Origin of the sequence: Arthrobacter sp. SO5, assembly GCF_020532805.1 — a bacterium.
Taxonomy (GTDB): domain Bacteria; phylum Actinomycetota; class Actinomycetes; order Actinomycetales; family Micrococcaceae; genus Arthrobacter.
In genome coordinates this window covers 1-55334 of record NZ_MQTQ01000030.1, presented here as the reverse complement: position 1 = coordinate 55334, position 55334 = coordinate 1, and the positions used below count along the sequence as shown (strand labels likewise).

Annotated in this window: 60 protein-coding genes and 1 pseudogene (1 of these 61 running past the window's edge); 35 read left to right on the top strand and 26 right to left on the bottom strand. The window is 66.9% G+C overall.

The features are described 5' to 3' along the window. The 3 genes from BJG92_RS05435 to BJG92_RS05425 form a co-directional block, all read right to left on the bottom strand. A protein-coding gene (locus BJG92_RS05435; RefSeq protein ID WP_232083007.1) for a glycoside hydrolase family 1 protein crosses the window boundary here: on the bottom strand, positions 1-99 show its 5' end (the start). Its footprint begins 1401 nt before the window's first position; only the first 99 of its 1500 coding nucleotides appear in the window; its start codon is at positions 97-99; its stop codon lies beyond the left edge, outside the window. A 95-nt stretch (positions 100-194) separates the two neighbouring features. Then, entirely contained in the window at positions 195-503 is a 309-nt protein-coding gene (locus BJG92_RS05430) for an MmcQ/YjbR family DNA-binding protein (RefSeq protein WP_232083006.1), read from the bottom strand. Positions 504-534: 31 nt separating this feature from the next. Next, a complete protein-coding gene (locus BJG92_RS05425; protein ID WP_232083005.1) occupies positions 535-1317 on the bottom strand; it encodes a phosphatase PAP2 family protein in 783 nt (260 codons plus the stop codon). A 120-nt stretch (positions 1318-1437) separates the two neighbouring features. Here BJG92_RS05425 and BJG92_RS05420 point away from each other — a divergent pair, with 120 nt between their 5' ends. Together BJG92_RS05420 and BJG92_RS05415 are read left to right on the top strand one after the other, a co-directional pair. Further along, positions 1438-2562, top strand: coding sequence for a DNA alkylation repair protein (locus tag BJG92_RS05420; protein ID WP_232083004.1), 1125 nt, complete (start codon positions 1438-1440; stop codon positions 2560-2562). 64 nt (positions 2563-2626) lie between these two features. Beyond that, positions 2627-2836, top strand: coding sequence for a hypothetical protein (locus tag BJG92_RS05415; RefSeq protein ID WP_232083003.1), 210 nt, complete (start codon positions 2627-2629; stop codon positions 2834-2836). A 155-nt stretch (positions 2837-2991) separates the two neighbouring features. Here BJG92_RS05415 and BJG92_RS05410 read toward each other — a convergent pair whose 3' ends face one another. The 5 genes from BJG92_RS05410 to BJG92_RS05390 form a co-directional block, all read right to left on the bottom strand. Then, positions 2992-3564: a TetR/AcrR family transcriptional regulator gene (locus BJG92_RS05410; protein ID WP_232083002.1), complete on the bottom strand. Its 573-nt coding sequence runs from the start codon at positions 3562-3564 to the stop codon at positions 2992-2994. Positions 3565-3602: 38 nt separating this feature from the next. Next, a complete protein-coding gene (locus BJG92_RS05405; RefSeq protein ID WP_232083001.1) occupies positions 3603-5735 on the bottom strand; it encodes a YhgE/Pip domain-containing protein in 2133 nt (710 codons plus the stop codon). After that, positions 5736-6413: an ATP-binding cassette domain-containing protein gene (locus tag BJG92_RS05400; RefSeq protein ID WP_232083000.1), complete on the bottom strand. Its 678-nt coding sequence runs from the start codon at positions 6411-6413 to the stop codon at positions 5736-5738. A gap of 594 nt (positions 6414-7007) precedes the next feature. Next, positions 7008-8039 carry an aldo/keto reductase gene (locus BJG92_RS05395; protein ID WP_232082999.1) on the bottom strand — a complete coding sequence of 344 codons (1032 nt, stop codon included), beginning with the start codon at positions 8037-8039 and terminating at the stop codon, positions 7008-7010. 40 nt (positions 8040-8079) lie between these two features. Next, positions 8080-8952 (bottom strand): NAD(P)-dependent oxidoreductase, encoded by an 873-nt coding sequence (locus BJG92_RS05390; protein WP_232082998.1) that lies wholly within the window; start codon positions 8950-8952, stop codon positions 8080-8082. A gap of 146 nt (positions 8953-9098) precedes the next feature. On the opposite strand from BJG92_RS05390, the gene BJG92_RS05385 reads away from it, so the two are divergent. From BJG92_RS05385 to BJG92_RS05375, 3 genes are read left to right on the top strand one after another with little or no spacing between them, the layout of a single operon-like run. Continuing rightward, complete coding sequence (locus BJG92_RS05385; protein WP_232082997.1) at positions 9099-9563, top strand: universal stress protein; 465 nt, start codon at positions 9099-9101, stop codon at positions 9561-9563. Then, positions 9560-10417: a hypothetical protein gene (locus tag BJG92_RS05380; RefSeq protein WP_232082996.1), complete on the top strand. Its 858-nt coding sequence runs from the start codon at positions 9560-9562 to the stop codon at positions 10415-10417. Before BJG92_RS05385 ends, BJG92_RS05380 begins: the two co-directional genes overlap by 4 nt. A 5-nt stretch (positions 10418-10422) precedes the next feature. Beyond that, the gene (locus BJG92_RS05375) at positions 10423-11130 is read left to right on the top strand and encodes a hypothetical protein (protein WP_232082995.1); all 708 of its coding nucleotides are present in this window, start codon (positions 10423-10425) and stop codon (positions 11128-11130) included. A 44-nt stretch (positions 11131-11174) separates the two neighbouring features. Here BJG92_RS05375 and BJG92_RS05370 read toward each other — a convergent pair whose 3' ends face one another. The 6 genes from BJG92_RS05370 to BJG92_RS05345 all read right to left on the bottom strand — a co-directional run bounded on the left by BJG92_RS05370 (position 11175) and on the right by BJG92_RS05345 (position 18637). Then, positions 11175-12518 carry a phosphoribosyltransferase gene (locus BJG92_RS05370; RefSeq protein ID WP_232082994.1) on the bottom strand — a complete coding sequence of 448 codons (1344 nt, stop codon included), beginning with the start codon at positions 12516-12518 and terminating at the stop codon, positions 11175-11177. 98 nt (positions 12519-12616) lie between these two features. After that, entirely contained in the window at positions 12617-15343 is a 2727-nt protein-coding gene (gene mgtA, locus BJG92_RS05365) for a magnesium-translocating P-type ATPase (protein WP_232082993.1), read from the bottom strand. A 149-nt stretch (positions 15344-15492) separates the two neighbouring features. Further along, positions 15493-16164, bottom strand: coding sequence for a triacylglycerol lipase (locus BJG92_RS05360; protein WP_232082992.1), 672 nt, complete (start codon positions 16162-16164; stop codon positions 15493-15495). Continuing rightward, positions 16161-16967 carry an alpha/beta fold hydrolase gene (locus tag BJG92_RS05355; RefSeq protein WP_232082991.1) on the bottom strand — a complete coding sequence of 269 codons (807 nt, stop codon included), beginning with the start codon at positions 16965-16967 and terminating at the stop codon, positions 16161-16163. Before BJG92_RS05355 ends, BJG92_RS05360 begins: the two co-directional genes overlap by 4 nt. A 154-nt stretch (positions 16968-17121) precedes the next feature. After that, positions 17122-17451 (bottom strand): cytoplasmic protein, encoded by a 330-nt coding sequence (locus BJG92_RS05350; protein WP_232082990.1) that lies wholly within the window; start codon positions 17449-17451, stop codon positions 17122-17124. Positions 17452-17572: 121 nt separating this feature from the next. Then, the gene (locus BJG92_RS05345) at positions 17573-18637 is read right to left on the bottom strand and encodes a hypothetical protein (RefSeq protein WP_232082989.1); all 1065 of its coding nucleotides are present in this window, start codon (positions 18635-18637) and stop codon (positions 17573-17575) included. Positions 18638-18736: 99 nt separating this feature from the next. Here BJG92_RS05345 and BJG92_RS05340 point away from each other — a divergent pair, with 99 nt between their 5' ends. After that, complete coding sequence (locus BJG92_RS05340) at positions 18737-19177, top strand: MarR family winged helix-turn-helix transcriptional regulator (RefSeq protein WP_232082988.1); 441 nt, start codon at positions 18737-18739, stop codon at positions 19175-19177. Positions 19178-19196: 19 nt separating this feature from the next. Here BJG92_RS05340 and BJG92_RS05335 read toward each other — a convergent pair whose 3' ends face one another. Then, on the bottom strand, positions 19197-19634 hold the full coding sequence (locus BJG92_RS05335; protein WP_232082987.1) for a VOC family protein: 438 nt from the start codon (positions 19632-19634) through the stop codon (positions 19197-19199). Between BJG92_RS05335 and BJG92_RS05330 the strand changes: the two genes are divergently transcribed. Continuing rightward, the gene (locus BJG92_RS05330) at positions 19633-19815 is read left to right on the top strand and encodes a hypothetical protein (protein ID WP_232082986.1); all 183 of its coding nucleotides are present in this window, start codon (positions 19633-19635) and stop codon (positions 19813-19815) included. The genes BJG92_RS05335 and BJG92_RS05330 overlap by 2 nt on opposite strands. Positions 19816-19900: 85 nt before the next feature. Then, the gene (locus BJG92_RS05325) at positions 19901-20152 is read left to right on the top strand and encodes a DUF2630 family protein (protein WP_232082985.1); all 252 of its coding nucleotides are present in this window, start codon (positions 19901-19903) and stop codon (positions 20150-20152) included. Here the strand turns inward: BJG92_RS05325 and BJG92_RS05320 are convergent. Further along, on the bottom strand, positions 20149-21516 hold the full coding sequence (locus tag BJG92_RS05320) for an alpha-amylase family glycosyl hydrolase (protein ID WP_232082984.1): 1368 nt from the start codon (positions 21514-21516) through the stop codon (positions 20149-20151). The two genes, BJG92_RS05325 and BJG92_RS05320, sit on opposite strands and share 4 nt — an antisense overlap. Before the next feature lie 302 nt (positions 21517-21818). On the opposite strand from BJG92_RS05320, the gene BJG92_RS05315 reads away from it, so the two are divergent. After that, positions 21819-23012, top strand: a complete 1194-nt coding sequence (locus tag BJG92_RS05315) for a multicopper oxidase domain-containing protein (protein ID WP_232083022.1) — start codon at positions 21819-21821, stop codon at positions 23010-23012. Positions 23013-23419: 407 nt separating this feature from the next. On the opposite strand, the gene BJG92_RS05310 is transcribed toward BJG92_RS05315, so the two are convergent. Continuing rightward, positions 23420-24169 carry a GAF and ANTAR domain-containing protein gene (locus tag BJG92_RS05310; protein ID WP_232082983.1) on the bottom strand — a complete coding sequence of 250 codons (750 nt, stop codon included), beginning with the start codon at positions 24167-24169 and terminating at the stop codon, positions 23420-23422. Between the two features lie 254 nt (positions 24170-24423). On the opposite strand from BJG92_RS05310, the gene BJG92_RS05305 reads away from it, so the two are divergent. The 4 genes from BJG92_RS05305 (at position 24424) to BJG92_RS05290 (ending at position 28912) form a co-directional block, all read left to right on the top strand. Next, complete coding sequence (locus BJG92_RS05305; RefSeq protein WP_232082982.1) at positions 24424-25863, top strand: S8 family serine peptidase; 1440 nt, start codon at positions 24424-24426, stop codon at positions 25861-25863. A 113-nt stretch (positions 25864-25976) separates the two neighbouring features. Then, positions 25977-27851, top strand: a complete 1875-nt coding sequence (locus BJG92_RS05300) for a Na+/H+ antiporter (RefSeq protein WP_232082981.1) — start codon at positions 25977-25979, stop codon at positions 27849-27851. Between the two features lie 35 nt (positions 27852-27886). Further along, positions 27887-28204, top strand: coding sequence for a DUF6221 family protein (locus BJG92_RS05295; protein ID WP_232082980.1), 318 nt, complete (start codon positions 27887-27889; stop codon positions 28202-28204). A gap of 66 nt (positions 28205-28270) precedes the next feature. After that, complete coding sequence (locus BJG92_RS05290; RefSeq protein ID WP_232082979.1) at positions 28271-28912, top strand: NADPH-dependent F420 reductase; 642 nt, start codon at positions 28271-28273, stop codon at positions 28910-28912. Between the two features lie 26 nt (positions 28913-28938). Here the strand turns inward: BJG92_RS05290 and BJG92_RS05285 are convergent, their stop codons facing one another. From BJG92_RS05285 to galK, 4 genes are all read right to left on the bottom strand, one after another. Next, a complete protein-coding gene (locus BJG92_RS05285) occupies positions 28939-29538 on the bottom strand; it encodes a DUF1992 domain-containing protein (RefSeq protein WP_232082978.1) in 600 nt (199 codons plus the stop codon). Positions 29539-29613: 75 nt separating this feature from the next. Beyond that, positions 29614-31302 carry a long-chain-fatty-acid--CoA ligase gene (locus tag BJG92_RS05280; protein ID WP_232082977.1) on the bottom strand — a complete coding sequence of 563 codons (1689 nt, stop codon included), beginning with the start codon at positions 31300-31302 and terminating at the stop codon, positions 29614-29616. A gap of 73 nt (positions 31303-31375) precedes the next feature. Beyond that, a complete protein-coding gene (locus BJG92_RS05275) occupies positions 31376-31555 on the bottom strand; it encodes a hypothetical protein (protein ID WP_232082976.1) in 180 nt (59 codons plus the stop codon). 92 nt (positions 31556-31647) lie between these two features. Next, positions 31648-32865 (bottom strand): galactokinase, encoded by a 1218-nt coding sequence (gene galK, locus BJG92_RS05270; protein WP_232082975.1) that lies wholly within the window; start codon positions 32863-32865, stop codon positions 31648-31650. Between the two features lie 235 nt (positions 32866-33100). Between galK and BJG92_RS05265 the strand changes: the two genes are divergently transcribed. The 6 genes from BJG92_RS05265 (at position 33101) to BJG92_RS05240 (ending at position 37918) form a co-directional block, all read left to right on the top strand. Then, entirely contained in the window at positions 33101-33919 is an 819-nt protein-coding gene (locus BJG92_RS05265) for a DeoR/GlpR family DNA-binding transcription regulator (RefSeq protein WP_232082974.1), read from the top strand. Between the two features lie 121 nt (positions 33920-34040). After that, positions 34041-34574 carry a hypothetical protein gene (locus BJG92_RS05260; RefSeq protein ID WP_232082973.1) on the top strand — a complete coding sequence of 178 codons (534 nt, stop codon included), beginning with the start codon at positions 34041-34043 and terminating at the stop codon, positions 34572-34574. A 58-nt stretch (positions 34575-34632) separates the two neighbouring features. Continuing rightward, positions 34633-36156: a CYTH and CHAD domain-containing protein gene (locus BJG92_RS05255; RefSeq protein WP_232082972.1), complete on the top strand. Its 1524-nt coding sequence runs from the start codon at positions 34633-34635 to the stop codon at positions 36154-36156. A 310-nt stretch (positions 36157-36466) separates the two neighbouring features. Beyond that, positions 36467-36724 (top strand): hypothetical protein, encoded by a 258-nt coding sequence (locus tag BJG92_RS05250; RefSeq protein WP_232082971.1) that lies wholly within the window; start codon positions 36467-36469, stop codon positions 36722-36724. Further along, positions 36721-37401 carry a hypothetical protein gene (locus BJG92_RS05245; protein ID WP_232082970.1) on the top strand — a complete coding sequence of 227 codons (681 nt, stop codon included), beginning with the start codon at positions 36721-36723 and terminating at the stop codon, positions 37399-37401. Before BJG92_RS05250 ends, BJG92_RS05245 begins: the two co-directional genes overlap by 4 nt. Positions 37402-37411: 10 nt before the next feature. Next, on the top strand, positions 37412-37918 hold the full coding sequence (locus BJG92_RS05240; RefSeq protein WP_232082969.1) for a shikimate kinase: 507 nt from the start codon (positions 37412-37414) through the stop codon (positions 37916-37918). An 8-nt stretch (positions 37919-37926) separates the two neighbouring features. On the opposite strand, the gene BJG92_RS18525 is transcribed toward BJG92_RS05240, so the two are convergent. After that, entirely contained in the window at positions 37927-38322 is a 396-nt protein-coding gene (locus tag BJG92_RS18525) for a histidine phosphatase family protein (RefSeq protein WP_232082968.1), read from the bottom strand. 209 nt (positions 38323-38531) lie between these two features. Between BJG92_RS18525 and BJG92_RS05230 the strand changes: the two genes are divergently transcribed. The 7 genes and pseudogenes from BJG92_RS05230 (at position 38532) to BJG92_RS05200 (ending at position 42546) form a co-directional block, all read left to right on the top strand. After that, positions 38532-39200: an alpha/beta hydrolase gene (locus BJG92_RS05230; RefSeq protein WP_232082967.1), complete on the top strand. Its 669-nt coding sequence runs from the start codon at positions 38532-38534 to the stop codon at positions 39198-39200. 49 nt (positions 39201-39249) lie between these two features. Further along, the gene (locus tag BJG92_RS05225) at positions 39250-39402 is read left to right on the top strand and encodes a CopG family transcriptional regulator (protein WP_232082966.1); all 153 of its coding nucleotides are present in this window, start codon (positions 39250-39252) and stop codon (positions 39400-39402) included. Further along, a complete protein-coding gene (locus tag BJG92_RS05220) occupies positions 39399-39791 on the top strand; it encodes a VOC family protein (protein WP_232082965.1) in 393 nt (130 codons plus the stop codon). The genes BJG92_RS05225 and BJG92_RS05220 overlap by 4 nt, the downstream gene beginning before the upstream one ends. Positions 39792-39821: 30 nt before the next feature. Next, on the top strand, positions 39822-40454 hold the full coding sequence (locus BJG92_RS05215; protein WP_232082964.1) for a hypothetical protein: 633 nt from the start codon (positions 39822-39824) through the stop codon (positions 40452-40454). A 105-nt stretch (positions 40455-40559) separates the two neighbouring features. After that, positions 40560-40832: pseudogene (locus tag BJG92_RS18600) on the top strand (hypothetical protein); the annotation flags it as partial. Positions 40833-41093: 261 nt separating this feature from the next. Then, positions 41094-41297, top strand: a complete 204-nt coding sequence (locus tag BJG92_RS05205) for a hypothetical protein (protein ID WP_232082962.1) — start codon at positions 41094-41096, stop codon at positions 41295-41297. Positions 41298-41517: 220 nt separating this feature from the next. After that, the gene (locus BJG92_RS05200) at positions 41518-42546 is read left to right on the top strand and encodes a DUF6454 family protein (protein WP_232082961.1); all 1029 of its coding nucleotides are present in this window, start codon (positions 41518-41520) and stop codon (positions 42544-42546) included. Between the two features lie 45 nt (positions 42547-42591). Here BJG92_RS05200 and BJG92_RS05195 read toward each other — a convergent pair whose 3' ends face one another. Further along, positions 42592-43554: an SDR family NAD(P)-dependent oxidoreductase gene (locus BJG92_RS05195; protein ID WP_232082960.1), complete on the bottom strand. Its 963-nt coding sequence runs from the start codon at positions 43552-43554 to the stop codon at positions 42592-42594. A 210-nt stretch (positions 43555-43764) separates the two neighbouring features. On the opposite strand from BJG92_RS05195, the gene BJG92_RS05190 reads away from it, so the two are divergent. Continuing rightward, positions 43765-44658 carry an alpha/beta fold hydrolase gene (locus BJG92_RS05190; protein WP_232082959.1) on the top strand — a complete coding sequence of 298 codons (894 nt, stop codon included), beginning with the start codon at positions 43765-43767 and terminating at the stop codon, positions 44656-44658. A gap of 149 nt (positions 44659-44807) precedes the next feature. Further along, positions 44808-45380: an MOSC domain-containing protein gene (locus BJG92_RS05185; RefSeq protein WP_232082958.1), complete on the top strand. Its 573-nt coding sequence runs from the start codon at positions 44808-44810 to the stop codon at positions 45378-45380. Here the strand turns inward: BJG92_RS05185 and BJG92_RS05180 are convergent. Continuing rightward, a complete protein-coding gene (locus tag BJG92_RS05180; protein WP_232082957.1) occupies positions 45310-46182 on the bottom strand; it encodes an alpha/beta fold hydrolase in 873 nt (290 codons plus the stop codon). The genes BJG92_RS05185 and BJG92_RS05180 overlap by 71 nt on opposite strands. Positions 46183-46432: 250 nt before the next feature. Here BJG92_RS05180 and BJG92_RS05175 point away from each other — a divergent pair, with 250 nt between their 5' ends. The 3 genes from BJG92_RS05175 to BJG92_RS05165 all read left to right on the top strand — a co-directional run bounded on the left by BJG92_RS05175 (position 46433) and on the right by BJG92_RS05165 (position 49778). Further along, positions 46433-47209 carry an electron transfer flavoprotein subunit beta/FixA family protein gene (locus BJG92_RS05175; RefSeq protein ID WP_232082956.1) on the top strand — a complete coding sequence of 259 codons (777 nt, stop codon included), beginning with the start codon at positions 46433-46435 and terminating at the stop codon, positions 47207-47209. Between the two features lie 11 nt (positions 47210-47220). Further along, a complete protein-coding gene (locus BJG92_RS05170; RefSeq protein ID WP_232082955.1) occupies positions 47221-48204 on the top strand; it encodes an electron transfer flavoprotein subunit alpha/FixB family protein in 984 nt (327 codons plus the stop codon). A gap of 77 nt (positions 48205-48281) precedes the next feature. After that, positions 48282-49778, top strand: a complete 1497-nt coding sequence (locus tag BJG92_RS05165; RefSeq protein WP_232082954.1) for a cytochrome b/b6 domain-containing protein — start codon at positions 48282-48284, stop codon at positions 49776-49778. Between the two features lie 105 nt (positions 49779-49883). Here the strand turns inward: BJG92_RS05165 and BJG92_RS05160 are convergent, their stop codons facing one another. Together BJG92_RS05160 and BJG92_RS05155 are read right to left on the bottom strand one after the other, a co-directional pair. Next, positions 49884-51074 (bottom strand): glycosyltransferase, encoded by a 1191-nt coding sequence (locus BJG92_RS05160; RefSeq protein WP_232082953.1) that lies wholly within the window; start codon positions 51072-51074, stop codon positions 49884-49886. After that, positions 51071-51655, bottom strand: a complete 585-nt coding sequence (locus BJG92_RS05155) for a TetR family transcriptional regulator (RefSeq protein ID WP_232082952.1) — start codon at positions 51653-51655, stop codon at positions 51071-51073. The genes BJG92_RS05160 and BJG92_RS05155 overlap by 4 nt, the downstream gene beginning before the upstream one ends. Here BJG92_RS05155 and BJG92_RS05150 point away from each other — a divergent pair. The 4 genes from BJG92_RS05150 to BJG92_RS05135 all read left to right on the top strand — a co-directional run bounded on the left by BJG92_RS05150 (position 51654) and on the right by BJG92_RS05135 (position 55260). After that, complete coding sequence (locus BJG92_RS05150) at positions 51654-51803, top strand: hypothetical protein (protein ID WP_232082951.1); 150 nt, start codon at positions 51654-51656, stop codon at positions 51801-51803. The two genes, BJG92_RS05155 and BJG92_RS05150, sit on opposite strands and share 2 nt — an antisense overlap. 9 nt (positions 51804-51812) lie before the next feature. After that, positions 51813-53000, top strand: a complete 1188-nt coding sequence (locus tag BJG92_RS05145; RefSeq protein WP_232082950.1) for an MFS transporter — start codon at positions 51813-51815, stop codon at positions 52998-53000. Positions 53001-53271: 271 nt separating this feature from the next. Further along, on the top strand, positions 53272-54471 hold the full coding sequence (locus tag BJG92_RS05140; protein WP_232082949.1) for an NAD(P)/FAD-dependent oxidoreductase: 1200 nt from the start codon (positions 53272-53274) through the stop codon (positions 54469-54471). 540 nt (positions 54472-55011) lie between these two features. Continuing rightward, entirely contained in the window at positions 55012-55260 is a 249-nt protein-coding gene (locus tag BJG92_RS05135; RefSeq protein ID WP_232082948.1) for a hypothetical protein, read from the top strand. Positions 55261-55334: the final 74 nt, after the last annotated feature.

Below are 55334 nucleotides of genomic sequence, written 5' to 3'. Positions count from 1 at the left end.
TTCATCCAGCGCCCCTTCGATCTGGAAGGCGGAGGTGGCAACGCCCAGGGTGAAGCGTGGCGGAACCATGGCGGCCAAGGCCTTGGCGGGAGTGTTCATCGGCGGCGTTCCCCTATGCAGTTACAGTCAGTTGAATGATTTTAGGCCCCCGCGTGGCCGCCACGCCACGGACTGGGCCGGCGTGGCGTGACCGTCTACCGGTGCGTGCCGCCGGCCAGTAGGTATGCCTCCGCCAGCAGTTCACCGAGTTCCTCGGTGTCGATGCGCTCCAGCCGCACAAGAACCAGCAGCGGGGAACGTTCGTGGTGCGGGGTCCAGAAGTAAGTTTCCGGGTCGGTTCCGGCCAGCGCTTCCCGTTCCCCGGACTTGACGGTGAGGACGCCATCGTCCCAGATTCGCGCCATCAGCGTGGCGGCAAACCAGGCGGGCCGGCCCCAGCTAGGACGTTCCGTCACGCCCGGAAGTGCCAGAGCAGCGAGTCGGACGTCATCTTCGGTAGCCATGAGTCACTGTGGCACCGGCGGCACCCTAAAGCTAGTCGGCTCCCGTGTGGGCCTTCGACAGCGTCCCGGTTACGCGCTCCCCCGGAATCCGGGCCGTCCGCCAGGTGTCGAGGGCGATCACGCCACCCAGCACCACGAAGGAGATCGACAGCGAGGCGGAGGCGTCGGTGGTCCAGTGATAACCGAGATAAAGCCGGCTGACTGCGGCGAAGAAGATCCCCACGCCTGCCACCGCGAATCCTGCTGCGGCGGCCCACGGATTTTTCCGGCGCGAGAAGACCAGGAACGTGGTCACGAGGAGGAAGTCGCAGGCGCCAAGAACATGCCCGGAGGGGAAGGAAAATGTGGAGTCGGCCCCGAAGAGCATGAGGTCCACGGGCGGGCGCTGGCGGCCCACGGAACGGCCGATGAGCTGCGCCAGGATGACGCCGGTCAGCATGGCCCCGGCGAGCAGCATCGGACGCCAGGCGTGCTTGGCCAGCAGCCCCCAGGCCACGGTGACCACGAGGACGATCACGGGTAGGGCGACGGGCCCGAAAACGATCGCAAGAATGATCATGACCGTCGTCAGCGGCTCGGAGCGCTGCGTCAGGAGCCAGGACCGGACGGGTTCGTCGACGGCGGTGAGGCCGCCGTGCTGGAGGACCCCGGCCAGGATGACGAGAAAAAGCACCGTGCCAAGGATCACGAGCCCGACGGCGGTCCGGTACAGGTTCCGCCGTGCATCCTGGCTCATGAAGCGCTCCTCCACCACGAACTTGTCGTGGAAGACCCGCCACCAGCCGGGCGATTTCCCGGTTTCTTGTTCAGCCATGTTCCCTGTTCCGTCTCTGTGCCGTGTTCTAACGTGCTCGGTGAAGATTACCGCGGTTCCGCCACTTTGGCTTCCTGTCCAGCACCCCCGGCGCAGGCCGGGCACCGGTAGCCTGAACAGATGGGCGCCATGAATGAACTGATCAACCCGGCCGTCGTCGGCTCGCTGGGCAGGAGCCTGGCCGCGGTGGCACCGGGCCGCGACTGGTTCCATCTGGCAGGGGCCGCCGGCCGGCTGGACGGGCTAAGCCTGCGGCAACGCACGGACCTCGTGAGCGAAGCCCTGCTGGCGGATCTTCCGCAGGACTACTCGACGGCGGCCGCCGTCTTCCGTCGGGCCCTGGACCAGCCGGAATTCACCGGCTGGATGATCTGGCCGGTCTCGGAAACCGCCGTTACGCTGGCGCTCGCGTCCCCTGCCTCGGTCGCCTTCGGGGACTGCCTGCTGCTTCTCACCGAGCTGACGCCACGGCTCACGGGTGAGTTCGCGATCCGGCGTCTCCTTGCCGCAGACCTGGACCGTGCGCTGGAGGCCATCCAGGGCTGGACGTCGCACTCCGACTGGCACGTCCGTCGGCTCGCGAGCGAGGGCACCCGGCCCTATCTGCCGTGGGCGATCCGGGTACCCGAAATCGCCGCCCGGCCCGCCGCCACCCTGCCGATCCTTGACGCCTTGTACCGGGACCCCGAAGAAGATGTGCGGCGCTCGGTGGCGAACCACCTCAACGACCTCTCCCGTCACGCCCCGGACCTGGTGGTGGCCACCGCGGCCGGCTGGCTGGCCGCACCGGACCCCACCACGCCCCGGGTAGTCCGGCACGGGCTGCGCACCCTGCTCAAAAAGGCTCACCCGGGCGCTTTGGCCCTGCTCGGGTTTGCGCCCGCCCGGCTTGCCGTCACACCTCCCCGGCTGGACCGCACCGACGTCGAGCTTCCCGGCGAACTGGGCTTTGAGTTTGAGATCACCAACAACGGCTCCGCGGAGGCGCGTCTCGCCGTCGATTATGCGGTGCACTTTGCCAAGGCAAACGGCAGCCTTGCCGAGAAGGTTTTCAAGCTCGCTACACCCGTCCTCAGCCCGGGCGAGACGCGGAAGTTCTCGAAGCGTCATGCCTTCCGCCAGATGACCACCAGGGTGCACCACGCAGGCCCTCATATGATCGAGCTGCAGGTAAACGGCGTTCGCTACGCCCCGACCGAATTCTTGGTCCATATGACGTCCCGCGGTGATTTGACCCGCCCATAAATGAGACGCTACTGTTCCTGAATCCATTGGGGCCGACTAGAAGTACTCCAAGAAAGACAGTGCGATGACCACCTTTACCGACTCCATTGAGATCCAGGTCGACAACCGGGACGTTCTGGACGAACGGCTCAACGACGCCGTGCGCGGACTCCAGCAGCTCGCCATGATCACCGGAACCCACGGAATCCTGATCACGCGCCACCGGCCCGGCCACTACACCGCGGCACTCTCGGACCAGGTGCCGTTCGGGATGACGCGGGAACTCATTCACTGAGCCGAATCGGCAAAGCTTGAATTCGACGCCGATGCCGGCGTTGTCCCCCGGGTGCAGGTGGCCGTCCACGAAGGTCATGGACTGCCGGTCTAGGAGATTTGCGCCGGTCCCACTCGATACTGCCGCACCGGTCGGGGCCCCGGCGACTAAGGGGATCAGGCGAGCAGGCCACCGGAGAGCGACTCCAGGATGGTGGCTGACACCTCGTCGCGGTGGCGCTCCGGCTCGAAGACGAGCCACTCCAGGCCCGCCATCAGCACAGCCCCGAAGACGCTCGACGCCATCAGGCTGCTCGTGCCGGCCGCCGAAGTAGCCGGCCGGGACTCGGCGATCGCCGCGGCGAAGACCGCGAGTGCGTCGTGCCGGAGAGCGAACAGGGTCTTCTGCCAGGCCCGGTCGGTCCGGAAGATCTCGGCCGCCATGAGCTTGGCCAGACCGGCATTGGCCTCGATGCGATCGAGCAGCACGATGATCAACGCCTCCAGGGCGGCACGGCCGTGCAGGCCGGTCCGCGCCGCCTGGAGGGCGTCGGCGAGCGCGCCGACCCCCTCCTGCAACAGAGCCTCGAAGAGCTTGTCCTTGGAGCTGAAGTTGTAATACAGGCTGCCTTTGGCCACACCGGCGCGCTCGGCGACGTCGTCCATCGTGGTTCCGGTGATACCCCGGGTGGCGGCCAGTTCAAGCGCGGCATCCAGAATGGCCCGTTTCGTTCCTGTCGCGCGGGGCATTGCCAGTCCTTTCGTCGGTGTTGCTACGGGCCCAAAGCCTAGATGGACAACTCGGGGTGCAGCCGGGTGATGGTCCACATCCGCTGACGGGACGCACTCCAGGCGCTGATGGCGATGGAGCCAACCAGGATGCCCACAAGCACGAGCACGGAAAGCCACAGTCTAGTGTCGATCCCGCCCGTGATGAGCTGCCGCAGTCCGGAGACCACGTATGAGGCGGGCATCCACGGGTGCATGACCTGGAAGAAGACCGGGGTCGTCTCCACCGGATAGGTGCCGCCTGAGGAGCTCAGCTGCAGCATCAGCAGCACCAGACTGACCACGCGGCCGGCCGCGGTGCCGAACAGGACGATGAACATCTGCTGCAGCGCCAGGAACGCCAGAGTCGTGAGGTAGATGAACGCCGACATACCCAGCCAGTGCGCCGGGGTGAGGCCGATGCCGTAAACGAGCACCAGAACCATGATCACGACCTGGCTGAGGCCGATCGCCATGGCAGGAAGGAAACCCGTCATGGTGGCACGCAGACCGGAGGCGGCGCTCGCCAGTGCCCGGGTGGGCAGAGCCCGAAGGATCAGCCACGTGATCAGCGCACCAACGAAGGTGGCCAGGGCGATGAAGAACGGAGCGAAGCCCTCACCGAAGCTGCTGGAGGCATTCTCCCAGGTCTGCTTGAGGTCGACCGGGTTAGAGATGACCGAGGCCTTGGCGGCGATCTGCGCGTCATTGTCGTCCGGTGCGGCTGCCGCACCGTCGTGGAGGGCATCGGCGAGAGTGCGGCTGCCGTCGGCGAGCTGCACAGTACCGTCCTGAAGGGTGGTACCGCCGTCGACGAGTTGGTTGCTGCCCTCCACGAGCGAGCCGGTCCCGGCGGACAGGGCCGAGCTGCCGTCTGCGAGGGTGTTCGCTCCGGTTGCGGCCGTGGCTGCTCCGCTGGCGAGTTGGCCCGCTCCGGCGGAGAGCGCGCTGGCTCCGGCGGCGACATCGGAGGCACCGGAGGCGACCTTGGCGGCACCGGGGGCACCGGCCGTGAGGGCATCCGAGAGCGTGGTGAGGCCGGCAGCGAATTGGCCGCTTGAGGCGGCATAGCTGGCAGTCTGGCCTGCCGCGCCCTGGGTCTTGGTGTCGAGCGTGAGCGCACCGTCGGAGAGCTTCGTCACGGAGGGCAGGAAGGCCGACGCCGGGGTTCCGGGCGGCGCAGCAGCCATGGCGGCCGCGAGGTCGCTCAGGCCCCCCGAGAGTGATGCCGTTCCCGCAGCGAGCTGTTCGGTGCCGGAGGAAATGCTGGCGGCCCCGGCAGCAAGTTGGTCAGACGAGCCCGCAAGGGTGGCTGCCCCTGCGGCGGCAGCGGCCATTCCATCTGACACCTGCTGGGTGCCTCCGGAGACCTGCTGAGCGCCATCCGCCAGTTGTACGGATGAGCTGGAGAGGGTGCTGGCGCCGTTGGAGAGCGTTCCGATTCCGGTGGCCAGTGTGGACGAACCGTCGGCCAACTTAGCCGCCCCGTCGTCGAGAGCCACTGCCCCACTGGACAGCTCGCCCAGCCCGTCGACGAGCGTGCCGGTGCCGGTCTTGGCTGTCGTGAGGCCGTCGGCAAGGGTACCCGCGCCCTCTGCGGCGCTGCGGATGCCGTCACCGGCTTCGTTCACGGCCACGAGCATTGCGTTGACGGTCTGGTCGCCGATGTTCAGGGCGACTGCTTCACGCAGCTGAACCATGGCCTGCTTGCCCATGGTGGAGGCCAGGAAGCTGTTGCTGTCGTTGTAGTCGACCTGCACTTCAGCCGGGGTGGGGGTGTCGGTGCCGGCAGAGATAGCATCCGTGGAGAAATCGGCGGGGATGGTGACGGAGAAGTAATAATCGCCGTTGTTGACCCCGGCTGCGGCGTCGGCCGCAGTGGTTTCGACCCAACCCAGATCGTTGCCGTCGATGAGCTTGTTGACCAGGTCATCGCCGGCGGTGACAGCTTTGCCGTCGCGCGAGGCGCCGGTGTCGGAGTTGACCAGGGCGACGGGGAGGTGGCTGAGCTCCTTGTCGGGTGCCCAGAACGCCCAGAGATAGAGGGCGCCGTAGATCAGGGGGATGAACATCAAAACGACAAGCGCGATCTTGGGCAGCGTGCCCTTACCGAAGCGGCGCAGCTCGGTGCCGGTTGAGAGGAAGGCGAACATCTAGCGGATCTCCTGGTTCATGTACTGGACAGACGGGTTGATACCCAGGTCCGCCCACATTTCAAAGTCGGGTGCGGTGGCCGAGGCCACCACGGGGGTGCCGGCGGCCACAATGGCGCCGAGCCGCTCCCAGAGCTGCCAGCGAGCGTCGGCAGAGTGCACCTGTTCCACCTGGTCGAAGAAAAGAATGCTGGGCTGGCTCATCATGGCCAGTGAGGCACGCAACAGCACCATTTCGACCTCGTCGAGATCCCAGATCATGGTGCTTGCGGCCGGAATCGGGATATCGCCGAAAATGGGGCCGCAGACGCGGTTGACCTCGGCATCGTCGACGGCGCGGATGAAGGCCCACCACGGTGCAAGCCAGGCGTGGCGCTCGCGGATGGCCGCGCCCACGCTGACCGACTCCTCGAGGGTGTCGATGCCGTGGAACCCAGAGACTCCGGTGCTGCGCTGAATGCGGCGGGCGTGCCGTGGCAGCTCCTCGCCCAGCACGGAAAGCGTGCCGGAACTGGGCTTCATCCGGCCGGCAAGGGTGAGCAGCAGGCTGGTGCGGCCGCTGCCCGCCGGACCGCAGATCACTGTCAGGCCATCGTCGGCTTTGAAACTCACCGGGCCGTAGACCACGCCTCTTTTGTGACTCACGGTCAGGTCATCCGCTACCAGTGTCGTCTGCACGTCATTCCTCTCTCGTCGGCACTTTTTGTACCGACTAGTCAGTATAGTTCGATCCTCTCGAAGACGCAACGGAGCGGGTTTTCGAATCCATGGCTGAGTATCCTTCCGGAAACTGACTAGTCAGTAGGCATCTGGCATAGACCGGCTCGACGGCCGCATCGGCAATCCGGGCATCCGGGCATCCGGCGACAGGCCGGGGACACGCCGGGACACGCCTGGGTCGCGCCCGGTGGCACGCTCCTGATCGTCGGGCACCTGCAGCATGTGGAACGTCCGGGCACAGGCATGATGGCGGCGCGGAGTAGGGCCACAACCACGTTGAAGAGCCTCCCGCCGAAGCGACGGTCACCCTGGCGGACATCACGGACCGACTCAACCCCGCGGGCTGGCGCATTGACACTGCAGAGGAGTCCCCCGAAGCATCATCGGTCCCGGCGGGCTCCCGGCTTTCGTGCACGACGTCGTCGTACTGGCCACCCGCCTCGTCTGAGCCGACCCCTGGTGTCGATCTTCGGCACAGGCACCACAACGCGGGGTCACTTCGCGCCCATCCGAGGCGGCCGGATAGGCGCGAAGTGACCCCGCGTTGCCGTCCTAGCGGCCGCCCTCGATCCTCCGGCTGCGCTGCTCCTGGGCCATCGGACCGTACGGATAGACCCCGACGCGCGGCCGGCTGACCTCGCTCAGGCGCAGCAGCTCCCCCGCGGTAAGCTCCAGATCCGCCGCCGCGAGGTTGTCGGCGAGTTGGACCGCGGTCCGGGCACCCAGGATCACGGAGGTCACGGCGGGCTGGTCCGCGAGCCAGGCCAGGGCCACCTGCGAGGCGCTGGCGCCGTGGCGCCCGGCGATATCCTCGACTGCCTTGACGACTTCCCAGGTGCGGGGGTCCGCGTTGCGGGCCTTCCACGCCTCCATGCCGCGGGCGGGGTTCTCGCCCAGGCGGGTGGCCCCGGTCGGCGGCTGGTCGCGCTTGTATTTGCCCGAGAGCCAGCCGCCGCCAAGCGGGGACCACGGCAGCAACCCGATGCCGGCGTCGAGCGAGGCCGGCACGATTTCGGACTCGATCTCGCGGACCAGGAGGTTGTACTGCGGCTGCAGCGTCACGGGCTCGCTCCAGCCGTGCGCCCGGGCAACATGGACGGCCTTGGTCAGCTGCCAGCCCAGGAAGTTGGAGAAGCCGTAGTAGGCGATTTTTCCGCTGCTGGCGGCGTCGTGCAGGAACCGCAGGGATTCCTCCAGCGGCGTGACCGGGTCCCAGGCGTGCAGCTGGTAGAGGTCGATCCGCTCCACGCCGAGCCGGCGCAGCGATTCGTCCAGGGCCCGGGCCAGGTGCCGGCGGGAGGTTCCGACGTCGTTCGGGGCCGTGCCCATCGGAAACCGGCCTTTGCTGGCGAGTACCACAGTGTCCCGCTCGGCAGGGCGCGCGGCCAGCCAGCGGCCGATGATCTCCTCGGAGACGCCGGAACTGTATACGTCGGCGGTGTCGATGAAGTTGCCGCCCGCTGCGGCGTAGCCATCCAGCATCGCGAAGGACTGTTCCTCGGTGGCTTCGGCGCCGAAGGTCATAGTGCCGAGCGCATAGTTGGAGACCACGGCGCCACTGTGGCCCAGGGTGCGGTATTGCATGGGACTCCTTGGTCTTCGGTGTGGGTTCTGGTAGTGGGGTTCAGTCCTCGGTCGGCGTGGTGCGGACCGGGTGATAGTTCCGCCAGCTGTGCTCCGGGGCGTAGCCGAGCAGCCGCTTTGCCTTGTCGATCGAGAGCATGGTTTCGTGCTCGCCGAGTTCCTTGACCACTTTGACGCCCGGATAGATCTCTGCGGCGAGGCTGGCGCTGCTGCGGCTCATCACGGTGTCCTCGTTGGCGATGATGAACGCCTCGAAACCGGGCTTGCCGTGTTCCAGGGCGCGGGCGACGGCCTGCGCGCCGTCCCGGCCGTCGATGTAGCCCCACAGGTTCCATTTGCGCAGCCGCGCGTCGGCGTCGAAGGAGGGGAACTCCTCGTAGTCATCCGGGTCCATCACGTTCGAGAACCGCAGAGCCGTGATGCTCAGCTCCGGATCCCAGCGGGTGAGCTGGACGGCCATCTGCTCCTCGAGGTGTTTGACCAGCGAGTAGGTACTTTCCGGCCGGGCCGGGTATTCCTCGTCCACGGGGATGTAGGGAGGGTCGACGTCGAAAGGCAGTCCGAGCACCGTCTCGCTGGAGGCGTACACGATCCGTTGAATCCCGGCGCGGCGGGCGGCCTGGAACACGTTGTAGGTGGCCAGCATGTTGTTCTCGAAGGTTGCGGCGTCCGGGGCGTGGCCGGGGGCCGGAATCGCGGCGAGGTGCACCACCGCGTCGAAGCCGCTGTGCCGGTCCTCCAGCCCGAGCAACACGTCCACCACCTGGCCGTAGTTGCGTAGGTCCACCTCGGTGAAGCCCTTTCCGCGCAAGCCTGCCCGGTCCAGGTTCGTCACCTCGTGGCCGTCCTCGCTTAGCCGGCGCACGACGCTCCGGCCCAGTTTTCCGCTTCCTCCGGTAACAGCAACTCTCATCGGTACTCCTTTGGGTGGTGGGATGTGGTTCCAACCCTAGAGGGACCAGGGGGCGGTGCACAGCCCCCGGTGTGGCGCACGCTATCCACGTGCCGCGTGACTTTTGGCCCTAGGCACTGCACAGCGGACCGGGCAGGCTGGGGACCATGAACGCTGATCAGCGGATAGTCGTGGGTGTGGACGGTTCAGAATTTTCGACGACGGCGCTCCGGCTTGCCGGCCGCATGGCAGCGAGCCTGGACGCCCCGCTGGAGGTGGTCACCTGTCTGGGCACGTCGGATTTCTTCCTGGCCTCCCACCTTCCCGACGAGCGGACGGCCACCACCACCGAACTGGAGGAGAGGGCCAAGGGACTTGTGGACCAGGCCCTTGAGCGGGCCTTTGGGGGCGCCCTGCCGGAGCGGCTGACCCGGAGCGTGAAGTTTGGTCAGCCGGCCAAGGTCCTAGTCAACGAGAGCCGTGACGCCCAGCTCCTGGTGGTGGGCAGACGCGGCCGGGGCGGCTTCCTTGCCCAGGTCATGGGCTCGGTGAGCGGGGCCTGCGCGGCCCATGCCCAGTGCCCTGTGCTGATTGTCGGTCCGGGCGCGGGAGAGCCCCGGACGGCAGAATGACGGGCGCCCGCTGGCCGGTACGGGGAGCCTGGCTCCTCACGGGCCTACTGACCCTGGCGGCGGCCGGCGCGGGGCTGTCGTTCCCCGAAATCTACGGGCGCGTCGTGCCGGCGGAACTGCTTCCGGGCGCCATATCGCAGGACCTCATGTCCGTGGTTGCCGGCGCAGCCCTGACTGTGCTGGCTTTTGCGGCCCGCCCCGGACGGCCCAAGCTGCAACTCGCGGCGCTGGGCATCCTCGGCTATCTGTTCTACGCCTACGGCATCTACTCAATCGAACGGGCCTACAACAGCTTCTATCTCGCGTATCTGGCAGTGTTTGCCTTGTCCTTCTGGGGCCTGGTCTACGGAACCCTGGCCTTCCGGGCAGAGCAGCCCGAGCGGGCCCGGCTTCCCAAGTGGGTCCGAATCCTGTCCGGGTCCGGCTCCCTCCTGCAGCCGCTGATCTTCTATCCGCTGTGGATCGCCATGCTGCTGCCGCTCATGCGGTCCCACGAGCAGATTGATTCGCTCTACTCGGTCTTCATCCTGGATTTGTGCTTCATCATGCCGGCGTTCCTGATCCTCGCCGTGTCAACCTTCCAGGGGCACTGGCCGGGGCTGGTGTTCACCCCGGCCTTGTTCCTGCTGGGCTTCACGCTCATCTTTTCGCTCGCTCTGGGAGAGCTGTTCAAGCCGTCCTTCAACCTTCCGGTGTCCCCCGTATCGCTCTGGTCCTCGCTCGGCCTGTCCACGCTCTTCCTGGTGCTGGGAGCCGTGCACCTGTGGAAGCTTGACCTTGGCGCGGCCAGACCCGCCGCCCCTGGCAATTTTCAGACGCGCCACGCGGGTGCCGTGGGCGGCCGGGACCGGTAGGGACGGTGGCACAGTTGCGGGCGTCAACCCGGCTGCGCGGCCCCCTGGTGGCCCTGGCCGCGGGAGCGGCGGCGGCCGGCTACGTCCTTGCCGTCCGGCCAAGGCTGCTGACGTGGGGCGCCACAGCCGAGGAGGCCGCCGGGCCGTTGCCCGGAGACGAACTGGTCCGTAGACCGCGCATGCAGAGCACCCGGGCCGTGACCATTGCCGTACCGGCCGATGAGGTCTGGCCCTGGCTGCTGCAGTTGGGAGCCGGACGCGGTGGCATGTACAGCTACGATGCGCTGGAGAACGCCGCGCACCTGGGCATGCGCAGCGCGGACCGGGTCCTCCCGGAATTCCAGCATCTCGGCGTCGGGGACAGCATCCCGCTCGCCCCGGACGTCGGGATTCCGGTCCGGCGCCTGGAGGCCGGCTCAGTGCTGGGCCTCGGCGGCACCATGGATCCGCGCACCGGGAAGATCTCACCGTCAGGCAGGGAACCCGGGGAACCGCGCCTCGAGCTCGGCTGGACGTTTGTGCTCCGGCGGGCGGACACACGAACCACCAGGCTGCTGTCGCGGACCCGCTATGACTTCTCGCCTCCGGCTCTTGGGCTGGTCCTCCGGGCCGTGCTGGAGCCGGTTCAGTTCCTGATGGAGCGGCGCATGCTCTTGGGCCTCAAGTCCAGGGCCGAGGGGTGCACGGCGTCTGATCCCACGCACGGTATCTGATCCCACAGCGGATGGCTCTCATTCCGGGCCGGCTCCCCCTCCTGCTAGCCGCCGGCGGACGGTGACAGGTACCGGACGAACCAGTCCCGCGCGAGGATGGCCGCCGCCGCCAGCGTGCCGGGTTCCTCGAAGAGATGGGTGGCGCCTTGGACCACAGCCAGCTGGCTGGGGCAGCGCATCATGGACTTCGCCTTCCGGTTCAGCTCCAGCACCTCATCATCGAAGCCGCCCACGATCAGAAGGGTCGGTGCCCTGACGGCCGAAAGCCGGGGACCGGCGAGGTCCGGCCGGCCGCCGCGGGACACGACAGCGCCGACCCTGGCGTCGGGCTCGGACGCCGCCCACAGTGCGGCTCCGGCCCCCGTGCTTGCACCGAAATAGCCGGCCGTGCAGCCGGCGGTATCGTCCCTCGTGGCGAGCCAGTCCGTGGCCGAGGATAGCCGGCGGGCCAGCAGCTCGATGTTGAAGACGTTGGCCCGTTGGCGCTCCTCCCCCGGTGTCAGCAGGTCGAGCAACAGCGTGCCCAGGCCCGCCTTCTGGAGCATGCCGGCCACGAAGCGGTTCCGCGGGCTGTGCCGGCTGCTGCCGCTTCCGTGCGCGAACACCACCATTGCTGTAGCCGGAACCGGGAGATGCAGCTGGCCCTGGAGGCGCACTCCGCGCGACGGGATCTCCACTTCCTCATCGAAGTCCGCGGCGGTCTCGGCTCCGGGACTGGCCGCTGCCCGGGAAGCCGGCGGCGAGTCCTGGAGGCGCTTGGCCGCGGCATCGAGCAGCTGAACCACTTCGTCGTCGTCGGTCGGCGAGAAGTCGCGGTAGTGGTAGCCGACGGCGGAAAACTGCCGGGGCGTCGCCAGGCAGACCACTTCATCCGGCTCGGACAGACTGGCCAGCGTCTCGGCCGGGGCTACAGGCACGGCCAGGACCACCCTGGCAGCGCCGAGCTTGCGGGCTATCCGGCAGGCCACGCGCGCTGTGGACCCGGTGGCAATCCCGTCGTCGACGATCACCGCGATGCGTCCCGTGAGATCCTGGCGGGTCCTTCCCTTCCGGAACAGTGTCACCCGGTTTTCCAGCACGGCCCGTTCGTGCCCTTCCACAGTTGCCAGCTCCAGGTCGGACACCCGGGAATGCGCCAGGACATGTTCCTCCAGCACCCGGGTACCGCCCTCCCCGATCGCTCCCATGGCGAGCTCCGGCTGGTAGGGAAGTCCCAGTTTGCGCACCACGATCACGTCCAAGGGTGCGTCCAGCGCTGCGGCCACCTCGAAGGCCACGGGGACGCCACCGCGGGGAAGGCCCAGGACCACGACGTCCTGTCCGCGCAGCTCCGCCAGCCGCCTGCCGAGTTGCCGACCGGCGTCGACCCTGTCTTCGAAGATGCTCATCAGTATGGCTTTCCAGTGGGGGACCTTAGCCGTGGTCCCACCCAGCATGCCCGCACAAGCTGGGGAATTGACCAGGTGGCCGCTTCTCCCACTATGGGTCAGGAGCCCCCTGGATGTGAGGGTCTTTGGGCCCGGGTTCGGCCACGCCGCCGCCCCGGGCCCCGGTTGTGGAGCAAGGGGCCGGCTTTGGCCGTGCTGAACCGCGCGGCCCGGCGCGCGATGCGGTGGGTCTGGCCGCGGCGCCGCACTCCCGCCGGGCGGGGCAGGACGGGCTGCTGCGCGGCGCGGGCGTAGAACCAGAGCTTAGCCATCTCAACCAGCACCAGGTACACCGCTGCCATCCCCAGCAGGGCGAGGAAGAACGGCACGGGCAGAGGATCGAAGCCAAGCACACCGGCCAGCGGGGAGAGCGGAAGGTAGACGCCGAGGGTTACGACGCCCAGGGAGGCGCAGACCAGGCCCACCGAGGGCCGGCTGCGGAAAAAGGGCACCCGCCGGGTCCGGATGACGAAGATAATCAGTGTTTGCGTGACGATGGACTCGATGAACCAGCCGGCCCGGAATTCGCCGGGAACGGCATCGAAGACGAACAGCATCAGGGCGAACGTGGCGAAATCGAACACTGAGCTGATCGGGCCGAAGAGGAACATGAAGCGCCGGATGAAGCCGATGTCCCAGTGCGAGGGCGCCAGGAGTTGTTCCTTATCCACCCGGTCCCCCGGGATGGCGAGCTGGCCGGCGTCGTACAGCAGGTTGTTCAGCAGGATCTGACCCGGCAACATCGGCAGGAAACTCAGCACCACGGAGGCTGTCGCGGCGCTGAACATGTTGCCGAAGTTGCTGGAGGTGCCCATGAGCACGTACTTGATGGTGTTGGCGAAGATCCTCCGGCCTTCCATCACGCCTTCGGCCAGGACGCCGAGGTCCTTGTCCAGCAGCACGACGTCGGCGGCATCCTTGGCGACGTCGGTGGCGCTGTCGACGGAAATGCCGATGTCCGCGGCGTGCAGAGCCAGCGCGTCGTTGACGCCGTCGCCCATGAATCCGACGGACCCTCCGCTCTGCCGCAGCAGCCGGATGATCCGGGCCTTCTGCTCGGGCGAGACGCGGGCGAAGATGCTGGCCTCACGCGCGGCGGCGGCCAGTTCCGGATCGGACATGGCCTCGACTGCGGCGCCGGTCAGTGTTCCGCCGGAGAGGACGCCGAGCTCGTCGCAGACTTTTTCCGCCACCTTCGCGTTGTCACCCGTCGCGATTTTGACCGTGATGCCGAGTTCTGCGAGCCTGTCCAGGGAGTCACGGGCGGTGGCCTTGGGCTGGTCCAGGAAGATCAGGAAGCCGGCGAGGACCAGGTCCTTTTCGTCGGCAGGCCCGATTGCGGTCAGGCCGTCTGCTGCCCTGGTGGCGACGGCAATCACGCGCGAACCGGCGTCGAACTGTTTGTCCAGCACCGCCTGAACGCTGGCCGGCGTGGCTCCGCAGAGGGCCAGGACGTCTTCGGGCGATCCCTTGGTGATCATGCGGGCCGCTCCGCCCCCTTCGCTGACAAGGACGGTGGTCCGGCGCCGCAGATGGTCGAAGTCGATGACGTCGAGCCGCTCATAACGGGCGGGCGCGAAGGCCGCGGCGCCGGCGGCGGCCCACAGCGCGGCGTCCAGCGGATTCAGTCCCACCGGGGACGCCTGGGATTCCGCGTAGTCGGATTCGGTGGCAAGCAGCCCCAGGGTCAGCAGCTCGCCGGCGGAGACGCCGGGGCCGGCCGGCAGGGCGGCGGTGAAGCTGATCCGGCCCTCCGTCAGTGTCCCGGTCTTGTCGGTCACCAGAACGTCCATGTCGCCCAGGTCCTCAATGCAGACCAGCCGTTTGACCAGGACCTTGCGCTTGGCCAGCTGCCGGGTCCCGGTGGCCAGGCTGGTGCTGACGATGGCTGGCAGCAGCTGCGGGGTGATCCCGACGGCGATCGCGAGCGAGAACAGCAGCGACTCGATCACCGGCCTCTGCAGCAGCAGGTTTGCAAGAAAGATCAGCGACGTGAGACCCACCGCCACCTGGAGCAGCAGGTAGGAGAAACGCTGCAGGCCCAGCTGGAATTCGGTCTGGGGCTGACGCTCGCCCAGGCCGAGGGCGATCCGGCCGAATTCGGCCCGCCCTCCGGTGGCGACGACCACCCCGGTGCAGCTGCCGGCCTGGATCACCGTGCCCATGAACAGGCACGATGTCAGGTCCCCCAGCGCCGCGGCACCGGCGACCGGCGCCGGGTCCTTGCCGGCGGGCATCGATTCCCCGGTCAGGATGCTTTCATCGCAGAGCAGGTCCTTCGCCGTCACCAGGCGCAGATCGGCGGGGATGATCGCACCGATCGAGAGATGCACGACGTCGCCAGGCACCAGGGCGGTGACGTCCACTTCCCGGGCGGCCCCGTCGCGGACGACGACGGCGCGGTGCGTGACCCGGGAGTGCAGCGCCTCGGCCGCACGCTCGGCACGGAATTCATTGGTGAAGCCGAGCCCGACGCTGACCAGCAGGATCACGCCGATCACGATCGAGTTGGTGGCATCGCCGAGGAAGAGCGAGAGGCCGGCCGTGATCAGCAACAGGAGGAGGATGGGGCTGCGAAGCTGCCGGCCCAGGACCGTCCAGCCGCTGGCCCGGTGGGTGCGCAACGCGTTCGCCCCCAGTTCAAGGAGTCGCCGGGCTGCCTCTGCACTGCTCAGCCCGTCCATGCCGGAACCGAGCCGGGCCACGACGTCGTCCACGGGCCGGTGGGCGGCGTCCGATATTGTCAGCGGCGGGACAAGTTGCTCCCGCAGATCGAGCTGTGGCATGCAGGGTCCGTTCGAACGTGGCGTTGGGCCAAGGCTACGTCGGAAAGCTGAATACGTCCTTGCATGCACACCAATTCCCGGGTTCCGGGGTTCCGGCGGGCACTTGCCACAGCCTCCCGCCTGCCAGGACCCGCCGCGGATTTCGCCGGTCAGCCTGCCGCCGCGTCCAGGATGATGCGGATGGTGTTCTCATGAGCAAGGATCCGGAAGTGGCCGCCGGTATCGAGCCTGATGTTCCGGGCGCCCGGCAGCACACTGCCCTCGGGGATGTGCGGGTCGAAGAGGCCGTAAACCGAGGTAATGCGCTCGTTGACCCGCTCCTCTCGTGAGAGCTGCAGGGTGACGGCGTTCCGGGGCGAGAAGGCGCGCAGGCTCGGCAGCAACATGAAGGATGCATACCGTGAACCGGAGAACGGCGAGCACACCGCCACCATGCCGGTGATGCGGCGCTCCGGATCGAGGGACATCATCGCGAACTTCCCGATCAGTCCGCCCTTGCTGTGGGCGAGAATCATCACGTCCTTCAGATCCCGCTCGCTGAGGTAGCCGGCGATCAGCCCAGCCGCCTTGGGCACGGAGAGCCGGTTCCGCTGCAGGACGGTCACCACATGCACGGGATGCCCGGCCGCGTGAAGGCGCTGGACCAGCGGCAGCATAAAGCGCCAGTCCTCGTAAATACCCGGAATCACGACGACGGGCCGGCCGGTGCCGCCGAGGAACTCATCGGGCCGGGTCCTGGAGCTGGCGCTGCGCAACTGCCGCCCGACGGCATACAGGTAGTCCTGCACCCACCAGCGTGCGGCTCGGAACGCCCCGCTCATGCCGGGTTTTCCTGCGGGGCATCCCGCGCCCCGGCCCGGAGCCCGGCGAAGACCTCGATGGCCCCGGCCACTTCAGCGGCGCGGTTGTGCTGGACCACATGCCCGGTTCCCTGGATTTCCAGCAGCGTCCCGCCGGGGGCCCGTTCGGCCAGCCTGCCGCACCATTCCGTTGTGGCCACCGGATCGTTGGCGCCGCGTACCACCAGCACGGGCGCCGTGACGCCGTCGATCTTCTGCTCGGTGGGGTAGCCCATCATCACCCGCAGGGTCTTGAGGTACCAGCGCGGGCCACAGCGCAGGTAGTCGGTGAAGACGAGGGCATTCGAGGACGGGCTTTCATAGAACAGGCAGTCGCGGCCGAGCGCCAGGGCCTGCTGCGCCACAGTCCGGCGCTTCGAATCCACCACCGGGCCCATCAGGACCACCTGGGAAATCCGTCCCGGCTGCTGCAGGGCGGCCTCGACGGCGAACTGGGTTCCCATCGAGTGTCCGACGATTGCGAACTCCAGCACGCCGAGCTGTTCCATGGCGCCGAGGATGTAGCTGGCGTGGTCCGCCACCGTGAGCGTCCGCTCCGGCCTGGGCGTGGCCCCGAAACCCGGCAGATCGATCGAGTATGTGTCGGCCGTCTGCGCCAGCAGCCCGTGGAGGCGGCGGAGGTAGCGGTGCGAGGCGCCGATGCCGTGGATCAGCACGAACGCGCGAGCCGGTGAGCTCCCGGCACTGTCGGCCGGGCTGCGGGAAGCGAAGACATGGCCAAGGTGGCCTGCGGCCTCGATGTCGAAGCGCTCGGGCCTGCTCATGGTGTGACTCGTCTCTACTCAGCGCTGCAGTTGTCGGGGCCGCTCGGTTCAGGGCCGCCAGTCAGCGTCTAGTAAGCATACGGACAGACCCGGGCGGATGCGCCGTTCTCGCGGCCTACGCCATTTCGACGGTTACCTGCGGAAACGGCGGGCGCTAACTGTCAGTCGGACCCAGCGGTTCCGGTCCACCGGGCTCGGCCGGGGCGGGTTCCTTGAGTTCCACGAACAGGGTGTGCGTTCCGGTGTCCCCGATGTTCGTCCCGGAATGGTCCTGCGCCGGCAGCCACCGCGCCACGCCGGCGGGAATTTCGACGTCGACGTGATCGCCGTGGCCGGACAGCCGGCGGCGGAAGGAGCTCAGCGTGATCATCACGCTGTCCGGATGGTGATGTTCAACGGTCGTGTCGCCGGGCGCGTCGGTGTACTCCAGCACCCGCACACGTTCGTTCTCGAAGACCGTCCGATATAGCTGGGGGTTGCTCACCACCGGATCCTGACCCATGCGCGAGAGCCTACGCCGCCGCCCCGGATCCCGCCAGAGCCGGTCCCGGGGAAGAAGCAGGCGAAGAAGCAGGCGAAGAAGCCGTGGACCGGCAGGGAACCGCTCAGGCCGCGACGCCCTCTTCTTCCTCGCGCACCGGAACCTGCTCGTTGGCGATCCGGCTGCGCCGCACACTCCACTGGTGCGTCAGCGTGACCAGCAGGCCGCCGACGGCGGCCCACAGCCCCAGCTTGAGTCCGTCAGCCCAGAAGTCCTGCCCCGGGAAGTAGCTGAGGGTCTGTGCGGCATGCAGCCACGCGGAGCCGTTCCAGAAGGTGTTCAGCCCGGCGAAGAACGGCGGCAGCATGGCGGACGTGAAGATGCCGCCGGAACTCGTGAAGTTGAGCATGACGAACAGCATCGTCATCACAGGCGTCGTCCACTGCCGTAACACCGGATGCAGTCCCACCCCGATCAGGATGATGGCCAGATCGTACAGCCAGGCGAGCAGCCAGATGCCCCCCGTGTTGTGGTCAATCACGGAATAGACGGGACCTGCCACCGTCACCCCGATGCCGGCGATGACGGCCGCGCTGGCTACCGAAATTCCGACCCGCCACAGCACCGCAACCCGTGCCGCAACCACCGAAATCGCGATGGCGGACGAGTAGCCGCCCACGCTCAGGGCCACCAAGAGGAAGAACAACCCCTGGGCGGTCGGGTCGTGCTGGCCGGGCGCGACGACGTCCTCAACCTTCAGGGGCAGGTGCTGGCCGTAGGCAATCGGCAGAAAGACCTTCTGGACAATCGACGACGTCGTATCCGAGGCCGCGGACGCCACGTACAGCGTGGCCGCATCCGGGCCCGACTCGTACGCGGCGGCAATCTCCCGCGCCGCGATGAGCTCGCGCGCCGTCCCCGCGTCCGGCACCGTGCGCACGTCCAGCTTGCCCAGCGCCTTGTCATTGATCGCTTGCGCGAACACCCGGCTCTCCGGCGCCTGACCCACCACCGCAATCTGCAGGTGGTCCGGCTCCGGTTGCGCGAAGGCACCCAAATAGGCCAGGCCCATGCCTCCGGCCAGGAAGAAGGGGATGAGCAAATGCAGCCCGAGGGACCTCCAGAACGGCGCGGCGGGCAGCCACGCGCGGCGGCGGGGCCGGCCTGTCAGGGTGGTGGAGTCGGACACAGGAAACCTAACTAAGGGACATGTGTTGCATTATGCAACACTAACCATTGTTGCATAATGCAACTGGTTTCGCATCCCGATTGTGGTTAGCTTTGATCCGTGGAGGACAACGAGCAGCGCACTGGCGGCATCAATGCCGTTTACAGCGAGATGGAAACACTCTCGCGGCGTGCCGTGGCCAGGACGCGACGGATGAGCGCACCACTGTCCTTCGTGGAGCACTCGCTGCTGACGTTCATCGGCACCACTCCCGGCTGCCGGGCTACCGATATTGCCGCGGACTTCCAGCTGAACCGCTCCACGATTTCGCGACAGCTCACCACCCTTGGCGAACTCGGCCTGGTGGAGTACACCCCGCAGGAGAACGACGCCGGACGGGGCCGGGTTCTCCGGCTGACCGAGCGCGGGCGGCAGTTGCGTGAACGCTCCGTGGCAGCGCAGCGCAGCGTGGTGACCTCGCGGCTCAAGGAGTGGAGCGAGGAGGACATCGCAGCCTTCGCCGCCGCCCTTGGCCGCTTCAACGCCGGCCCGGAAGGCTGACGCCCGCGGCCAGGAGTCGTCAGGCCGGGCCGGAGCCCGCGGCCTCGCCAGGTTCGGCGCCAACGTTGACCAGCCAGTCGATGCCGAATTTGTCCTTGCACATGCCGAAGATGTCGCCCCACGGCGACTTCTCCATCGGCACGGACACGGCTCCGCCCTCGGCCAGCTTGTCAAAGTAGCCGCGGAGTTCGGCCTCGTCCGGGCCGTTGAGCGAAACGGAAATGTTGTTACCGGGGCTGTAATCCATGCTGTTGGGTGTGTCCGCGCCCATCAGCACCATGCCCTTGGCCGTGACCAGCTGCGCATGCATGATTTTGTCCTGCTCGGCAGGGTCTTCGCTTGCATGGTATTCCTCGAAAGTGCTCATGGTCAGGTCGCCGCCGAAAACTGTCTGGTAGAAACCCATGGCGTCCTTCGCGTTGTCGCGGAAGCCGAGATAGGGGTTGAGTGTCGTCATGCCGGAACTCCTTGCAGCCTGGTGCGCCGGCCTGTTCGTCAACGGTGGCGACGGCAGCGGCGCACGTGTACAGGGCATATCCTGCCCCAATTCGGACCGGGTTGATAGGTCCCTGGGCAGCCTGTCCCGTGCGTTCGCCTGCTCCGAACTCCTCGGGCAGCTCCGGGACGCGCCACGCTGACAAGCAAGCTGATCACGATGACTCTGGCCCCTGCTCCGCCACCTCGCTACGCTGGCCGAGGGGCTCCCGACGAAAGAAGGCCGTCATGGACGAACAGCACATCCTGAACAAGATCTCTGCGCTGGTGGAGGAGGAACAGGAACTCCGTGAGAAGGCGCCCGCGTCCCCGCCTGACTGGATTCACAGCCCGGAGCACGCGCGGCTGACCAGCATTGAAGGTGAGCTGGACCAGTGCTGGGACCTCCTCAGGCAGCGGCGGGCGAAGAGGCAGTACGGCGAGAACCCGGACGAGGCCGAACCGCGTTCCGTCCGGCAGGTGGAGAACTACGAGAGCTAGCCGCCTGTACCGAAGACGGCCCAGCCTCGGGCCGGAAGAGCGACCGTGTTCCGGCCTGATGGGCGGTGACCGTTGCCCGCGAGGAGTACGGCCGCCGACGCCGGCAGCTCCAGTTCCGTCGCTGCCGGCGAGAGATTGAGGGCCACTGTCACCGATGATCCTTCCCCGGACGCCTGGTAGATGAGGTGGCTGTTGCTCAGCGCCAGCACGTCCGTGCGGGCCGCATGCAGCCAGGCGTGGCGCCGCCGGAGGCCGATCAGCTGCTGGTGGAGTTCATAGAGGTGCCGGCCCACAGCTGAAAGTTCGGACGGATCGGACGGGAAGACGGGCCTGACGGCGTCGTCCCCCCCGGCGCGGTCCTCCTTGATGCCGCGGAAGCCCTGCTCGTCGCCGTAGTAGACCGAAGGCGTGCCGCCCACGGTGAAAAGGACCACGAGCGCGAGCGGAAGCAGCGCGGGATCGGTGAGCCGGCTGGCGATCCGCGTGACGTCGTGGTTGCCGACAAACGTCAGCGGAACGTAGCTGTTCAGGAGTGCATTGTGCCGCTCCAGCGCGGAGGCCAGTTCGTAGAAGTTCCCGTCGTTCAGCGAGCTCCAGGCGGCCTTCCACAACTCGTACTGGGTGGCGGAGTCCAGCGAGCCCGCGGCCACCTCGGCGGCGTAGTCGCCGTGGATGTATTCGCCCACGAAGTAGGCTTCCGGGAAGTCAGCGCGCACGGAAGCCAGCACCCCGGCCCAGAACGACGACGGCACCGCATATGCCGCGTCGAGCCGCCAGCCGTCGGCACCGCGGCCCAGCCAGTGCTTCATGACTCCCGCGACGAAGGCGGCCACGTCGGGGTCGCCGTGGTTGAGCTCCACGAGGTGGTGGTGGCCCTCGAAGTCCGCGTAGCCCGGCTCCTTTCCGGGGGCCCAGCCGGCGGGCCAGTCGAGCACGAACCACGGTGCCGTGGCCGACTCCCGGCCCTGGGCAAGGACGTCCCGGAACGGCTGGAAGGAGCGTCCGACGTGATTGAACACGCCGTCGAGCAGCACCCGCAGACCCCGCGCATGGGCTTCGCGGAGGAAATCGTCAAAATCGGCCTCGTCGCCGAGCCGGGGATCGATCCGGAAGTAGTCCGTAGTGTCGTAGCCATGCGTCTCGGACGCGAAGATGGGGCCCAGGGCGATGCCGGACGCACCGAGTTCCACCGCGTAGTCCAGCCATGGGAGCAGCTGCGGCAGGCGGTGCTGTACGGCCGCACCGTCGGGTAGCGCCGCCTTCTCCGCGCCGGTGAAGCCCAGCGGATAGACGTGCCACCACACGGCGTGCCGGACCCAGCCTGGTTCGGCCGTTGCCGGCTCCGACGTTGCTGGTTCTGTCATGGCGGCACGGACCTTTTTCCTCGAGGGATGAGTTAGCTCCCTATTCTGCCAGCGGTCCGGCCCTGCGGCCCGCCATGGTCGATGGCGGCGGGGGACCTCAGCCGGGTGGCCCTGGCGGCACGCAGGCGGACCGGGCAGGCAAGGAAACTCCAAGTCCCCGGTTCTAGGGTGCGTATGTCGGGTGCCCAGTTTGGCCCCGCCAAATATCGAAAGCGGGGCACCTCATGGGCAGTCATGAACTAACACCATCGCGGCGTGGCCGGGGACCCTTCTACTGGCCCCGGTGGATCCTGTTGCTACTGGTGCTGGGGATCCTCGCGGCGCTGACGCCGGTCTTCCTCTCCGGTGTAGCCACGGCCACGGTTCCCGCCAAGAACCAGTACGTCCCCCAGACCCGGACGTATTTCATCGGCGCGGACGAGGTGGACTGGAACTACGCACCGTCCGGAAAGAACCAGATCACCGGTGAGCCTTTCGACGACGCCGCGGCCGTCTTCACCCAGCAGGGCCCTGACCGGATCGGCAGCACCTATATCAAATCCCTGTACCGGGAGTACACCGACGCCTCCTTCGGAACGCTCAAGCCCCGCTCCGCCGCGGACCAGCACCTCGGAATGCTGGGACCGGTGATCCGCGCGGCCGTCGGCGACACGATCAAGGTGGTGTTCAAGAACAACCTGGACCGCGCAGCCGCCGTCCACGTGCACGGTGTGTTCTACGACAAGCGCAGCGAGGGCGCCCCCTACGACGACGGCACCGGCCCCGCGGACCATGCGGATGATGCCGTCGCCCCGGGGACCGTTTACACGTACAGCTACAAGGTTCCGGACCGGGCCGGTCCGGGCCCCATGGACGGCAGTTCGGTCATGTGGATGTACCACTCCCACACCGATGAGGTCGGCGACGATTACGCCGGGCTGGTGGGTCCGATGGTCATCACGAAGGCCAGCGCCGCCCGTGCGGACGGCACCCCGAACGACGTCGACCGTGAGTTCTTTGTCCAGTTCAAGGTCAGCGATGAAAACGCCAGCCCGTACCTGGAGCGCAACATCGCACGGTTCCCGGGAAATCCCGGCTCCGTCGACCCCGCCAGCGAGGAATTCGGCGAGAGCAACCTGATGCACTCCGTCAACGGGTATGTCTTCGGCAACCTGCCTCTGGACTCCATGACAATGAAGAAGGGTGAACGGGTCCGCTGGTACCTGATGGGCATGGGCACCGAGGTGGATCTGCACACCCCGCACTGGCACGGCAACACAGTGACGGCCCTCGGGATGCGGACCGATGTGGTGAGCCTCCTGCCGGCCACCATGGTGACCGCGGACATGGTCCCCGATGACCCCGGAATCTGGCTGTTCCACTGCCACGTCAACGATCACATCAGTGCCGGCATGCTGGTCCGCTACCGCGTCATCGACGCGGACCATCCCGACGGCGGCAACGGCAACGGCAACGGGAACGGGAACGGGAACGGCAGCCAATCCGGCCATCACTAGGACGCGCCACCCGACAGTGAGGACGACGGCGGCGCCCGGGCCACGCCGTCGTCCTCCCTGGTCAAGCCGGACTGGCGATCCGGCCCGGGCCCCGGCCCAAGGAAATGCCAAGCAAAGATCCTTAGGCTCCCGGGGAGGGCTGTCACCCTTTCCGGCAGTCGAACACAACGAAAGAGGCAGGGAAAATGGGGAATCCGGCATTGTCACCGCGTCAGGTATCGAGGGGACCGTTCTTTTGGCCGCGGCTGATCCTGCTCGCGATCCTCCTGGCGATTATTGCCGCGTGGGCTCCGCTGGTGGCCACCGCGGACTGGTCAGCCCACGGGACCCAGGGATCCGGGCGCGGGCCTGACCCGCTGCAGGGCTCCCCGTCCGGGGAGCTTTAGGCCTCTCCGGGCGTGTTGGCGTCAGCCCTTCTTGGCCATTTCCCCGCTGACGGTCAGTTGTTCCGCGACATCGTGGAGCTTGATGTTCAGCTCCGAACTGGTCCGCGACAGCAGCAGGAACGCCTGCTGCGCGGTGATCTTGAACCGCTCCATGAGGATGCCCTTGGCCTGGCCAATCAGGTCCCGTGTGTCAAGCGCCTGGGTGAGCTGAGTGACCTGTTGGCTGCCGGCCACGGCCACGGCCGCATGGGCAGCTACCAGCGCTCCGATTCGTTCGGATTCTTCATCGAAAGCGCCGGCTTCACTTCCGAAGAGGTTCAGAACGCCCAGGTGGTCGCCGTCAACGAAGAGCTGGAAGGAGAGCATGCTCCGCGCCCCGAGCTCGAACGCGGGCCGGGAAAAGTCGGGCCAGCGCTGGTCGGTGCTGAAGTCCGGGACGCTGACCACCCGTTCCTCGTAGGAGGCGTCCAGGCACGGCCCTTGACCGGTTTCGCTCTGCAGCGCGTCCACCCTGCGGGGCAGGTCGCTGGACGCGGCCCGGGAGACAATCCGGCGCCGGCCCGTGACGAGGCTGATCGAGGCATCGGCGGCATGCGGCACGAGTTCCAGTGCGGCATGGACGATGCCGGCCAGCACTGAATCAGGGTTATTCTCGTGCTGCAGTTCGCGGGCGATATTGCCGAGGCGGATGGCAAGCTCGGCCTCGTCGACCGGGGGTCCTGCCGGCTCTTCTGCCGTCTGCACCCCGGTTGCCGCTGAATTGGAACCCATCCCGGCGCCTCCTTTGCCGCGCAAAAACCCCGCTTCCTCCTTCGAAATATACTCCCGCTGCGCAGTAGACGGCGGCGAACCTCGGACGAAGTTCCCACCCCGCGGTAACCCCTCGTGAACACATCCGTGTCAGCAGCCAACACCTGGTGCGCCGGTCCAAGATTTTCCCAAGGCCCCGTGTGCAAGACGAAGGCGCGGGCCTAAGCTATGTCAGGGGGGCACTCAATAGCGAAGACGCTTAACGGGAGGCCACAATGTCCAGCCACATCCGACGCCAGGCATCACCAGCGCAGCAGGCATCGCTAGCCGCGGCACCGCGCCGGGACCGGGCGGGCGCCGCGCCCCCCAACAACAAACCGTGGTCTCGGAGACTCCTGGGCGCCGTCGCCGCAGTGGCATTGGCCGTCGGCGCCGGATTTGCCGCCGCGGCCCCCGCAGCAGCAGCCGACACGCAACAGAGCTACATCGTGGTGCTGCAGGACGGCGTCGTGGATCCGGCGGCCGCCGCTGCCGCCCAGCAAGGCAGCTACGGCTTCACGGTCTCCACTGTCTACCGGGACGCCGTAAACGGTTACGCCGCGAAAATGACCGCGTCGACGGCGGCACGGCTCGCCACGGATCCGGGCGTCGACTTCATCACGGCGGACCGGACCTTCGCCCAGCCGACGGACCCGGCCGCAGGGCCGCAGGTGCCCCAGCACTGGTGGCAGCGCGTCGGCGGGACCGCGCCGGGCGGGGTCAATAAGGGCGCCAGGAGTCCGGTCGACGTCAACGTGGCGGTCATCGACTCAGGCATCGACAGCACCCATCCGGACCTCAACGTTCGCGGCGGGGTGGACTGCAGCACAGGATCGCCGGTCAAGGTGACGCCTGTGGATCTGGAGGGCCACGGAACGTTCGTAGCGGGCGTAATCGGCGCCAAGGACAACGATTTCGGCGTGATCGGCGCGGCGCCGGGGACGCCGCTGTGGTCGGTGCGCGTTGCCGATGACAACGGCATGATCACGGAGGCCATGCTGATCTGCGCCATCGACTGGGTGACGGCCACCCGCAAGGACAAGGACAAGACCAACGACATCCAGGTGGCCAACATCAGCATCGGCGGTCTCGGCGCCGACACTGCCAATTGCGGCAAGGGCAAGGACCCGATGCACTACGCCATTTGCCGCTCGGTGAAGGCCGGGGTGGTGTATGCCGTTGCCGCCGGCAACTCCAGTGCCGATTTGGCGAATTTCGTTCCGGCGACCTATGACGAAGTGTTGACCGCGACCGCAATGGCGGACTTCGACGGAAAGGCCGGCGGCCTGGGGTCCCCCCTCTGCGGCACCGCAGACTGGTCCCGCCGGGGTTTGGATGACCAGCCGGCTTTGTTCTCGAACTTCGCCACCCAGAGCAAGGACAGGGCCCACACGGTTGCCGGACCCGGGGTCTGCGTAACGTCCACTTCGCCGCTGCCTGCCGCCTATGCGGTGATGGACGGAACCAGCTTCGCCAGTCCCGCGGTGGCCGGATCGGTTGCCCTGTGCATCAGCAGCAGGCAGTGCAAGGGCGCGGGCAAGGACGTGATGGCGCGGTTCCTGGCCCTCACCAAGTCATACAACGAGAACAACCGCGATTTCGGCTTCGCAGGCGACCCGTTCCACCCCATCTCGGGACACTACTACGGCTATTTGACCCAAATCGCCAAGTATTAGCCGCCACGGCAGGCCAGCGGACGACCGCGGGATGTCCCGTCGTCGTCCGGTCTGTGACCGGGACTGCAGCCTCGCCTAGCCGCCTACCGGGCCACACCTGAGAGAATGGCCTGATGGAAGTCGCCCTAGGACTGCTCGTGATCGTGGCGGTGGTCTGCGCGGCCAGTGCACTGGGGCGGAAGATCAACGTCTCCGTCCCCCTGCTGCTGGTCCTGGCCGGGGTCATTGGATCTTTCCTGCCATTCGTTCCCCCGATCGAGCTGAACCCCGAGCTCGTCCTGGTCGGGTTGCTGCCGCCGCTGCTCTACGCCGCAGCGCTGCGGACCTCGCTGTATGACTTCGGATCGAACCGCCGATCCATCGCGCTGCTGTCCGTCGGCTATGTGATCTTCGGGACCGTCGCTGTGGGCTTCGTCGTCTGGTGGCTGTTCCCCGAGATTCCGTTGGCCGCCGCAATTGCCCTCGGCGCCGTCGTAGCGCCTCCCGACGCCGTCGCGGCGACCGCCATCGCGCGCAAGGTGGGGATGCCGCGCAAGATCGTCGCCATTCTTGAAGGCGAGTCCCTGGTCAACGACGCGACGGCGCTGGTCTGCCTCCGCGCGGCTATCGCCGCCATCGCCGGCTCCGTCTCCGCCGCTGAAATCGCCGGCGGATTCCTCCTCGCGGCCGGCGGCGGACTGGCCGTGGGCCTCGCCGCAGCGTACGTCCTCACCCAGCTCCGGCAACGGATCCGCAACGTGTCGATCAACACCGCAACGTCGCTCATGGCCCCGTTTGCCGCCTACCTTCCGGCCGAGGCGATCCACGCCTCCGGCGTCCTCGCCGTCGTCGTGACGGGGCTCGTGATGGGCACCAAGGCGCCGTCAATGCCCAACGGAGCCGCACGGCTAAGCCAGCGCAGCAACTGGAACACCGTGCAGTTCCTGCTGGAGAACTCCGTGTTTCTGCTGATCGGGCTTCAGGTCCGGACAATCATCGAGGGCGTGCAGGACGACTCGCTGGGGGCCGCCAGGATCTGGACCGGCTGCGCCATCATCCTACTGGCGGTGCTGCTGTTCCGGCCGGTCTGGGTGTTCCCCGCAACCTACCTGCCGCGGCTGATCCCGGCCGTCCAGCGGAAGGACCCGGCCCCGCAGTGGCAGTCCGCGGCCATTGTTTCCTGGGCCGGCATGCGCGGCGTCGTGACGCTGGCGGCGGTGCTGGTCCTGCCCTCGGATTTGGAGCACCGCTCCGTGCTGGTCCTGGCGGCTATGGTGGTGGTCGCCGGCACCCTGACGCTGCAGGGCCTGACTCTTCCGGGCCTGGTCCGGCTGCTTGGAGTCCAGGGCCCGGACCCGCGGGAGGATGCCTTGAACCAGGCCTCGCTGATGCAGCTGGCCACGGAGGCGGGAGTGGAGCGGCTGCGTGAACTGCGCGTCGAAAGTGATCCCCCCGAAGTCGTGGCGATGTTGAAGCGCCGCACGCAGGAACGCGGGCTTGCGGCATGGGAACGGCTGGGCCGGCCGACCGCGGAGGCGTCCACGCCGAGCCAGCGCTACGCCCAGCTGCGGCTGGCCATGCTTCAGGCCGAGCGGGCGAAGGTGCTGGAATTGAGGCGCGGCGGCGAGTACGCCCACGAGGTGCTCAGCGAGGTTCTGGATCGGTTGGACGTTGAGGAATCCATGCTCGAGCCTGCCCTGGAGGAACTGGAAGTGGCCGGCGGGGCCGGGGGCGAGGGGCTGGCCCAGCCGGGCGGCGCGTGCGAACATTTGGAGTCCGCGCCCTCCGCAAAGGTCCCGGCCGACGCCTTCTGCGCGGATTGCGCCAACGAAGGCACGACGCCGGTCCACCTGAGGATGTGCCTGACCTGCAGCACGGTGGGTTGCTGTGATTCCTCGCCCGGAACCCACGCGTCCAGGCACTTCGAAGCGACGGGCCACCCCGTCATGCGAAGCATCGAACCCGGGGAGGACTGGCGCTGGTGCTACGAAGACGGCCTGCTGGGCTGATGCCAAGGCAGCCGACCGGCGCGTAATCTCATTCTGTGGACATCGTTGACTTCCTGTCCGAGCGCATCACCGAAGACGAAGCTGCGGCGCGGACCCTCCTCACCGACAGAACCGTTTCCGTGGCGGCCGAATGGTACGAACGCCGCCTGCTGCTCGAATGCGAGGCCAAACGGCGGTTGATTGGCATCGTGGAATCCGCCCGCCAGGCCGCCCTCGCCGCAATGGTCAGCGGGGCGTCCGGGGACGGCCATCTGGTTCCAGCGTCCATCGACTGGATGTCACAGTCGCTGAATGCCCTGGCGCTGCCTTACTTCGAGCACCCGGATTTCAACCAGGACTGGCTGCGGCGGTAAGCCCCGGCCCGGCGCCCGATCGGAGCGCCGCGAAATAACCCGGCCGGGAACGGTGTTGGCAGGGACATGACAACTATCGGAATCATCGGTGCAGGACACATTGGCAGCCAGCTCGCAAGCAAGGCGGTGCAGCTCGGCTACGACGTCGTGATCAGCAATTCCCGCGGGCCGGAATCCCTCGCGGAACTGGCGGCGGAACTGGGCCCGAAGGCCCGCGCCGCGACGCCGGCCGAGGCAGCAGCGGCAGGCGAGTTCGTCGTCGTGACCGTACCGCTCAAGAACATTGGCGACATCCCCGTGGAGCCGCTCGCCGGCAAGATCGTCGTCGATACGAACAACTACTACTGGGAACGGGACGGCCGCATCCCGGCGCTGGACAACGGCGAGGCCACCACCTCCGGGATGCTGCAGGAGCACCTGCCCGCGTCCAAGGTGGCCAAAGCCTTTAACCACATCATGTCCACCCAGATCGCCACCGACGGGACGCCGGCCGGCACGCCCGACCGCCGGGCGCTGGCCACCGCCAGCGACTACCCGGAGGCCGCGGAGCTGGTGGAGCGGCTCTATGACGAGTTCGGCTTCGATACCGTCAATATCGGCCCCCTGTCCGAAAGCTGGCGTGTCGAGCGTGACCGTCCCGCCTACGGCGCCCGGCAGAATGCGGCGGAGCTCGAGGACAACCTGGCCCGGGCCCCGCGCACCATCTAAACACCGCACCTGGCGAGCAGGCCAGGTTACGGGGTCGCGGGCCAGATCCGCCGCCACCACGGGCGCTCCTGCTCCGGCTCGGGCGCGGGCAGGGCGGCGGCGGCCGCTTTCCTGCGTTCGAGCCACCGCTGGACCTCGGCGTCGGGGTCGCGGGTCTTCGTGACCACGGGCGGGCCGCCCTGGAGCTGCCGGCGCGCGTCAACCACGCGCGCATTGAAGTCCGCCACGAGTTCACGGACCTGTTTTTCGGAGTACTGGGCATCTAGGAGGGCATCCAACCCGGCGTCTTCGGTGCGGATCAGGATGGCTTTGGGGCCCAGGCCGGTGAGGTTCTCCCGCTCCAGGAGCCCCTTCACCCACCAGTCCGGATCGTACGCCTCCCCCAGCCCGGGGATCGGTTTGCCCGCATACTTGAGGTTGTCGAACTTCCCCTGCGCCATGGCGTCGCGGATGAGGTAATCGGCCTTGGCGGCGTCGCCCACGTTGGCGCGTTTCTGCCGGAGTTCCTCCTCAGCCGCCGTGAGCTCGGCATCCTCCCGGGCGGAACTGCCGCTGGCCCGGACCGCACGCAGCTCGGCCGCCCGCTCCACCCGGCGCCTGAACGCCGATCCTCCCCCGCCAGCCATCGGCCACCTTCCTCTCCCGCCGGGATGTGGGTCTAAATTCCAGTATGCACCGCTCCCGGCGGGGCTCAACGGGGCTCAAAGCGCCGGCAGGACCTGTTCCTTGACCTGCTTGCGGAGGATCTTGCCGAGCATCGAACGCGGCATGTCCGGGATGGCGACTATCCGCTTGGGGACCTTGTAACCGGCCAGGTGCTCGCGGCAGTGCTCGCGCAGGGCGGCCTCGTCCAGGGCGCTTCCGGGTTCCAGCTCCACGGCGGCGACCACCATCTCGCCACCACGTTCAAGCGGCTTGCCCACGACGGCGGCGTCCCTGACGTCGGCATGCAGGCGCAGCACCGTCTCCACCTCGGTGGGCGCTACGTTGAAACCGCCCGTGATGATGAGTTCCTTGGCGCGGTCCACGATCGTGGTGAACCCGTCGCCGTCCACGGTGACGACGTCGCCGGTGCGCAGCCAGCCGTCGGTGGTGAGTACCTTTGCGGTTTCCTCCGGGTTGTTCCAGTAGCCCTGGAATACCTGCGGGCCTTTAATCAACAGCTCCCCCGGGTGGCCCTGCGGCACCTCGACGCCGGGGTCGTCCAGGTCCGCGACCTTCATGAGGGTCGAGGGGAACGGAACGCCGATCGTGCCGTTGCGGCGCGTGGGATGGAACGGGTTGCCCAGCGCTACGGGAGAGGACTCGGTCATGCCGTAGCCCTCCACCAGCAGCCCGCCGGAGACCGATTCCCACAGCTCCACCACATGGTCCGGCAGGTTCATGGCGCCGGAAATGCAGTATTTGCAGGACCGCAGCGAGATGCCCTTCTCCTTCGCGGCCATGGCGGTGCGCTCGTAGATCGGCGGGACCGCGCAGTAAACAGTGGCGGGCGACTTCTTCATCGCCGTGAGGATCAGGTCCGGGTCGAACTTGGGGAAGAGCACCAGCAGGCCCTGTTTCCGGATTCCGTAGGTGAGGTAGAGCGTCATCCCGAACGCGTGGAACATCGGCAGGATCGCGTAAAAGATCTCCTTCCGGTACTCCGCGCCATGCATCCAGGCCTCGCCCTGCAGGGCATTGGAATAGAGATTGAAGTGGGTCAGCATGGCGCCCTTGGGCACGCCGGTGGTGCCCGAGGTGTATTGAATGGCGGCGAGATCGTCCACCGCGGGCCGCGGGTGTTCGGCGTCGATGGGGCCGTGGCTGAGCAGATCCTTCCACGGGATGGTCCCCGGCGCGGGGCCGCTCAGGGCCTCGCGGGATTCGCGCAGTTTCTTCACCGGCAGGTGCAGGGCCAGGCGCTTGACGGCGGGGAACGCCTCGAGGAGGTTCACCGAGACCACGTGGTCGATCTCGATGTCGGACGGGAAATCCCGGACGGCGGCCGCCGCCTTGTCCCAGACAATCGCGATCCGGGCCTGATGGTTCTCGAACTGGTGGCGGAGTTCCCGGGGCGTGTACAGCGGGTTGTGTTCGACGACGACGGCGCCCAGGCGCAGCACCGCGTAGAAGGCGACGACGTGCTGCGGGCAGTTGGGCAGGATCAGGGCCACCCGGTCCCCTGCCCGCACGCCGAGGCGGCGCAGGCCCTCCGCGGCCCGGTCGATCTGCCCGCCAAGCTCCGTGTAGGTGGTCCGGCGGCCGAAGAACTCCAGCGCGGGGGCGCTCCCGGCCTCGGCCACGGACCGTTCCAGCATTGCGACTAGCGATTCCGTGGGCAGTTGAATCTGGGCCGGGACGCCCGGCTGGTAGTTCTTCACCCAGGGCTGCTGGTCAGTTGTCTCCATGCTCCTATCCTGCCGTGAACCTCCACCTAACGTCGAATAGCGGAAGCCTTCGGTCCCGAACGCACGCACAAGGTCATTCGTCGCCGTCGTCCTGCGCTTCGAGGTACTTCGCCATCGCCTCGCAGGCCTGGTTCCACCGCGCGGTCAGGGCGTGCCGACTCAAGGGATCGAACATGCCGTTGAGGACGTTCTCGATTGCATCGTATGCGGCGTCCCGAACCCGTTCCTGCGCCGCCGGACTGTAGTAGTTCATGACAGGAATTCGTCGCGGGTACATCCAAGGATGGCGGCACGTGCTCATGAATGAACCAGCGATCCAGAGTGTGCGGCCGGCACCCTGAATGCTCAGAGGATGCGTTCGGCTCCCGCCGCCGGCGTGACGGTAAAGATGTCCGGCGCGGTATGTCCTGCGTCCGCGAAAGCGCGGACGACGGCGTCGCGGACCTGCTGCTCGTGCTGCACGGGGGTGAGGGCGATGGCCGAGCCGCCGAAGCCGCCGCCGGTCATGCGGGCGCCGATCGCGCCGTTGCCGCGGGCCGTGTCCACGGCGAGGTCCAGTTCCGGGCAGGAAATCTCGAAATCATCCCGCATGGATGCGTGGCTGGCATCGAGCAGACCCCCGATATGCGCCGGACCCTGGCTGCGGAGCATATCGACGGTCTGCAGCACACGCTCGTTTTCGGTGACGACGTGGCGGACCCGCCGGAAGGTCACGGGGTCGAGCAGTTCCCTCGCCTTCTCGAGTTCCCCGATGGCGACGTCCCGCAGGGCTTTCACCCCAAGGGTTTCGGCTCCCAGTTCGCAGGACGCTCGGCGGGAGGCGTACCCGCCGTCGGCGTGCGAATGGGAGACCTTCGTGTCGATCACCAGCAGGACGAGTCCGGCCTCTTGCGCCGCGAACGGGACCAGCTGCACGGTCTGGTCCCGGCAGTCGAGGAAGACGGCGTGTCCGAGGGCGCCACGCAGCGACGCCGACTGGTCCATGATGCCGGTCGGCGCGCCGACGAAGGCGTTTTCCGCGTGCTGGGTCAGCCGGACCATCTCCTCGGCCGTCAGTCCCGCACCGGTGAGATCGTTCAACGCCGTGATGACGGCGCATTCGATCGCGTGTGAAGAGGAGAGTCCCGCGCCCAGCGGAACGTCGGAGTCGAGCAGCAGATCGAAGCCGGGGACCTGGATGCCGTGCTGTTGCAGGGCCCAGACAACGCCGAGGGGATATTTGGCCCAGCTTTTGACGGCGCCAGGCGTCAGCTTGGCGGCATCGGCCAGGACCAGGACCTGGCCGCCGGAAGTGGACAGCAGCCGCACCGTGGTGTCTTCGCGAAGGGCGCCCTGGTGAGGGGAGCCTTTCTGGAGGGTGTCGCCGCGGAGCCGGACGGCGGTCCTGGCGCGCTTGTCGATGGCGAAGGGCAACACGAAGCCCTCGTTGTAGTCGGTGTGCTCGCCAATCAGGTTGACCCGGCCGGGCGCGGCCCACACGCCATGCGGAGGGGCCCCGAAGGTGGCCTCAAAACGGGCGGCCAAACCGCCGGCCTGGGCGTCAATGCGAGGGGTGGTGTTCATGCGGGGGCGCCTTCCGGGATCGGGGCAGTTCAGGACTTGCTCCCGGGCTCGGCAAGCCCGTGATGAGCGTCATAGTCTCAGTTTTACATCAGATAACATATTCAAACAATAGTGAACATAAAGCATCACGCCTTTTCTGGTGCCGCCCGGCGGCCCCGCCGAAGAATAGGATGTGCAGGAGGCAGCCGTCGCGGACCTCCGCTTCACTCATACAGCCAGCCCCGAAGGACAAGAGATGCTAGCCGCAGCCCGCCACTCAGCCATCATCGCTGAGGTCCAGCGCGAACGGATTGTCCGCGTGACGGACCTCGCCCGGCTGCTGGGCGTGTCCCTCATGACCGTGCGCCGGGACATCGAGGCCCTCGACGCCGCGGGGGCCCTGGAAAAGATCCACGGCGGCGCAAAACTCCCAGGCGGGGCCAGCACTCACGAACCCGGCTTCGAACTCAAGGCCACCCAGCTGCAGGCCGAAAAAACCGCCATCGCCCGCGAGGCCGCCACCCAGGTCCGCGAGGGTATGGCCGTAGGGCTGAGCGCCGGCACCACCACGTGGGCACTGGCCCAACTCCTCGCCGCCGGACCCCGAATCACCGTGGTCACCAATTCCGTGCGCATCGCCGATGCCTTCCACCAAAGCACCTCCCCCTCCACCGTGATCCTCACCGGCGGCGAGCGCACCCCCTCCGACGCCCTCGTCGGCCCCCTGGCCACCGCCGCACTCAAACAACTCCACCTCGACGTGCTCTTCCTCGGCGTCCACGGCGTCGACGCCGACGCCGGCTTCACCACCCCCAACGTCCTCGAAGCCGAAACGGACCGGGCCTTCGTCGCCGCAGCCCGCCGCGTCGTGGTGCTCGCCGACCACACCAAGTGGGGGACCCTGGGCATCAGCACCATCGCCGCCCTCGAGGACGCCGACGAACTCATCAGCGACGGCCGGCTTCCCGGCGAAGCCCGCCGTATCCTCAGCGAACGCGTCGGCCGCCTCCGCCTCGCCAGCACCCGCACAGCGGCCAGCGAGGCCAAAGCCAGTCCGGCCAGCGGCGCGGAGTAGGAGCGTCGGCGTCGGCGTCTGAGTCGGCGGGCATTTTGGGATGGGCTCTTCCCAACTGTGGTCCCCAACCCTCAGGCTATTAGCCATCACCATGCTCTGACCGCAGGGAGGCGTTCCCCCGATGACAGCGACCGAACCGACCGTGCCGAGCGGGCCGCGGGCCCCGACGTCCCGCCAGCGCGCGGAGAGCCTCAAAGAGCGCGTCTACATCACCTTCACGAGCCTGGCTGTGGTCCTGGCCCTTCAGTCTCATGCCGGCGAGACGACGCCCGCTGCCGCGGCGGCAACCCTAAGCATCGTGGTTGTCGGTTCCCTGCTGGGGATCTTCGTCGCGGATCTGCTGAGCCATCTGACCGTTCACGCGACGCCCCCAACCCGCGAAGAACTGCATCACATGATCACCGTCAGCGCCGAGGCCCTCGGCGTCCTCGTGACTCCGCTCCTACTCCTCACGGCGGCCGGCCTCGGTCTCTGGACGACGGCCGTGGCACTTAGCTGGGCGATCGTCGTACTTGTCGTCACGCTCGTCGTCATCGGCTACCTTGCGATCCGGAACCTCAAGCTCCCGTTCCGGCACAAAGCCGTTATCGTGCTCGCCGAAGTGTTCTTGAGCCTCCTGGTCATCGGGCTTGAGCTGCTGGCCCACAATCTCTGACCGCCCCTTAGGGTCTTTTGGCGCGGGCGACGACGGGCGCACCCCGCTACGATTGAGCATGGCACCTTCTGACAAGCTGGAAGTGGAACGAAAATACACCCCCCGGGAGTCCGACGGGCTGCCATCACTGACGTCGCTGCCGGGCGTGGACCGCGTGGGGACACCCGAGTTGCAGCATCTCGATGCGGTCTACTTCGACACCCAAGACCTCGCACTGGCCGCGCGCCGGATCACGCTGCGCCGGCGCACCGGCGGCGCGGATGCCGGATGGCATTTGAAGCTGCCGGTCGCTGCGGGCGAACGACGCGAAATCACGGAGCCGCTGGGCGGCGATCCGGAATCCGTGCCCGCGCCGCTGCTGCAGCTGGTCCGCGTGCACACCAGGGACCACAAACTGCTGCCACTGGCACGGCTGAAAACTCACCGGACGGTCCTGCCGCTGCAGTCCTCCGACGGAACTGTCCTAGCCGAGTTCAGTGACGACCACGTGGACGCGCAGCTCCTACCGGCCCCGGACGGATCGACGAAATGGCGGGAATGGGAAATCGAACTGGTAAACGCTCCCCGGCAGCTCCTCAAGGATGCAGATGCTCTGTTTGCCGCGGCCCGAGTCCCGGCCGCGCTTACGACGTCGAAGCTCGCCCGCGCGCTTGGCTCCAAATATCCGGCGGATCCGGCCCCGGTTCCCAAGCCAAGCCGGAACGCCCCGGCATCGGCCGTCCTGCTGTCCTACCTGCACCAGCAGGTGGAGGCCCTGAAAACCCAGGATCCCGGGGTTCGCACGGATGCGCCTGACGCCGTTCATCAGCTGCGCGTCGCCGCCCGACGGTTGCGGTCGGCGCTTGCCACCTTCGGCAAACTTACGGATTCCGGAACCGCTAAGCCGCTCCGGGCCGAACTCAAATGGCTTGCCAGTACCGTCGGGCAGGCACGGGACGCCGAGGTCATGCGTGCGAGGCTGCGGGAAATGATCGACGCCGAACCGCCCGAACTGCTACTTGGTCCCGTTGCGCAGCAGATCGAGGAACACCTCGGCGCTATCCATCACGACGCCCGCGCCGCCGGCCTGGCGGCGCTGGACAGCGACCGCTACTTCCGGCTCCTCGATTCGCTCGATGCGTTCCTCGAATCACCTCCCCTGTCCGGTGCGTCGCAGGAGAACGCATTCGGAACGGTGGGCCCGCTCGTCTCCACGCAACGTAAGCGCCTTAAGAAATCAGTACGGGCCGCTTTCGATGAGGAAACCGGACAGATCCCGGAGGATGCGCCCCTTCATGAGATCCGTAAGAGCGCCAAACGGCTCCGCTACGCCGCCGAGGCCGTGACGCCGGTTTTCGGTAAACAGGCAACCACGCTGGCCCGCGCCGCGGAGGGCATCCAGGAAGTTCTCGGAGACCACCAGGACAGCGTGGTTACCCGCGAAACCCTAGAGGAACTCGCCGCCCAGGCCCCGGCTTCCGGCGGCAACGGATTCACGTACGGCCGCCTGCACGCGCTGGAACAACGACGGGGCGACGACGCCCGCGACCGGTTCATCCGCGAGTGGAGGAAGTCCCCGCCAAAGCCCCTGCACCGCGACTAGCCATGGAGCTGACCGCAGCCGTGTTCATTGGGGCCGCACTGTTCACGTGGGCGCTGGTGTCGGCGCGGCTGCGCCGGAAGCGATTGGGCCAGGAAACGTCAGCCAATTCCCCAGCAGGTTGACTACGCCACCGCAATGAAGAACCGCCTCACCCGGACTTCGCGCCCTCCCCCTCGGCACGGCCCCAAAGGACGTGTCACCGGGAACGTATCAGCCAGCTCGGATTCATCCGAAAGTCACACGCCCGGCCTCGGCTCGCGCAGCCCTGTCGAGTTCCGGGTTCCGGAACCGAGCCGGTGAGGTACTTTGAGTGGCAATGAATCCTTTCGGTCTGACCAAGCAGCAGCTCGCCGCCTTTGCCGATCCGCTTCTGGAATATTTGCCGGCCTCCCTCGATCCCGCGGCCGTTGCCGGTTCCGAGATGGACGACGTCGGGTCGCTCGCCGAACTGACCGGGCCAGGTGTTGTGGCAGAGCGAATACGCCGCCTCGGCGTCGATGTCCCCGTTGAGGCCATGACCGAACGCCTGCTGGTGAACGACGGCAAAGGGCAGTCATCTCCGGCTTGAGGTACTTGAATCTCGATCCCGCATCCCCGTTCGTCGCCCTCAAGGCCAACTTCCGCGTCAACCGCCCGGCAACCGTGCGCCTCTTGAAAGCGCAAGTGCTGAAGACCTACGGCGAATCCATGCCCCTCGGCTTCACGTTCTGGGAGCAACCGGGTCTGAACCTGGGCCAAACGGAGGACTGGAGCCTCATCGTCGCGGGCTCCACCGACGTCCGGAGGGTTGGCGTCCCGGACGGCCTGGAGGTCCATTGGCCATCAACCGTTGATGACTTCTTCGCGGACTTCGGGGCGGAGCACGGACACTGGACGGCATCCAGTCCCCGGCTGTCCAGGTTCGTGCAGGTCCAGAGCCGCGACGATCTGGAACAGGCCGCGCGCTTGGGGCGCCTGATGATCATCCGGGATGCCGCCGGTTTTGCCGGCCTGGCCGCGGGCAGGAGTGAACAGTTGTTCGGCCAGCCCGGGCTCTGCCTGATCGAACTGTTCCTTGCCGAGCGGGTCCGCTCGCGGGGCTGGGGGAAAGTGCTGGAATCGCAATTCATTGCCCGGCACCATCCGGACTTCGGAACCGTCTGGGGTCACATCCATGCCGGCAACTGTCCGTCGCTGCACACAGCGCTTAGCCTTGGGCGCACACCGCTCCAGCAGGAATACTTCGTTGGCTTGTCCGCCGGCTGAGGCAGAAGCCATGTCCACGACTGCCCGTGGCCTAGCATTAGCCCGCATGGGTGTGGTTCTTGTGACCGGCATGTCCGGTGCCGGCAAATCAACGGCTCTGAAAGAGCTCGCTCGGCTGGGCTATGCGACCGTGGATACCGACTACGGCAGTTGGTGCAACGATGTGGACGGCGACACCGTGTGGAATGAAGAAAAGATGTCCGCACTCCTCACAGCGCCAAACTTGGCTTCCCTGTTTGTCTCCGGCACCGTGTCGAACCAGGGCCGTTTCTACCACCGTTTCGACGCCGTGGTGCTCCTCAGCGCACCGCCCGAGGTGCTGTTTCGGCGCATAGAAACCCGCAGCACCAACGGCTACGGGAAGCTCGCCGCCGAGCGTGAGGAGATACGCCGCCATCTTGAGTCGGTCGAGCCACTCCTCCGCAAAAGCTCGACGCACGAAATCGACACAACCTGCCCCGTGCAGGACGTCGCAGCACAACTGGCCCAAATCGCCGACGAGTCCAACAGGCAATAGCGGGGCCCCTACGGCCGACGTCCGGAAAGGTGTCCGGTGTCAGCAAGATCTACCAGCGTGCGGTTTCGCCAGGAGTCGTCGTGCCTCAAGTGGGTGATCGAACCCGGCTTCGGTGCGAAGGAGACAAATCCGGCTGCCTCAACAGGGATCTGCAGCCAGGCCGTGATGACGAATGTCTGGGCGTAGCCGTGAGTGACGACGACGTGATCATGGCTGCGGTCGGCCATCAGTTCACTCACGCATTCGCTGACCCGGACGGCAACTTCCCGACGGGTCTCTGCACCACGGATGGGCCCGCGGTGATCGAGCCGGTCGTCGTCCGGGGCAGGGACTTGCCGTTCAGCTCCTGCGCCACGAAACTGGCATCCATCCGGCCTAGGGTGCCCAGGCGGGAGTCGTACCACCCGCCTACACGATCGAGTTCCGAATGCTCCGCAACCGGATGGGTGACAACGTACATCTCATGCATGGATGCCCCTCCCACAGAAGTTGACGTGGTGCGCCGTCTTCCGGCTAACGATTCACCACCAACGATTCAAGTGTTCAGTCTGGCACGGCCCCAATGTCCTGGCGCCAAGACCAATCTCGCCCGCCGGGACCGTACGCTATCTGCATGGGGCAGAAACCGGAGGCCGTTCTTGTGCACGGATTGTGGCATCAGCCGGCGCACTTCGACCGCTTGGCGGCCGATCTGCGCGGCCGGGGGTTCACAGTTCACATTCCTCGCTTACACCGCGGCTCTCTTGCCGCCGATACCGCAGCCGTCCAGGACTATGTGGACGGATGCACGACGGCGCCCGTGGCCGTGGGCCATTCCTACGGGGGATCAGTCATCACCGGCTTGAACCGTGTCAGTCACCTCATCTTTGTTGCAGCCTTCGTGCCGGCGGCCGGGGAAAGCGGCGCGCTGCTGGGAGGCGCCAGCGCCCTGGTGAATGAAGCCGTGCGGCACCACGAGGACGGGACGACCAGCCTCCAGCCGGAGCGGGCACGCGAGGTCCTATACGCCGACTGCACCGAAGCGGATAGCGCCTGGGCGACCGGGCTACTGGTGCGGCAACAGCCTGGTCATGGCCGTGGCATACCGAGCCGCATCGCGTGGCAGAGCGTCGAGAGCACCTATCTCAGATGCGAACAGGACAAGGCCCTGAGTCCCGACCTTCAGCACCGCATGGCCAGCCGTTGCACTAACGTCATCAGCCTGGCCTCGAGCCATTCACCGTTCATCAGCCGGCCCGGCCAGCTCGCCGAACTAATCGCAGGCACTCGAAGTTCTTGCTAATAGCTCTGACGCCTTGCCACCTCATGGCTAGCTTGCTAGCATTCTAGCCATGCCAGAGAAAGTGCAGTTCAACGTCTATCTGCCGGCCGACTTGGTAAAACAGGTCAAGCACGCCGCAATCGAGCGCGGACAATCACTGTCCACGTTCGTGGAAGAAACCCTAAGGCAGGCCCTACACGACACAGAAGGATCCACATCATGAAACTCACCCCCATTCGATTCGTCCGCAACGTCGAAGCTGCTACACGCTTCTATTCCACCCTCGGCCTCGAGGAAAATCCGGCGGCTACCAGCGGAACGTGGGCTGATCTTCGAGGCGACGGAGGCGGCCTGGGACTCCATATCGCCCGGCAGGCCACCACCCACAAAGACCCGGCCGCCGTCGCACTTCAGTTCACCACCGACGGAAGCCTGGAACTCACGGCTAACCGCCTCCGGGCTGCAGGGTACGCTCCGTCTGAAATCCTGGACGAAACGTTCGGACGCTATTTCACGGTCGAAGATCCTGACGGGTACCTCGTCCAGGTCAACGAAGCCGACGAGGACCTGCAAAACCTCAGCTACGAGATAAGGGAGTCCGCTGCGGGGTAGCGGGGCGCGGCTGCGGTTAGGCTTGCCGTCATGGCGCTCCTCCACCAAGCCGAATTGCGGCCGACGAAACTTGAACTCCTCGAAAAGTGGCTCCCGGGCCAGCCGTGGTTCGCCGGTCTGATCGCGGCACCACTTCGCAAAGTAGGCTCCTACCGGTTCGACGACCCTGCCGGCGAGGTGGGACTTGAGACGACGATCGTCTCTGCCGGGAGCGCCACCATTCAAGTGCCCCTCACATACAGGGCCCGGCCGCTGGCGGGCGCGGAACCATGGCTGGTGGGCACAATGCAGCACTCAGTTCTTGGCCCGAGATGGGTCTACGATGCCTGCGCCGATCCCGTCTACGTGACGGCACTGGCGGCAAGCATCATGCTGGGCCGGCCCCAGGCCGAGCAATGCCTCGACGTCGAAGGAAAACTGGAAGTGCTGGCCCCATCGGTTGTCGTCCAAAGCACCGGGCCGAATCGGGACGCGGTTCCCGACCTCTCGTCGGCCACTCCGCGCAACACGGCCGAGTGCACGGTCATCGAGACAGCCAACCTGCACCTGCTGGTCATCCGGCGCCTGGAACTTGATGGGCGTCCGGGCGGCCCGCTCATGTTGACCGGCGCCTGGGAAGGGCAACAGGATTCCGTCAAACTCGCGGCTATCACTGAATCCTGAGCACTGAGTGACTGAAGAACTGGCCGCTGCAAGCGCCACTGATTCAATCCGCGACGCCTACAACACGGCGGCGGCATCTAACGCGCGCGTCCTGCCAGGGAGCTCCTTGAAGAAATCGCCGTCAGGGTCATCCCACCCGGGAACGAGCCCGCATTTACGGTCCGGGACAAAGAAGGCTCACCCGACGGGCCGGCCCTCTCAGGTTGGGTGGTGCCCCAGTGGTCAGGTGAACCCGCGAATCTGGCCACCAACGAACACGCCGAAATACGCTGGATCACCCCAGATGGTGCCCTCGGACTGGATCTCGCGCACGACTCCTACACCGACGCACTCCGGACTGTGATGAGCCTCACGGGCCATAGTCGCCATCTGGCTTGAGTCGCCGCTGCGCATTGTGCACTATGGAAGGCAACGCCGGGACCCCTATTTCCCGCCCGAGCCAGCCCTGACCAAGCCCGCGCGTAGCGCAGGCACCCGGTCAGCGGCAGAGTATTACCCATCCTGGTGGACGCAATGAGGCCAAACCGGTGAGCTCGCAGAGCCGCCAACGGTCCCGGAGCGTTCCCGGTTTGGCCCTACGGCGGCTCCGCATCGGTGCGGCAGCCGGACCTCCGGATCCATGAATGGAAGCACTGAACAATGACGTTTGAAACTGCCAACTCTGTTACCCACAAGCTCTGGGACCGCTCCACGATGCACCACGAGCTGGACGCCCTGGTCCACGACCTCTCGGTCCGCCACAACACCGCCAAGAGCAACATCGCTGTCCACGCCAGCGGCCCCGGCACCTTCACGCTCAGCGTGAGCCATGGCGAGGCCAACCTCGGTCCGGTCAACCTGTAACAACCACGAACGACGACGGCGGGAGCCGCCGCCGTCGTCGTTCAGGACCGCGCGCCCGGGCGGAAATTCTCGCTGCCAGGATGGAGAGCTGCGTCAGACTTTCGAAGGGGTGCGGGGATCGTGCCTGCATCTGCCGTTCACCGTCCCTCTGCGGAGGGTTCACAACGGATGGGTAGCTTGAGGAAGTCCTGTCGCGATCCAACCTTTGAGAGGCTCCCCCATGAGCACCACTCGCACCCGAGGCTTCCTCACGGCCGCCGCATCCATTGTCCTGGCGGCCTCCGCAATCGGCGGCACCGCAGCAGCCCAGGCCACAGGCAACAATGACCAGCACGGCGGGAACGACGCCGGATCCAGCGAGCACAGCGAAGCGAACACCGCCCTCGCAGAAGCCTTCGACGGCGTCGACCGCGCCACGGCCTGGCAGCAGACGGCCAAGCTGAAGCTGAACTTCCCCACGTACCACACCGAAGGAATCGCCTTCAGCCAGGACCGCATCTTCCTGTCGGCCGTTCAGATCATCGAACCGACCACGAAGTTCCCAACCCCTCAGAACGGTCTCGACCGCACGCCGGGCAAGGGCGTCGGCCACCTGTTCGTCATGGACAAGGCCGGGAACCTCCAGAAGGACATCGTCCTGGGCGAGGGCGATATGTACCACCCGGGCGGCATCGACTTCGACGGCACCAACGTCTGGGTCCCGGTGGCCCAGTACCGGCCCAACAGCAGCGCCATCATCTACCGGGTGGACGCCGCCACCCTCGACGTGCACAAACAGTTCGAGGCAAAGGACCACTTTGGCGGCATCGTGATGGACAAGCAGACGGGCCACCTGGTCGGCAACACCTGGGGCTCGCGCCGCTTCGCGGAATGGGACCTGTTGGGTAAGCAGCTCGCAACCTGGGAGAACCCGAACTTCTTCATCGACTACCAGGACTGCCAGTACGTGCCCAACTCAAAAATGCTCTGCGGCGGCATCACGAATCTCCCGCAGACCCCGGCGGCCGGCGGCACCGGTGCCGCCTACGAACTCGGCGGCATGGCCATGATAGACCTCAAGTCCCATGGCGTAACCCGCGAGATCCCGTTCCAGCAGTGGTCCACCGCCGGTCACGTAGCCACCCGCAACCCCTTCAAGATGACCGCCGACGGCGACCACCTCACCCTGAAGGTGGCCCCCGACAACGGCGAAGAGGGCAACGGCACCGAAATCATCACCTACGAGGCCACCGTCGCCCCGGCCAAATAGCCCGGCTCGGTCAGGGATGCGGGCCCGTCTCCTGAGGCAATTGGCTTAGCGCGGCGGCCGAGCCCGGGCGGCGTCCAGCAGTTCCACCGAGACGTCCCAAAGCCGCCGCGCTGCGTCCGGATCCAGAGCGTAGCCGAGCACCCCGTGCAGTCCGTCGGTGATCTGGGTGACGGTCCGGGCCTCGTTGCAGTCCTCGAAATAGCGCCCGCCGATTCCCTCGAGTGCAGGCGCCGTAGCGAGGAGCACGGACGTGGCAGCACCCTGTTCCACGGACTTCACGGGCAGTCCGGCCTCTAGCACCAGCATCTTTGTTGCGGCCAGATCGGCAGGATCCCAGTACCGTTGGAGGTTGGTCCAGACGCCGCCCGGCATGAGGGCGTTCGCGGTGATTCCGTCAGCTGCCCACCGGCGGGTGGCCTCGACGGCGAAGAGCACATTCGCGGTCTTGGACTGCCCGTACGCGGAGCCGGGGTCGTAGGGGCGCCGGTCAAAGAACAGGTCGTCGAAGACCACGGGCGAGTTGCCGTGCCCGGAAGAGCTCACCACCACAATGCGTGCGGCCCCATCGGCCGCCAACGCGGGATGGAGACCCAGGGCCAGCGCGAAGTGGCCCAGATGATTTGTTGCGAACTGCAACTCCCAGCCCTGCGGTGTGTAGGTCTCAGGCGTCATCATGATCCCGGCGTTGTTGACCAGGATATGCAGAGGCCCCTGCCAGCCGGAGGCAAACGCATCGACGGAACCGACGTCGGCAAGGTCCAGTTCAGCGGCCCTTACGTTGGGGTTCCCGGTGACGGCAGCAATGTTCTCGGCGGCTCTCCGGCCGGCGTCCATGTCACGCACGGCAAGGGTCACCGCCGCGCCCGTCCGCGCCAGCGCTCGGGCGGTCTCGACCCCGATGCCTGACGCGGCCCCGGTGACGATCGCTGCCCGGCCGGAGAGATCGACGCCGTCCGCCACCTCCGCAGCAGTGCTGAAGGGGCCGAATTCAGTGGCGATGAGATCCACGTGTTTCCTCGTTCCGTGGTTGGGGGTGATCAAAGAGGTCGGGTCGCGGACATGCCGCCGTCGATGTCAAGCGTAACGCCGTGGATCATGGAGGCGTCCGCCGAGGCGAGGAACAGGACGCCGCGGGCGATGTCCACCAAGTGGCGGGCAGGCGGGCGCGTCGCCTGCAGGGTCCGAGGACAGCGGTTCGGCGGCGGTAAGAATGGCAGCATGAGCTTCACATCACTCGGCCGCGTCCAGACCCCCGTCCTGGACATCGGCTACGAGTCGGCGGGCGATCCGGGCGGGACCCCGGTCATCCTCCTGCACGGGTTCCCGTACGACGTTCGGGCCTTCGACGGCGTCGCCCCGATCCTCGCGGGCCGGGGCGCCTTCGTGCTCGCGCCGTACCTTCGCGGCTTCGGCCCGACTCGTTTCCTCGATCACACGACGGTCCGCTCGGGGCAACAAGCCGCCCTCGCGCAGGACCTCATCGACTTCATGGATGCCCTCAACATCGGAGAAGCAGTTGTTGCCGGCTACGACTGGGGTGGCCGGGCGGCGTGCATCGTGGCGGCGCTGGAGCCCGGACGCGCCACCGGCCTCGTCTCGGTAGGCGGCTACAACATGCAAAACCTCGAGCGTTCCGGCGAGCCCGCCAACCCGGAATGGGAAAGAAGCTACTGGTATCAGTACTACTTCCACTCGGAGCGGGGGCGCCGCGGGCTGGAACGAAACCGTGACGAACTGTGCGAGCTGCTGTGGCGCACCTGGTCGCCGAGCTGGGGCGGCGCACGCCAGGCGTTTCCCGCCAGCGCCCCGAGCCTGCACAACCCCGACTTCGTCGACGTCGTCATCCACTCCTACCGCCACCGTTACGGACTGGCCGACGGCGACCCCCGGTACCAGCGGTTCGAGGACCTGATTGCCCAGAAGCCGCGGATCACGGTTCCGACCGTCGTTCTCGAAAGCGGGGACGACGGCGTCGGCGGCCCCGCGGCGCTGGAAGACAGGGAGTACTTCACCGGCCCGTACCACCAAAGCATCCTTCCGGGCATTGGACACAACGTTCCGCAGGAGGAGCCGAAGGCGTTCGCGGAAGCCGTGGTGAGCCTGCTCCCCTAGGTGCTTCAACGTTAACAAAGAGGACGACAGCTGTATCTCCTGCGCACCACCCAAGTGACCATAATACGAAGGCCTCGCAAAACATCATGTTCCGGCTATTCGGTGCTCTATGGCGTGCCGCGGCGGCCGCGGGACGATAGTTTGGTGGGATGACGGCCAGTTACAGGTACGACGTCGAGATTCTGCACCTGCTCGTATCGCCGGCGCACGCCTACTTCGGCCGTGCACGCGAGGGCGCAGCCGACGTCCCCACGACAGACGCCGGGCAGGCGCAGTTCGTGACCGGCAAGGGAATCCTCGGTGACCGGTTCTTCGGCAAGGCCGCGCACATGGATGCCGCCGTCACCGTGTTCGCCGTCGAGGCCCTCGAGGCGATCGCCGCGGAGCTGGGAACGGCACCCCTAGATCCGCTGCTGACGCGCCGCAACGTACACATCCGGGGCGCCCAGCTGGCGCCGCTACTCGGGCACGACTTCGCGCTGGAGTCCCGCGGGGAGCTGGTGCGGCTCAGGGCCGGGCGGCCCGCGCACCCGTGTGTATGGATGGATGAGATGCTCGCCCCGGGCGCCCATAAGGCCATGCGCGGGCGGGGCGGCGTTCGGTGCCAGGTGCTTGCCGACGGCGTCCTGCACCGCGGCCCGGCAGTGCTGATCAGCCCTGTGCCGCTGGATCCTGACCGCGCGGGCGAGGCGACCCTGCTGCGCCCGTCGAGGCTGCCCTAGCCCGGCGCCGGCCCGCCACTCCCCCGAGGAACCGCAGCAGGAGCGGGACGGTGGCGTGCATGGTCCGCAGATCCCCCCGGCTGGCGTCCCGCTCGCCGAGGTAATCGCCGTGGCCGGCCGGGACGATCAGCAGGCGGGCGCCCGGAATGAGACCGGCCAGCCGCTCCGCGTACGCGGCGGTGACAATGTCCCGATCGCCGGCCACCACCAGGGTGCGGGCGGCGATGGTGCCCAGCTCTTTGTCTGACCAGCCGGGGAAGTCCAGGATGCGCCGGCTGTCCAGCTCGAACTGCCGTTCCAGGTGGCCGGGTTCCGGGTTGAGCCGGCGGTCCTCGTCCTGGTAGGTGGCGGGTTCATCGTCGAGGGTGGCGCTGGCCATGCGGTCCCAGAACTCGTCCGGGACGGCGTCGCGGCTCGCGAAGGTGGAGGCTGCGATCAGGCACCGGACGACGGCGGGGCGCGCAAGTGCCAGCGCGAGGGCGGTATGGCCGCCGGCGCTGAATCCCAGCACGTCGATCGAGCCCACCTTAAGCTGGTCCAGCACGGCGAGGATATCCCCGGCGGAGTTCTCGGCGGTGAGGGGGCGGCTGGTGGGCTGGGTATGGCCGTGGCCCTCCTCCTCCACGGCAATCACCTGGCGCGATGCGGCGAGCAGCGGGATGATTTCGCTGAAGTTGGTGCCGATGGTGGAGCCGCCGCCCGGGATGAGGAGCAGCGGCGGCTGGCCGGGCACTGCCTCGCCGTGGACCTCGTAGTACATGCGAAGGCCGTTGTTGTCCGCGAAGCCGTGGGTGAAGGTCACACGGCATCCTAACCTCGGGCGGGGCCGAGGAGAAGGGCTCCGAGTCCCGACTCGGAGCCCTTCGCCAGCGCCGGCCGGCCGCCGTCGGACGCGCCCGGCCGCCGTCGGACGCGGGCGGACGCGGGCCAAAGAAGGCACTTCATTTTCCCGACACGGGCCCAGTCAGCCACGCAGGGCACCATTTTCGTAGACTCAGTAGAGATTCGGTATGTCTCCTCTAGGGACATGCCCGCCACAGGAAGAGCCATCAATGAAGATTGTCGTCCTTGTAAAGGAAGTCCCCGACACCTACGGGGACCGAAAACTGAACCTTGAAACAGGCCTCGCCGACCGGGAAGCCAGCGAGGCAGTCATTGACGAGATCGGTGAGCGGGCCCTGGAGCTGGCACTGAAGTACGCCGACGCGAACGAGGGCACCGAGGTCGCAGTCCTCTCCCTCGCTCCCGGGGGTGCGACGGCCACACTGCGCAAGGGGCTTGCGATGGGCGCGGGGAGCGCCACCCACATTTCTGACGAGGCGCTCCGGGGTGCGGATCTTGGCCTGACCGCCGAAACTCTCGCAGCGGCGCTCCGCCGCGTCGGGTTTGACCTTGTGATCACCGGCAACCTCTCCACCGATGGATCCGGCGGCATGATTCCCGCGATGCTCGCGGAATTGCTGGACGTGCCGCACGCCACCGGCCTCAGCTCCGTACAGATCAGCGACGGCGCGGTGTCCGGCACCAGGTTAGTTGACTCCGGCGTGCAGCAGGTATCAGCAGCCCTGCCCGCGGTGATCTCCATTACCGAGGCGCTTCCCGGGGCGCGCTTCCCGAACTTCAAAGGAATTATGGCGGCCAAGAAGAAGCCCCTTGAGACGCTTACGCTTGCGGACCTCGCAATCACTCCCGACAACCCGGACGCGGCGCGTTCGATCATGCTGACCATTGCAGAGAAGCCCCCGCGCGCGGCGGGCGTCAAGATCATTGACGAGGGTGATGCCGGCGAGAAGCTCGCTGACTTCCTGGTCGAAAACCAACTGGCGTAAGGAGTATCGACATGACTGAATTCGCGCGTGACGCAATCCTCGTCGTCGTGGAAACCCGGGCTTCCGGTGAACTCGAGAAGGCCGCACCCGGACTCTTCGGTGCTGCCGCCGCCGTGGGCACGCCGATTGCACTGGTACTTGCCTCACCCGGGGCCGGGGGCGCCGCCGCCGCGGAGGCTGCCGTCCTTGGTGCTGCGCACGTCCTGATCGCGGAGACTCCGGATCCTTCCGCGCTCGGCGTGCCGGGCGTCGATGCGCTTACCGCCGCTGTGGAGCACGTGCAGCCGGACGCGATCCTGATTTCGCATTCTCTCAACGGGCGGGATCTTGCCGGCCGGTACGCCGCCCGTTCGCGGGCGGCGGTTTCCGTCGACGCGATCGGCGTGTCACGCGATGAGGAGGGCGTCGTGGCACACCATTCCGTCTACGGTGGCGCCTACAATGTGACCTCCACGTCCACGTTCGGGGCGCCGGTCATTACGGTCTGCCAGGGCTCCATCGAGGCGCGCGCTGCGGCTCAGCCGGAAGCGTCGGAGACCCTGGCAGTGACGCCCTCCGGGAAGCCCGCCGCGCGGATCGACTCGTTCGATGAGGCAGTGGTCGCCACCTCGCGGCCGGAGCTGCGCGGTGCCGCAAAGGTTGTTGCCGGTGGCCGCGGCCTCGGGTCGGAAGAGCAGTTCGCCCTCGTCGGACAGCTCGCCGACACACTCGGAGCTGCCATTGGTGCCTCGCGCGCCGCAGTGGATGCAGGCTTCATCCCGCAGTCGCAACAGGTCGGCCAGACCGGGGTTTCCGTGTCATCACAGCTGTATATCGCGCTGGGCATTTCCGGCGCGATCCAGCACCGGGCCGGCATGCAGACCGCGAAGACGATCGTCGCCATCAACAAGGATGCAGACGCACCCATCTTCGAGATCGCCGACTTTGGTGTGGTGGGCGATCTCTTCAAGGTTGTACCCCAGCTGATCAGCGCCCTTGAGGCTCGGAAGAAGTGACAGCAACTCAGTCCCGGCCTCTTCGGCGGGGCCTGCCGCGCGTGCCGGGCGGCGAGCCCTGGCCACCAGCAGGGCCGGTGCCAGCACGCAGTGTCACCACAGGAGTGGAGGCGTCCGCGGCGCCGGCTGTTGCCCAGGAAACGACGCCGGCTGAGGCATTGTCCGCACCGGCCGCCGCAGTGAAGGCCGACGCCGGGACGCGGCAGCTGCGCCGCGGCCTGCCACGGGTGCCGGGCGGCAAGCCCTGGCCGCCCGCGGCCGAGGCTGCGCTATCCGTGGCGGCTCCGTCCGCGGCTCCCCCCATACCCGCCACACCCGCCACACCGGTCACGGCGACGACGACGTCGACGGCGGGAACCACCTCGCTCCGTCGCGGTCTTCCCCGTGTCACCGGTGGTGAGCCGTGGCCACCGGCGGGACTTGCTCCCGCGGCCGCTGCCGCTGCCGCCGCGGTGCCTGCGCATCCCGACCACATTGTCCAGGCGCCTGCCCCGGCTGCCAGCGTGAAGGAAACCGTTGCCGAGGCGACGCCGCCGGTGGCCGAGACTGCACCTGGGGTCCTCGCGTTAGTCGCCCAGCCCACGCCCGCCGCCACGGCGTCGGCGGCCCATCCCGTCGTCGCCGAAAAGCCCGTCGTCGCCGAAAAGCCCGTGAGACCAAAGGCCGAGGCACGGCTCTACGGCTCGCGCACCCTGGGCCAGTGGATCAAGCTCGTGGTACTCCTCGCAGCCGGCGCAGTAGCCGCCGCCGGGATTCTTGTGCTTGCCGCCCGCGGTGTGACCACGCTGCCGGGCGTGCCGGAATTCCTCGCGCGCTACCCGGGCGAATACAGCCTGCCTCCGACGGCCGAGCCCGGCTTCCCGTGGTGGGCGCAGTGGGCGCACTTCCTGAACTTCTTCCTGCTGGCGCTCATCATCCGCTCGGGCTACCAGGTGCGCACCCAGCAGAAGCCCCCCGCGTTCTGGACGCCGAAACGCGGTGGCAGGAAAATCAGCATCAACCTGTGGCTGCACCAGTCGCTGGACATTTTGTGGCTGGCCAACGGACTCATCTTTGTGGTGCTGCTGTTCGCCTCCGGCCACTGGATGCGCATCCTCCCGACCAGCTGGGAGGTGTTCCCGAACGCACTCTCCGCGCTCCTGCAGTACATGACACTCGACTGGCCAGTGGAGAACGGCTGGGTGAACTACAACAGCCTGCAGCAGCTGATGTACTTCGTCGTGGTGTTCATCGCGGCCCCGCTCGCGGCGATCACGGGCGTGCGCATGAGCGAGTTCTGGCCGAAGAACGCAAAGACGCTGAACAGGGCCTACCCGGTGGAGGTCGCGCGCGCGCTTCACTTCCCGACGATGCTGTTTTTCGTGGCTTTCATACTCGTCCATGTGTTCCTGGTGTTCGCGACCGGTGCGCTGCGCAACCTGAACCACATGTTCGGCGGCACCGACGCGGTGAACTGGGTCGGATTCTGGCTCTTCGCGGCCGCCATCGCCGTCACGGCGGCCGGGTGGTACGCCGCCCGACCGATCGTGCTCGCACCCATCGCTAAGCTGTCCGGGCAGGTGAGCGGCCGGTAGAGACACAATTTGTGGGTGGGGGCGCGTCTTGGTGGTCAACAGCGTCTTCTCGGCCGGTTGACGCCACATGAGGCGGACGACGTTGGACTCGCCGGTCTTGTCCGTTCAGAGCACGTTTGCAATGACGGCCAGCGCTGCGCCAGTGCCATCTTCATCGGCCATCGACAGGGAAGCCGCGGCCACGGCCGTGCGGTACCGTCCGGCATTTTCGAGTGTCGAGGTAAGTTGCGCAGCTGTTAGTCGCTTCCGGGGAATCGGAGCGGGCGAGAGGCCGCGCGCATGCAGCCGGGCTCCCCAGAACGGCTGATCCGCGATAAAGGGGACGACCACCGAGACGGTGCTGGCACGGGTCGCCGCGTGGACAGTACCGATTCCGCCGTGATGGACCGCGGCCTCGGCGTGCGGCAGGACCAGCCGGTGGTCCACCGAGCTGACCACCAGCACATCATTGCCCAAAAGGTCCGAGGGAACCTCCAGTCCGCCAAGGCCACAGGCGAGCATAGCGCGAGCGCCGTAATCACGGATACCGCGGACTACCTCCTTGGCGCGAGCAACCGGATCGCCCGCTGCCATCGATCCGAATCCCGCGTAGACGAATCCACCTCGCGCGACAAACTCGGCAACCTCGACTGGTAACGGCACGCGAGCGGATTCGGTGTTCCACGCTCCGGTTAGGTGCACATTGTCGGGCCAGTCGTCCGGCCTGCCGAGGATGGCGGGGCTGATGGGCAGGACAGTTGCGGCAGGCGGGGCGGACGGGCGCCGAGGCACGCCGACCAGCTTGGCGACTTCGTCAAGATCGCCCCGGAACAGCGCCGCACTTGCTGCGGCCGCCCCGTAGGTGAGCGGGTTCAGTATTCCAAGGCTCCGAGTGACGGTGCCAGCGGCCGGGAAGGCGAGGGTGGGGGTGACTGACGGTACGATCTCGACCAATACATGCGGGATGCCGAGGGCTTCAGAGACCAGGGTGGCGGAGAGCACTTTCGGATGCGAGACGATGACGTCCGGCCGATACTCCATGGCCGCGCGTGCCGACTCAACAATGACCCCGCGCATGATTGGTCGGACGACCGAGCGGAACGAGCGGATCGCGGCGCCGAGCGAGACGCCTTGATCCTCGATCATCCGCGAGTAATCGACCCCCATACTGGCGACATCGAGGCCGGACAGGTCTGCCCCGGAGTTGTCCGGGGCCACGAGGCGTGCCTGGTGGCCTTCCGCGATGGCTCGACGAGCGAGCGCCGCGAACGGCTCCACGTCGCCGCGCGACCCGGCGGTCGCCAAGAGAATTCTCACTGGCCGGCACCGCCCCGGGACTGGCCGAGCAGAAGGCCGCGGGCGTAGATGTCGGCGATCGGTTCCGCTATGCGGCTGATGCCGCCCAGCGCGTCGCCGCCGGCCCAGCGTGCCAGCTGATGCGCAAGGAAAAATGGGGCAACACCAAGTGTCACCAGTGCGGCGGCCTGGGCGTCGACGTCGTCGGACTTTCGCATGGTGCCTGACTTGATCCCGAGCTCAACGGCGTCGCGGGCAGTGGCGAGAAGAGCGTCAAAAAGCGCGTCCGTGGAGCTTCCGGTTTCATAGAGCATGCGGGCCAGATACGGCCCAAACGGGTTCGCTGCACCGGCGAGCACCTCAGCGGGCGCGTCGCTCTCCCCCTTCTCGACGATGAACCGCAGAACTCGCTCGTCGCACTCGCGCCGGAGCCCTTCTTTGCTGCCGAAGTGGTGCACTACGAGGCCCGCGCTCACCCCAGCCTCCGCTGCGATGGCACGCACCGTGGTCGCTCGAAAGCCCCCGGCCGCGAAGAGCCCGAGTGCGGCGGCCACGATCCTGCCCCGGGCGCTGAGGTCGCTCTCATAGATCATTGAACTCATGTTCAGTATCCTAATGCGTCGTATAGTGGCGGCAAAGGGGCAGTTCGCACTGCGCTTCGGCGCCCTGCCGCAGGATCTGGCCGCACGGGTCGACGACTTCGCCAGCCGCCTGGGTGCCGGTATATCCACGGATTCATTGATCAATTAGCGTGGGGATATGGCTCCGTCGACCGAACGGCTGCTTACCCCGACGTTTATCGGGCTGAGCATCGCCGAGCTCGCCTATTTCACGGCGTTCGGGGTTGCCATCTATACGCTCCCGCTCTATGTCACCGGTCCGGTCGGTTCCAACGAGTCCGGCGCTGGGCTGGCCTTCGGAGCCTTCGGTGTCACCGCGTTGATCTGTCGGCCCTTTGCTGGCAGGCTCGCCGAAACCCTGGGCCGCAGGCCTCTGCTGATATTCGGCGCACTGACCAGTGGGGTGGGTATGCTGCTGATGCCGGTGGTGGGCTCGCTCGCGCTGATCGTCGTTGTGCGCCTGTTGCAGGGGGTGGCTGAGGCGGCGTTCTTCGTAGCCGGCTTCGCTATGCTCGCCGATATCGCCCCGCCGGGCCGGACGGGTGAGGCACTCAGCTACAACTCGCTTGGGCTCTACCTTGGCATCGCGTTGGGGCCGGTTCTCGCTGAGGTGCTGATCGGCGTCGGCGCCTTCGCCACCGCCTGGTTCGGTGCCGCCGCCCTCACGGTCCTGGCCGCCATCATCTCGGCGTTCCTGCCGGAGCCGGCAAGAACGCCCAGCGGAGAAGGCCCGACGGCGCTCATCCACCGGCCGGCGATTCCCCTGTCCTTGGGCTTTTTCGCGTCTCTGGCGGCGGTGAGCGGCGTCCTCGCATTCGCGTCCCTGTACTCCGAGCAGATCAAACTCAGCAACACCAGCCTGGCGCTGTTCCTCTACGGAGCGGTGGTTGTGCTGTGTCGCGTCGTCTTCGCGAAGTTACCGGACCGGCTGCCCGTGTTGCCGCTGGCGACGGGGTCATTGGTGGCCATTGGCGTGGGCCTGGGGTTAATGGCACTTTCTCCCAGCCCGCTGGGTTTCCTGGCCGGCGTGGTGGCCAGCGCCGTTGGCGTCTCGTTCTCGACGCCGGCGTTCTTTGCGGCGATCTTCGCGACCGCTCGCCCGTCGGAGCGGGGTGCGGCCGCAGGAACCGCCAGCGCCTTCATGGACCTGGGCCTGGGGTTCGGCCCGGCGGCACTGGGGTTGGTGGCCGGAGCGGCCGGAATTCCGTGGGCCTTTGCGGTGGGTGGCGGCATTGCGTTCCTCGGCGCGGCGTGGACCCTGCACCTCACCCGCCGGGCGCGTGTCGCCCCGCCAGCTCCGACCCCCTCAACCGAAGGCTCGTTATGAGTAACCCGCTGAGCTGGGCGGGATTCTTCGTCTCCACCCGAGCGGGAACTCCAGGCCCCCGCCGTCATGGGACAAGATCCCGGGCCAGGAACCCCTGATGGTACCCAATAAAGATCATCATGCTTAGTATTGAGGCTCCGGTTGCTGTTCACCGTGCGCTGCTGGAACCGCCCTATCCGAGGAGCGCCGATGTCGCTAAGCAAGGGAACACCCGTGGAATGGGACACGCCCCAGGGAGCCGCTCACGGCAAGATCGTGGAGAAGTAGCGCCATGGCCGGGCAGCACTACGAAGTCCTCATCATTGGCGGGGGTAACGCCGGCGTCTCCCTGGCGGCGCGCCTCCATCGCTACGGGGTGAAGGATGTGGCGGTGGTGGAACCCGGGGACCAGCACTTTTACCAGCCGCTGTTCTCGCACATCGCCGGCGGGAGGGCGACGGCATCAGAGGCCGCCCGGCCACAGCGCTCCGTCATGCCGCAGGGCGTGGAATGGATCCGGGACAGTGCGGTGGACATCGACCCGGCGGGCAAGACGGTGTCGTTGGCGTCGGGAGGTCAGCTGGGGTTCGGGCACTTGGTGGTCTGCCCGGGCCTGCAGCTGGATTGGGACAAGATCCCGGGTCTGGCCGACGCCGTCCATTCCCCCGCCGGGGCGTCCCACTATGAGTTCAGCCTTGCCGCCAAGGCCTGGACGCTTCTCAGCGGTCTCAAGGCCGGAACGGCCGTCTTCACCATGCCCTCCGGACCCATCAAATGCGGGGGCGCCGCGCAGAAACCAATGTACCTGGCCTGCGACCACTGGCGTGAGCAGGGAGTGCTCCGGGACATCCGGGTAGTCATGGTGCAGCCATACCCCACCGTGTTCGGGGTGCCCGGGGTGGATGACGAACTGAACCGCAAAATTGCCGAGTACGGCATCGAACTGCGCCTCAACAGCGAACTGGTGATGGTGGATGCTGCGACGCAGAACGCGCTGATCCGGAACAATGCCACCGGGATCGCCGAGGAGCTCCATTACGACGTGCTCAACGCGGTCCCGCCGCAGTCAGCCCCAGACTGGCTCAAGGCCACGGAGTTGCCCGCCCCCGGTGACTCGGGCGGGTTTGTGGACGTGGATCCGCAGACCCTCCGGCACGTCCGGTTTCCGAACATCTGGTCCCTCGGGGATGCCGCGGCCACCACCAACTCCAAATCCGGCGGGGCGCTGCGCAAGCAGACAAAAGTCCTGGCCAAGAACCTGGTCGCCGCCCGGGACGGAAAACCCCTGACGGAAAAGTACGACGGGTACTCGGTGTGCCCCTTCACGGTGTCCGGTTCTACGGTGGTTTTCGCCGAGTTCGACGCCGAGTACCGGCCCATGCCCTCTGTCCCGAAGGTGCCAACGTGGAAAGAGAGCCGGGCATCGTGGGTGGTGGACCGCGACATTTTCCCCAGGGTCTACTGGAACCTGATCCTGAAGGGCCGCGCGTAGGCCAGAACGGCCACCGGCAGCTGAGGTGTATCGGGCTCCAGGGCGACTGCACGGATCTGCAGGCATAAGCTGATTGAAGAACGTCTTTCCATCTACGGGGAGGTCATCATGGACACTGAAACCGCCGACGTTACCGGTCATGATGTCACCACCATCACCTGCGTGTGCGGCAACACCGTCAGCAAAGACGGGTTGATTCAGGCCAATTCACAGGGCATCCGCGCCCGTTGCCTTCCGCGTCGACGTCACCGCAGGCCCCATTGCCGAGGCCATCCGAGTCCATTGGCAGCTCAGCACCCGGGAATGAAGGTGTTAACGGGAAACGTTGAGCTCGTTACCGGTGCGGGCCGAGGGGTTGGAAGGGGCATCGCACTCACTCTCGACTGACCGCTTTGCGAGGGGCCGAACGGTCAGTTTTCCCGCTACCGCTGCACCAGCGGCCGTGGTACGTTCAGCCTGATCAGGATGTCCCCACGCGGCCCCTTGACCAGCCGGCTCCTGGCACCACCCCAGAAAGCGGAGGCAACGATGCCAACATTAATGATCTTCCACGAAGTCGACGACGTTGAGCACTGGCTCAGCTCACCAAAAAGGGTAGAGGTATTCGGGCCGCTGGGCATAACGGTTAGAACCTTCATCGACCCGGCAAACAGCCATCGAGTAGGCCTGATCGCCCAAGTCCCCGACATGGAAACTTTCCAGCGGATCATGGAGTCCGAAGCGGTAGCCGAAGCGATGAAATTCGACGGCGTCCGTCCGGAAACAGTCCTGGTGCTCGTCGAGCCCTAGGAGACTGCTGAATTAATCGGGAGGCGTTAAGGCGCGTCGGCTGGACTGGTGGGGCTGGTGGTTAAGACTGGTTG

Bases quoted from the DNA above. Each gene is read 5' to 3' on its own strand.
- BJG92_RS05220 (WP_232082965.1), top strand. From the start codon at position 39,399: ATGAAACTCACCCCCATTCGATTCGTCCGCAACGTCGAAGCTGCTACA.
- BJG92_RS05225 (WP_232082966.1), top strand. From the start codon at position 39,250: ATGCCAGAGAAAGTGCAGTTCAACGTCTATCTGCCGGCCGACTTGGTA.
- BJG92_RS05420 (WP_232083004.1), top strand. From the start codon at position 1,438: ATGGGCGCCATGAATGAACTGATCAACCCGGCCGTCGTCGGCTCGCTG.
- galK (WP_232082975.1), bottom strand. From the start codon at position 32,865: ATGAACACCACCCCTCGCATTGACGCCCAGGCCGGCGGTTTGGCCGCC.
- BJG92_RS05185 (WP_232082958.1), top strand. From the start codon at position 44,808: ATGACGGCCAGTTACAGGTACGACGTCGAGATTCTGCACCTGCTCGTA.
- BJG92_RS05200 (WP_232082961.1), top strand. From the start codon at position 41,518: ATGAGCACCACTCGCACCCGAGGCTTCCTCACGGCCGCCGCATCCATT.
- BJG92_RS05385 (WP_232082997.1), top strand. From the start codon at position 9,099: ATGAACGCTGATCAGCGGATAGTCGTGGGTGTGGACGGTTCAGAATTT.
- BJG92_RS05430 (WP_232083006.1), bottom strand. From the start codon at position 503: ATGGCTACCGAAGATGACGTCCGACTCGCTGCTCTGGCACTTCCGGGC.
- BJG92_RS05370 (WP_232082994.1), bottom strand. From the start codon at position 12,518: ATGAGCATCTTCGAAGACAGGGTCGACGCCGGTCGGCAACTCGGCAGG.
- BJG92_RS05255 (WP_232082972.1), top strand. From the start codon at position 34,633: ATGGCACCTTCTGACAAGCTGGAAGTGGAACGAAAATACACCCCCCGG.
- BJG92_RS05300 (WP_232082981.1), top strand. From the start codon at position 25,977: ATGGAAGTCGCCCTAGGACTGCTCGTGATCGTGGCGGTGGTCTGCGCG.
- BJG92_RS05360 (WP_232082992.1), bottom strand. From the start codon at position 16,164: ATGAGCGGGGCGTTCCGAGCCGCACGCTGGTGGGTGCAGGACTACCTG.
- mgtA (WP_232082993.1), bottom strand. From the start codon at position 15,343: ATGCCACAGCTCGATCTGCGGGAGCAACTTGTCCCGCCGCTGACAATA.
- BJG92_RS05390 (WP_232082998.1), bottom strand. From the start codon at position 8,952: ATGAGAGTTGCTGTTACCGGAGGAAGCGGAAAACTGGGCCGGAGCGTC.
- BJG92_RS05320 (WP_232082984.1), bottom strand. From the start codon at position 21,516: ATGACAGAACCAGCAACGTCGGAGCCGGCAACGGCCGAACCAGGCTGG.
- BJG92_RS05380 (WP_232082996.1), top strand. From the start codon at position 9,560: ATGACGGGCGCCCGCTGGCCGGTACGGGGAGCCTGGCTCCTCACGGGC.
- BJG92_RS05150 (WP_232082951.1), top strand. From the start codon at position 51,654: ATGTTCAGTATCCTAATGCGTCGTATAGTGGCGGCAAAGGGGCAGTTC.
- BJG92_RS05290 (WP_232082979.1), top strand. From the start codon at position 28,271: ATGACAACTATCGGAATCATCGGTGCAGGACACATTGGCAGCCAGCTC.
- BJG92_RS05330 (WP_232082986.1), top strand. From the start codon at position 19,633: ATGCCGGAACTCCTTGCAGCCTGGTGCGCCGGCCTGTTCGTCAACGGT.
- BJG92_RS05335 (WP_232082987.1), bottom strand. From the start codon at position 19,634: ATGACGACACTCAACCCCTATCTCGGCTTCCGCGACAACGCGAAGGAC.
- BJG92_RS05155 (WP_232082952.1), bottom strand. From the start codon at position 51,655: ATGAGTTCAATGATCTATGAGAGCGACCTCAGCGCCCGGGGCAGGATC.
- BJG92_RS05425 (WP_232083005.1), bottom strand. From the start codon at position 1,317: ATGGCTGAACAAGAAACCGGGAAATCGCCCGGCTGGTGGCGGGTCTTC.
- BJG92_RS05145 (WP_232082950.1), top strand. From the start codon at position 51,813: ATGGCTCCGTCGACCGAACGGCTGCTTACCCCGACGTTTATCGGGCTG.
- BJG92_RS05170 (WP_232082955.1), top strand. From the start codon at position 47,221: ATGACTGAATTCGCGCGTGACGCAATCCTCGTCGTCGTGGAAACCCGG.
- BJG92_RS05395 (WP_232082999.1), bottom strand. From the start codon at position 8,039: ATGCAATACCGCACCCTGGGCCACAGTGGCGCCGTGGTCTCCAACTAT.
- BJG92_RS05405 (WP_232083001.1), bottom strand. From the start codon at position 5,735: ATGTTCGCCTTCCTCTCAACCGGCACCGAGCTGCGCCGCTTCGGTAAG.
- BJG92_RS05230 (WP_232082967.1), top strand. From the start codon at position 38,532: ATGGGGCAGAAACCGGAGGCCGTTCTTGTGCACGGATTGTGGCATCAG.
- BJG92_RS05240 (WP_232082969.1), top strand. From the start codon at position 37,412: ATGTCCACGACTGCCCGTGGCCTAGCATTAGCCCGCATGGGTGTGGTT.
- BJG92_RS05305 (WP_232082982.1), top strand. From the start codon at position 24,424: ATGTCCAGCCACATCCGACGCCAGGCATCACCAGCGCAGCAGGCATCG.
- BJG92_RS05260 (WP_232082973.1), top strand. From the start codon at position 34,041: ATGACAGCGACCGAACCGACCGTGCCGAGCGGGCCGCGGGCCCCGACG.
- BJG92_RS05140 (WP_232082949.1), top strand. From the start codon at position 53,272: ATGGCCGGGCAGCACTACGAAGTCCTCATCATTGGCGGGGGTAACGCC.
- BJG92_RS05410 (WP_232083002.1), bottom strand. From the start codon at position 3,564: ATGCCCCGCGCGACAGGAACGAAACGGGCCATTCTGGATGCCGCGCTT.
- BJG92_RS05285 (WP_232082978.1), bottom strand. From the start codon at position 29,538: ATGGCTGGCGGGGGAGGATCGGCGTTCAGGCGCCGGGTGGAGCGGGCG.
- BJG92_RS05215 (WP_232082964.1), top strand. From the start codon at position 39,822: ATGGCGCTCCTCCACCAAGCCGAATTGCGGCCGACGAAACTTGAACTC.
- BJG92_RS05135 (WP_232082948.1), top strand. From the start codon at position 55,012: ATGATCTTCCACGAAGTCGACGACGTTGAGCACTGGCTCAGCTCACCA.
- BJG92_RS05280 (WP_232082977.1), bottom strand. From the start codon at position 31,302: ATGGAGACAACTGACCAGCAGCCCTGGGTGAAGAACTACCAGCCGGGC.
- BJG92_RS05175 (WP_232082956.1), top strand. From the start codon at position 46,433: ATGAAGATTGTCGTCCTTGTAAAGGAAGTCCCCGACACCTACGGGGAC.
- BJG92_RS05205 (WP_232082962.1), top strand. From the start codon at position 41,094: ATGACGTTTGAAACTGCCAACTCTGTTACCCACAAGCTCTGGGACCGC.
- BJG92_RS05265 (WP_232082974.1), top strand. From the start codon at position 33,101: ATGCTAGCCGCAGCCCGCCACTCAGCCATCATCGCTGAGGTCCAGCGC.
- BJG92_RS05275 (WP_232082976.1), bottom strand. From the start codon at position 31,555: ATGAACTACTACAGTCCGGCGGCGCAGGAACGGGTTCGGGACGCCGCA.
- BJG92_RS05190 (WP_232082959.1), top strand. From the start codon at position 43,765: ATGAGCTTCACATCACTCGGCCGCGTCCAGACCCCCGTCCTGGACATC.
- BJG92_RS05355 (WP_232082991.1), bottom strand. From the start codon at position 16,967: ATGAGCAGGCCCGAGCGCTTCGACATCGAGGCCGCAGGCCACCTTGGC.
- BJG92_RS05325 (WP_232082985.1), top strand. From the start codon at position 19,901: ATGGACGAACAGCACATCCTGAACAAGATCTCTGCGCTGGTGGAGGAG.
- BJG92_RS05310 (WP_232082983.1), bottom strand. From the start codon at position 24,169: ATGGGTTCCAATTCAGCGGCAACCGGGGTGCAGACGGCAGAAGAGCCG.
- BJG92_RS05415 (WP_232083003.1), top strand. From the start codon at position 2,627: ATGACCACCTTTACCGACTCCATTGAGATCCAGGTCGACAACCGGGAC.